Origin of the sequence: Microaerobacter geothermalis, from assembly GCF_021608135.1 — a bacterium.
GTDB lineage: Bacteria > Bacillota > Bacilli > DSM-22679 > DSM-22679 > Microaerobacter > Microaerobacter geothermalis.
The window spans coordinates 1-48,301 of sequence record NZ_JAKIHL010000028.1; the positions used below are offsets into that span (position 1 = coordinate 1).

Below are 48,301 nucleotides of genomic sequence, written 5' to 3' on the forward strand. Positions count from 1 at the left end.
TTAAACGATGATCACTATAAAGAGTTAGGTGAAGACTTTTTACAGAAGCGAAACCAAGAACGAATGGAAAGATATTTTATCGCTAAGGTGCGTCAATTAGGATACGAAGTTCAGAAGAATACTGCATCATAACTACTGGAAACATTTACAACGATTATCCCGGGCATCCCTATACCCATTTTTATCTGGAAATTGATACCAAGCACTTGACATTTTTAGATCAGTATGACCCGGGAGGGAATTATTTTCATATCAAAGATTTACACGTCTACTTGTCGAATTCGGCCCCAGATGTGATTAATGTCCGCTCCGAGACTAAAGAACGGAGCCCTCAAAAACATCCGGGTATTTCGATGATGGAGTCAGTTTGAGGGCTAATTCCCGTTCTCTAGCCCCGTAGCTTCGCACGAACTCGAAGGCCGTCCTTAGTAAAATTCTTTGATATGAAAATACCTTTTCATATCAATTTGTGACCATGCGGGTCATGTATGTTTAGTTCCATCCATATAGGAATAAATTTTATAAATGAGACGCTTTATCCTTTCTGATCTGAGCGATTTTGAATTCCTTCACAGTGAAGACTTTCTGGTGAGGATAACGCGGAGGGCAGTCCCACTACATTGAGTTACCCAGATGTTCCCGACGCACCGAGCCAGAAAGTCTGAACGGAAATGAACTGCTTCTTTGCGGAATTCAAGTGGAGCAAAGATTAGAAAGGATAAAGGGTTGCGCCACTTTATAATGTTCAGGTTATTAAAGTGGAATGTTTCCATGTTTCTTGGGTGGTCTGGTTTCCCTTTTGTTGCGAAGCATATCCAGGGCATCCTTTAATTTTTTTCTCGTTTCCCTTGGATCGATTACGTCATCCACCATTCCGTGGGAAGCGGCCACGTAAGGATTTGCAAATCTTTCCCGGTACTCTGCAATTTTTTCAGCTCGAGTTTGGGCAGGATTTTCACTCTCATTGATCTCTTTTGCAAATATGATATTGGCTGCCCCTTCCGGTCCCATTACGGCAATTTCGGCATTGGGCCAGGCATAAACCACGTCAGCCCCAATTGCTTTGCTGTTGAGGGCAACGTAAGCACCGCCATACGCCTTTCTTAAGATAACCGTGATCTTGGGAACCGTCGCTTCAGAATAGGCATAAAGAATCTTTGCCCCATGCCGGATAATTCCGCCATGTTCCTGCTTGATTCCCGGAAAGAACCCAGTAACATCCTCAAATGTAATGAGAGGGATATTAAAGGAATCACAAAACCTTATAAATCGGGCTAATTTGTCTGACGAATCAATATCCAAACCGCCGCACATCACCTTGGGTTGGTTGGCAATGATTCCAACCGGATAGCCATCGATTCGCCCGAAGCCTACCACGATATTCTTGGCGAACTGGGCATGGACTTCCATAAAGTCGCCATGGTCCAGAATCAGATGAATCACCTTTCTGACGTCATATACCTTCGTTCCTTCAACAGGAACGACATCAATCAGATCATCGATCCAATCTTCCCCTTTAGTTTTCTGGTAATATAATTTAGGGGGATTCTCCATATTGTTTGCCGGCAAAAAACTTAAAAGACGGCGCACCTGTTCCAGCGCTTCCTGTTCGGTAGGGGCAGAAAAATGGGCATTGCCGCTAATGGTGGAATGAACCCTTGCCCCCCCCAGGTCTTCAGAAGAGATTTTTTCTCCCGTAACCGTTTCGATAACCTTTGGACCTGTAATAAACATTTGGCTGGTCTTCTCCACCATGAATACAAAATCAGTGATGGCCGGGGAGTAAACAGCTCCGCCGGCACAAGGTCCCATAATCACAGACAACTGCGGGACCACGCCGGAATAGATGGAATTTCGGTAAAAGATATGGCCGTAACCATCTAGAGAAACAACTCCCTCCTGAATTCTCGCCCCACCAGAATCATTTAACCCGATGATCGGCGCGCCATTTTGGGCAGCCAAATCCATGATCTTGGCTATTTTCTTTGCATGCATTTCGCCCAGCGCACCTCCGAAAACGGTAAAATCCTGGGCGAATACATATACCAGCCTTCCGTCAATACGTCCATATCCGGTGACTACCCCCTCACCAGGGGCTTCCACTTGGTCCATACCAAAATTGGTCTCCCGATGTTCCATGAACGCATTAAATTCCACGAAAGTTCCTTCGTCCAACAAAAGATCTATTCTTTCCCTTGCGGTAAGTTTTCCACGGTTATGTTGGGCGTCTATGCGTTTATCTCCTCCACCCAACTCAATTTTTCGCCGCCTGTCATAAAGTTCATTAATTTTATCGAACATATCCATATCTATTCTTTCCCCTCCCCATGACCTGTTTGACATAATTCTAGTAAAACTCCTCCCGTTGACTTGGGATGGAGAAAGGCGATTTGATTTCCATGGGCACCTTGTTTCGGTTTCTCATGAATGAGTTTTACCCCTTGTTTTTTTAGAAAATCCAACCGTTCCTCAATATCATTTACTTTTAAGGCCAAATGATGAATTCCTTCCCCTTTTTTCTCGATAAACTTAGCGATAGCACTTTCAGAAGACAGGGGTTCCAGCAATTCTATTTTACTTTCGCCCATTTCCAAAAAGGCAACCTTTACCCCTTCACTTTCTACCGTTTCAATCCCCAGAAGTTTAAATCCTAACGTATAACAGTAAACAGAAATAGCTTCATCAAGATTTTTTACAGCAATTCCAACGTGTTCTAGCTTTTCAGGAGGAGCCACATTTATCCCCTTTTTTTTTTGAACTTCAATCCGAATAAAATCTGCCGTCTCCTTTGTCGGTGTTCCCGGTGTAAATATTTTGGCAATTCCCCTTTCCAAAAGAAATGGGATATCATCATCAGGAATGACCCCTCCGCCAATAACCAAAATGTCGCCTGCATCTTTTTCCCTTAGTAGTCGAACCACTTCAGGAAACAATTCATTATGTGCCCCGGAAAGACAAGATAATCCAATGACATCCACATCTTCCTGTATTGCACTATTTACGATTTGTTCAGGAGTTTGCCGAAGACCGGTATATATGACTTCCATTCCTTCATCTCTTAATGCTTGAGCAATCACCAGAGCACCCCGGTCATGCCCATCCAATCCAGGTTTTGCAATTAAAACCCTAATTCTTTTTTCCATTTCCCTCCACCTCCAAGTTACTTCTTTCCATTATTACAATACTCGACGAAATGGCGATACATACTGACTGTGCGCTCACTCGTCATAATCACCAAGGACACTTGATCTTTGACTTCTAAACAACATATCATGTAAATGACATGTTGTTTTTATACCGATTGGTATTCTCCAAATTCTTCACGGAGCACTCCGCAGATTTCACCAATCGTTCCATAAGCCTTAACGCAATCGATTATATAAGGCATAAGGTTAGAAGTTCCCCTGGCGGCTACTCGCAAAGCAGACAAGGTTTCATTTACTTTTGTTTGATCTCTTTCTTGTTTTAACTGATTTAGCTTCTCCTTTTGTTTCTCTCCAAGGGTTGGATCTACCTTTAACAGCTCAGGTTGCTTTTCCCCTTCAATACGGAATTTGTTCACTCCGACAACCACTTCTTCCCCTGACTCGATAGCCTGTTGGGTTTCATAAGCTGCCTTATGAATCTCTCGTTGCATATATCCTTGCTCAACAGCGGAAACTGCACCGCCCATCTCATCTATTTTTTTGATATACTTTAAGGCTTCTTCTTCAATCCGGTTAGTTAATTCCTCTATAAAGTAGGAACCTCCAACCGGATCAACCGTATCCGTTACTCCGCTCTCATAAGCGATAATTTGTTGGGTCCTTAAGGCAATTCTGGCAGAGTCCTCTGTCGGCAATGCAAGGGCTTCGTCTCTGGAGTTGGTGTGCAAGCTTTGTGTGCCTCCAAGAACTGCTGCAAGGGCTTGAATCGTGACCCTGATGATATTGTTGTCAGGCTGCTGAGCCGTTAGGGTTGAGCCTCCGGTCTGAGTATGAAAACGAAGCTGCAGTGATTTGGGGTTTTTGGCATGAAATCGATTTTTCATGATATTGGCCCAAATTCTTCTTGCTGCACGAAATTTGGCAATTTCTTCAAAAAAGTTGTTATGGGCGTTAAAGAAAAAGGCAAGTCGGGGAGCAAACTCATCGATATCCATTCCTGCTTCCAAGGCCGCTTCAACATAAGCAATCCCGTCTGCCAGGGTAAAAGCTACTTCTTGAACGGCAGTAGAACCGGCTTCACGGATATGATAACCGCTGATACTAATCGTGTTCCATTTCGGAACCTCTTTTGCACAATAAGCAAATATGTCTGTAATTAATCTCATCGATGGTTTGGGCGGAAAAATATAGGTGCCTCTGGCTATATATTCTTTCAAGATATCATTTTGAATGGTTCCTGAAATCTCCTTGGAACTTACCCCCTGTTTTTCTGCTACAGCAATATACATGGCTAACAAAACAGAGGCAGGTGCATTGATGGTCATTGAGGTGCTTACTTTTTCAAGGGGAATCCCATCCAACAACTGTTCCATATCTTTTAATGAATCTATCGCTACTCCTACTTTTCCCACTTCACCCCTTGCCAAAGGATGATCAGAATCATATCCAATCTGGGTGGGGAGATCAAAGGCTACGCTTAATCCTGTTTGACCCTGTTCCAGTAAATAACGGAATCTTTTATTGGTTTCTTCTGCCGAACCAAATCCGGCATATTGTCTCATGGTCCAATAACGAGCCCGATACATCGTCGGCTGAATCCCCCGGGTATAAGGGTATTCACCAGGAAATCCTAATTTTTCCATATACTCGTCACTTATCGGATCTTCTAAATAGAGACGATTCACCTTAATCCCTGAAGAGGTTAAAAATTCTTCTTTTCTCTCTGGTATTTTCTTGAGTATTTTTTCAGTTGATTTCAGCCAATCTTGATATTTTTGTCTCTTTTCCTCGGTCATAGTTTCCCTCCTTAATATCTCTCTTCTCCATTACCAAAAAATTTTTTATCACTTTTCTCTATGAAGTAAACCTTACTATTTTATTCTTTCTTTTCTGACAAAATCCTTCTTTTCAAAAAAATATGTGAACCATACAAGGTGCAAGACCTAAAAAAATAAGTTATAATTTAAAAGGTGAGATTTGAACAAGGAAGGTGGAAAAATGGTTCCTCGCAAACTGATTAAAGCAGTGGTTTATCTTGTCGTTGCAACATTAGTGATTTCGACGGTAATCATGGGTATTGGCTTTCTATATTAATCAGCAGTAATAAAAAATATTAAGGCAGGGTTTCCCAGAGAAATCCTGCCTTTTTCTTGACCATCTTGAAACTATTTTAATAGAGCTTGGTATCAGGACCCATTGCCTCCACCTTTTGCTTTACGGACTGGAGAAATTTCCCACAAACCAACCCATCCAGTACTCGATGGTCCAACGAAAGACAAATATTCACCATGTCTCTGACCGCAATCATATCCTGATATACTACCGGTCTTTTTACAATGGCTTCCAAGCTAAGGATGGCAGCTTGGGGAATATTGATGATTGGCGCAGATAATACGGAACCAAATGATCCGGTGTTGTTCACGGTAAAGGTTCCACCTTGGATATCCTCCGTTGTTAATTTCCCTTCCCTTGTTTTTCTTACCAAGTCATCAATGGATTTGGCAAGTCCTAATATGCTTTTTTGATCCGCATGATGAATAACCGGTACGAATAGGGCATCCTCTGTGGCAACAGCAATAGATATATGAATATCCTTTTTAATTAGGATTTGGTCCCCGTTCCAAACGGAATTCAAAATGGGATATTCCTTTAATGCTTCAACTACCGCTTTTATGAAGAAGGGTAAAAAAGTGAGTTTCACGCCTTCCTTCTTCTTAAATTCATCCTTCTTCTGCTCTCGGAATTTAACCAGGTTGGTGACATCAGCTTCTACCATAGTCCATGCGTGTGGTGCTTCATGCTTGCTCTGCACCATTCGGTTGGCAATCACTTTCCGTATGCCTGAAACAGGAATCACTTCTTCCCGTTCCTCCGTTTGTTTATCCATTTTGGGAAACGGCTTTTCTACAGCTTTATCTTCCACAGGGATACCAGTGGCTGAAGGTTCTTCTGTTACCTTCTTCACAGGAACACCTTTTTCAATAGATGCCAGAACATCTTTCCTCGTGATCCTCCCTGCTCTTCCTGTTCCGCTAATTTGGGTAAGGTCCAGGTTATGTTCTTGGGCCAGCTTCAAAACAGCAGGAGAGTAACGAAGCTTTTCTTTCTCCCTTATTTCATTATCCTTCTTGATATTGGTGTTTGATTTTATAGCTGATTGGGTATCAGGTACCGGTTCATATTTCTGTTCACCTTCAGCTTCAATATAGCAAATTATCTCGCCAACAGATACCGTTTCTCCCTCCTGGATTACAATGTCACCAACGGTACCAGATATAGTGGATGGAACCTCGGCATTTACTTTATCGGTCATCACTTCGCAAAGAGGGTCATATTTTTTTACCAGATCCCCTTTTTTAACCAGCCATTTGCTTATTGTTCCTTCTGTTACGCTCTCCCCCAGTTGGGGCATTAAGATTTTATTAGCCATGATTTTACTCCTTTCATGATCCCTTCTTAAAACTCAGCCAGTTCTCTCATGGCGTTTGCCACTTTTTCAGGATTTAACATAAAGAACTTCTCCATTGGCGGACTATAAGGCATGGCTGGTACATCAGGTCCACATAATCTCTTTATTGGAGCATCTAAGTCAAAGAGAGCCTCCTCTGCAATGATCGCAGAAACTTCTGCTCCCACGCCTCCCTCTTTATTATCTTCGTGAATGATTAATACTTTCCCCGTTTTTGCTGCAGCTTCAACAATCGCTGCCTTATCCAGGGGATATAGGGTCCTTAAATCCAATACATGGGCACTGATCCCCTCCTTGGCTAATGTTTCAGCTGCCTGAAGAGCAAAATGAAGGGTTAATCCATAGGAAATAACGGTAATATCGGTTCCTTCACGCTTCACCTCCGCTTTTCCAATGGGAAGCGTATAGTCTTCCTCTGGAACCTCGCCTTTTATTAATCGATAACATCTTTTATGTTCGAAAAATAATACTGGATCTTCGTCTCTTATGGCAGCTTTCAGAAGTCCTTTCACATCATAAGGGGTTGAGGGTGCCACTACCTTAAGGCCCGGAACATTACAAAAGATGGCTTCCACACTTTGGGAGTGATACAGGGCTCCATGGACTCCACCACCATAGGGTGCACGAATAACCATTGGACAATTCCAGTCGTTGTTAGAACGGTACCTCATCTTGGCTGCTTCGCTGATAATTTGGTTGACTGCTGGCATGATAAAATCGGCAAACTGAATTTCAACCACAGGTCTTAATCCATAAGCCGCCGCTCCAATTCCAACTCCCACGATAGCTGATTCTGTTAATGGAGTGTCCAGCACCCGATCCTCACCAAATTCCTCGATTAAACCTGCTGTAGCCCGAAAGACCCCCCCTCGAACACCCACATCCTCTCCTAAGATAAATACCCGATCATCCTTTCTCATTTCTTCCCTTAATGCCAAAGTTACCGAGTCAATATATGAAATAACCGCCATCACGATCTCCTCCTATTTAAGCATATACGTGTTTTAAAGTCTCTTCAGGCCTTGGATAAGGAGCCATTTCTGCATAGTCCGTTGCCTCATCTACTTCACGGTCCACTCTGTCGGAAATTTCTTTTTCTTTATCTTCAGACATGATCCCAGCTTCCATTAAATAGGTTTTAAACTTAAGTATAGGATCATTTTTTCTGGCCTCTTCTACTTCTTCCCTTTCTCGATAAGCCCGGTCATCATCGTCACTTGAATGGGGGGTCAACCGATAGGTAACTGCCTCAATTAAGGAAGGGCCCTGATTATTTTTCCCCCGCTCAGCCGCTTCTTTTACCACACGATATACTTCAAGGGGATCGTTTCCATCAACACTCACTCCAGGCATACCATAGCCTTGTGCCCTGTCGGCTACACTGTCACATGCCAACTGCTTTTTCATGGGTACTGATATGGCGTACTTATTGTTTTCACACATAAAAATAACCGGCAATTTATGAACTCCAGCAAAATTTGCCGCTTCATGAAAATCACCCTGATTGCTAGAGCCTTCGCCAAATGTTGTAAAAGTACAAAAATTTTTTCCCTGCATTTTTCCGGCTAAAGCTACCCCAACGGCATGGGGGACCTGGGTTGTTACAGGACTTGAACCAGTTAATATTCTCAATCTCTTTGACCCGAAATGTCCTGGCATCTGCCGTCCCCCGCTGTTGGGATCCTCTGCTTTGGCAAAAGCGGAAAGCATAAGATCCTTTGCTGTCATCCCGAAAACCAATACAACACCCATATCCCGGTAATAGGGCATAATGTAATCCTTTTCCCGGTCCAAAGCAAAGGCAGCTCCCACTTGTGCAGCTTCTTGACCTTGGCAAGAAATCACAAAAGGAATTTTCCCGGCTCGGTTTAATAACCACATCCGCTCATCGATCTTTCTTGCTAAAAGCATGAAATAATACATATCCACCACATCTTGATCAGATAAACCCAATAATACGTGCTTTTGGTTTGTCACCTGAAAGACCTCCTTTAAAAAATTCCGTTTCCTTTATCTCTCCCAAGGTACTACTGTCTATTCTCTTTCTTTATTTGATTGGAACTAAGATTCACACGTCCTAGCCCGAGTTCGGCAAGTTTTAGCCGTGGATCGCTTTGCCTTCAACTGCAAGTGCTGCTTCACCCACAGCTTCTGACAGGGTAGGATGGGGATGGATGGTATTGGCCACCTCCCAGGGGGTGGCATCCAAAACCCTTGCCAAAGTTCCCTCTGATATCAAATCTGTGACATGGGGTCCTATCATATGAATTCCTAATAAATCATTTGTTTTTGCATCCACAACCATTTTGATAAACCCATCAGGTTGACCAAAGACTAAAGCTTTTCCGTTAGCACGGAAATTAAATTTTCCAGTTTTTACTTGATATCCCTTCTCTTTCGCTTCAGCCTCAGTCAGTCCGACACTGGCCACCTCTGGTCTGCAGTAGGTTGCTTTGGGAACCATGGTATAATTTAGAGGATGGGGGTTTTGTCCAGCCATATGTTCTACGGCGATGATTCCTTCATGTGAAGCAACGTGGGCCAATTGAAGGCCTCCGATCACATCTCCAATCGCATAAATGTGAGATTCCGCCGTTTGATAGTATTCATTCACTTTTATAATCCCTTTTTCAACCACAATTTCTGTACTTTCCAGTCCAATGTTATCAACAACCGCCTCCCGGCCTACAGAAACGAGAATTTTTTCTGCAGTAAATTGGACCCTTTCTCCATTCTTTTCAGCCTCTATCAAAATCCCACCAGTTCCCTTTTTCAAGGTATCGGGAAGAATTCTCGCACTGGTATGAACGGAAATTTTCCGTTTCTTGAAGATCCGAGCAAGTTCTCTACTGATTTCCTCATCTTCAAAAGGGAGGATCCGATCTGCATATTCAACAACAGTTACCTCAACACCAAAATCGTTTAGTAAAGAGGCCCATTCCACACCGATCACACCGCCGCCCACAATTACAATAGATTTCGGCAGTTTTTCAAATTGAAGGGCTTCATCACTTGTTAGCACATACTCACCGTCTATCGTCAATCCAGGCAAGGTTTTTGGACGGGAACCGGTGGCAATGATCACTTGTTTCGGATTCAAGATTTCCTGTTCTCCATCCTTTGTTTCCACCCGTACAGCACCGGCCCTGGGCGAAAAAATAGACGGTCCCATCAATCGGCCAATTCCTTCATACACCTTTATTTTCCCCTGTTTCATCAGGTGTTGGACACCTTTATAGAGTTGGTCTACGATTTTGTTTTTTCTTTGCTGTACTTTTAGAAAGTCATATCCAAGGCCTTGAGTAGTAATTCCATAAGCTTCGCTATCTTTTAATGTATGATAAACTTCTGCACTCCTAAGTAATGCTTTACTAGGGATACAACCCTTATGCAAACATGTTCCTCCCAATTTATCTTTTTCTACCACAGCAACCTGTAATCCAAGCTGTGCAGCCTTTACGGCAGCCACATATCCCCCAGGACCCCCTCCGATAATCACTAAATCCAATTCTTCTACCATCTTTCTGTCTCCCTTCTCTATAAACAATTTCACCAGCTATTATATCGAATAATTTTCCCACCTTGGATAAGATTAAACATAATTACAAACGGTACCTTCAAAAACATCTGGGTATTTCAGTGATGGAGTCAGTTTGAGGGCTAATTCCCTCCTTTTCAAGTTAAATCAAAAGTAAATTGGGTTATAGAGGAAAAGGTCGACACATACTGCCGACCAACCCCATCACATGATTATTTTAGAAGCCTCCTAAACAGCAGGAATATGCTTCGACTGCTCTTTATATAGAAGCATCCCTTTTTCCAGTGCCAATTGATTAACAGAAAGCAGATGGTGGTGCCTTTTGGGAAGAACTTTTTTTAGAGCTTCCATCAACGTCTCGATGGTAAATACTTGCGTCATTTCGATGAAGGCCCCCAATAAAACCATATTGGCAACCCTTCCATTTCCTAACTCATTGGCAATTTCATTGGCATTTATTTCAATAACCTGAATATCTGTCCTGTTAGATTTACGATTAACCAATGAGGTATTTATAATAAGGGTCCCCCCCGGTGTTACTGTGGGTTCAAATTTATCAAAGGATGGATTATTAAGAACAATCGCTGTGGTTGGATTTGTTACTACCGGTGCCCCCACCTGATCATCGGTAATAATCACAGAACAGTTGGCGGTTCCTCCCCTTTGCTCCGGCCCATATGAAGGTAGCCAAGAAACATTGTAACCTTCCATCATCCCCGCATAGGTGACCAGTTGTCCCATGGACATCACCCCTTGGCCTCCAAAACCGGCAAAAATTAATTCATGTAGCACCTATTCCACCCCCTGCATTTGCTTAAAGACTCCCAGAGGGTAAACCGGCACCATATTTTCCTTTACCCACTCTAATGACTCAACAGGATCATACCCCCAGTTTGTGGGACAGGTTGAAAGAACTTCAACCATGGAAAAACCCAATTCCCTCTTCTGGGTTTCAAAGGCCCTTTGAATCGCTTTTTTAGTGGACCGCAAATGTTTAATATCATGGGTGGAAACCCGTTCAATGTAGGCAACACTATCCAAAGTTGCCAGCATTTCTGACATTCGAATGGGTGATCCCTGCTTGTTGGCCATACGCCCGTCAGGGGTGGTTGTTGTTTTTTGGCCAACCAGGGTTGTCGGAGCCATTTGCCCTCCGGTCATACCATAAATCGCATTATTTATAAATATGACTGTAATATTTTCTCCCCTGGCGGCAGCATGGATAATTTCACCCATACCAATGGATGCCAGGTCACCGTCCCCCTGATAGGTAAAAACCATCCGGTCAGGCAGTACTCTTTTTATACCGGTTGCAACGGCAGGAGCCCGTCCATGGGGTGCCTGAGTCATGTCACAGTTAAAATACTCGTAGGAAAGAACTGAGCAACCTACTGAAGCCACTCCTATAGTCTCTTCCAACACGTCCATTTCTTCCAGTACCTCTGCAACCATACGATGGATAATTCCATGGGTACATCCCGGGCAATAGTGAGTGATTTTGTCTGTTAAGCCTTCTGTCTTTTTAAATACCTGCTGCATTTCTAAGCTCATACAAGAACACCTCCCAGGATTTCTTCTATGGTTTTCATGATGGCTTCTTGCGTTGGAACCATTCCACCGGCTCTACCATGAAAATATACCGGTTTTTTTCCGTTAACAGCCAACCGGACATCTTCGACCATTTGACCCGTGCTCATTTCCACGCTAAGATAAGCCTTTGCATGTTGAAGGGTATCTTCAAAGGGTTTAGTCGGAAATGGCCAGAGGCTTATTGGCCGGATAAGACCAATTTTAAGTCCATTGGCCCTTCCTTTATTCACCACATTTCTAACAATTCTTGCCATAGTCCCGTATGCGACACAAATGACTTCTGCATCATCCGTGAGAAAGGTCTCATAACGGACTTCATTTTCAGCAATCTTTTTAAATTTCGCATCCAAACGTTCATTGTGCTTCTCCAGTTCTGCAGGATCCAAAAACAGAGATGTGATGGTTCGAGGTGCTCCATCCCCCCGTGTTCCTGTTGTGGCCCAATCCTTTGGAGGCAAGTCTCTCTTTGGACGATCGATAAATTCAACGGGCTCCATCATTTGACCTAGCATTCCATCTCCCAAAATCATCACAGGGGTGCGATACTGATCGGCAATATCAAATGCTTCTCCCATCAAATTAACCATCTCCTGAAGGGTGGCAGGTGCCAAAACAGGTAGACGATAATCTCCATGCCCCCCACCTTTTACCGCTTGAAAATAGTCTGATTGGGCAGGCTGGATGCTTCCGAGACCCGGGCCTCCGCGAACCATATTGCAAATTACGGCAGGCAATTCAGAACCCGCCATATAGGAAATTCCTTCCTGCATCAAACTGATTCCTGGACTGGAAGATGAAGTCATTACCCTTACTCCTGCACTGGCGGCACCATATACCATATTGATGGCAGCCACTTCACTTTCTGCCTGAACAAAGGCTCCCCCCACTTCCGGCAAACGGCGAGCCATATAAGCGACCAATTCATTTTGCGGAGTGATTGGATATCCAAAAAAATATTTGCAACCGGCATGAATGGCTGCTTCCCCAAGCACTTCATTCCCCTTCATTAACATTTTCCCCATAGTCTCAAACCTCCCCTTATTTGTCCAACCTAAGCTGTCACTCTATTTTTTACCGGACGGAAGACACTAATGACGCTATCAGGGCACACCATGGCACAAAATGTACAGGAAATACATTTTTCTTGTTCTATGACCTGTGCTGGATGGTAACCCTTTCCGTTGATTTGAGCTGACAAAGAAATGATACCCTTTGGACAAACAGAAACACAGAGGCCGCAACCTTTACATAGTTCTTCATTAAATATTACTCTTGGTTCAACCATCATGTTTCACCCCTCCCTTATATTTTGGTTATTCCCAAGGCAGCTTCATATAACGATTCAGTAAAAACCAGACATGATCCGGATACTTCGCCTCAATTTTATCTATAAAATATGAAGTAGCACAATTAAAGCACAAAGGAATCGCAAGCTGTTTAGCTGCTCTTTCAGTAATTTCCAGTCCCTTCTCAATATCCTGAAGAGAGGTTTCCGTTCCCAGATTCGTATTGTTCACAAGGCCAGTAATTTTTAGCCTTAGGTTATTTTCTATTGCGGCAATCGTAAGACCAATCCCTTCCACAGTATTAACATAAGGGCGGGTCGTATTGACGATGAACAATACTTCCGGTTTGCTGGGCTTTAATAGTTGTGCATACTGACCAGCAGCAAGCGCTCCGTCCTTGTCACCACCCACATCAATGATTAATCGGTAGTTTTCGTTAGATATATAATGATAAATTTCACCGGATACGACAGGAAGGTCAGCGGTGGCAATTTCTCCCTTTGGAGCAATAACCTCAATCCCTTCCTGTTGAAATGCCTGATTCACTTCCCGGGAGCGGAAATAAGGATTGATCACATCTAAATCAGCAATAGCCACCTGGCTTCCGCCTTTTTTTTCAGCAAAAGCAAGATTGATGGATAATTCCGTTTTTCCGCTGCCATAGTGACCCGTGATAACAATGATACGAGACTTGAAATCTTCCAACCTATTTATCCTCATGCGGATACTCTTTCTCCTCTTCTTCCCCTCGCAAAACTCTAAGTCCCCCTTCGGCAAGGGCTTGAAGTTCGTTTTCCCCAGGGTAAATTTTGACCGGAGCAATCCAGGTTATACGCTTACTGATCATGTCGGTAAAAAGCTTGCCATAGGCCAAACCTCCGGTTAAGATGATGGCATCAACCTGACCTTCCAAAACTGCCGCATTGGCACCGATCTCTTTTGCCACTTGATAAGCCATGGCATCATAGACTAATTTCGCTTTTTCATTGCCCTGTTCAATCATCTTCTCTACTTCACGTGCATCATTTGTTCCGAGATATCCTACCAGTCCGCCCTTTCCAACCAGCAGTTTCATAATTTCACTGGCAAAATATTTCCCGGAAAAACTTAATTGAACCAGATCCCCAATTGGGATGGTTCCTGCCCTTTCAGGAGAAAAAGGGCCTTCCCCATGCAGGCCGTTATTCACGTCAATAACCCTGCCCTTTCGATGGGCTCCAACCGTAATGCCGCCTCCCAGATGAACCACAATGAAATTTACTTCCTCATAGGTTCTTCCCATGTCATTAGCCGCTCTTCTGGCAACTGCCTTTTGATTTAGGGCATGAAATATACTTTTTCTCTCGATTTCGGGAACTCCTGAGATACGTGCTACTGGATCCATTTCATCGACAACCACAGGATCGACGATATAAGCAGGAATATTTAATTGGGAAGCGATTTCAAAAGCAATGATTCCTCCAAGATTGGAAGCATGTTCACCATATTTTCCAGACCGCAAGTCTTCAAGCATCGGTTGATTGACCCGATAAGTGCCGCCTGGAATCGGTCTTAAAACTCCGCCCCGCCCAACTACGGCAGATAACTTTGTGATGTTCATTTCATTTTTGTTTAACGTTTCCAGTATGGTTTGCTTTCTGAACTGATACTGATCGATTATCCTGGAAAATCGATTGATCTCATCAGTGCTGTGTCTGATGGTCTCCTCAAAAACGGACTTTTCATTATCATAGATGCCTATTTTTGTGGATGTGGATCCGGGATTGATGACCAACAAACGATATTCTTTTTGCACAGGTTACACTCCATTCTATTCATTCCTATCCCTTTATGAGCAAACTCCATAGCTTATTTTACTGAAGAAGGTTCCGTTATCGGCTGAGAATACTCTTTCCATTCGTTAAGAATGTTGAACGATAAGAATTTCGAGCCTTCTCAATTCTTTCTTCAGCCATGCGGTCTGCTGCCTTGTAAGTGGGTATGTGATCCCTCTTACTGATTTCAAAGACCTTCGCCACATTGTCATAAATCGATTCTACTTTTTTCATGGCTCTCTCTCTGTTATATCCTTGCAATTCGTCTGCCACATTGATTACTCCTCCTGCATTAATCACATAATCCGGAGCATAAACAATTCCCATTTCATGCAAGGCATCCCCATGACGCTCTTCTTTTAACTGATTGTTGGCAGCACCAGCGATGACCTTAGCCTTTAATTGAGGAATGGTCTCATCATTGATAACGGCACCCAATGCACAGGGGGAAAAGATATCGCATTCTTGACCATATATTTCGTTAGGAGCAACCGCTTTGGCACCAAATTCTTCAACGGCCCTCTGCACAGCATCTTGGTTAATATCTGTTACAATTAATTTAGCACCTTCTTCATGGAGATGACGGCAAAGGTTATAAGCAACATTCCCAACTCCTTGAATAGCAATGGTTAGTCCTTTCAAATCGTCTGTTCCAAAAGCTTCCTTTGCTGCGGCTTTCATTCCACGATACACTCCATAAGCTGTAACCGGAGAAGGATTGCCTGAACTTCCAAAGGCCGGGGAAATTCCGGTTACATAATCTGTTTCCATATGAATCAGATCCATATCAGCCACCGTTGTTCCCACATCTTCAGCCGTGATATATCTTCCATTTAGACCTTGAATGTATCGGCCAAAGGCCCTAAACATTTCCTCATTTTTGTCCTTTCTTGGATCGCCAATGATAACGGTTTTGCCCCCTCCGAGGTTAAGACCAGCCGCTGCATTTTTGTACGTCATTCCTCTGGCCAAACGTAAAGCGTCAATAATGGCATCTTCCTCTGTATCGTAAGTCCACATTCTGGTTCCTCCCAAAGCCGGACCCAGAGTGGTATCATGAATGGCAATGATCGCTTTTAATCCCGAGGTTTTATCCTGACAAAACACTAGTTGCTCATAATCATATTTTTCCATGTATTCAAAGATTTTCATAGTTTTCCTCCTACATCACTCAAGTTTTTGCTCCAATTTTTTAAGATCCATTATCATTTGAGGACATATATTGCGCCGTTAAAACTGCTAAAGCAATGGAATAAAGCTTGGCTTCATGGCTGTCAGCCCTAGAAGTCAGCACGACAGGTGCTTTTGCCCCAACCACAAGGGCAGCTAATTTTGCTCTGGCAAAATAAACCAGGGATTTGTAAAGAACATTTCCTACTTCAATATTGGGAACCACTAGTATATCGGCTAATCCAGCCACCTGACTTTGAATTCCTTTATGTCTGGCAGCTTCAAGGGATATAGCATTATCAAGTGCCAAAGGACCATCAATTGTCGCTCCCTTAATCTGCCCCCGCTCAGCCATTTTGGAAAGCAGAGCAGCTTCCACCGTTGCAGGCATTTCAGGATTAACAACTTCGACAGCAGCAATGGGAGCAACTTTCGGCTGAGTGATTCCTATGGCATTTGCCACATCAACAGAATTGCGAATAATTTCTGCTTTTGTCTGTAGGTCTGGGGAAATATTCATGGCAGCATCTGTTACAAAGAACAGCCGATTAAAGCCATCCACCTCAAAAACTGCGACATGGCTGAGCACATTACCTGTTCTTAGACCGCCTTCCTTGTTTAAAATTGCCTTTAGTATGGTGGATGTTGGAACCAACCCTTTCATCACCACATCCGCTTCTCCATCCCGGACAGCAGCAACAGCCAATTTGCACGATTCTGCAAGATCTTTCGCATCTTTTATAACGGATTCTTTAAGTTCAAACTGATGGGAACAGACCATATCTTCGATGGCTTTCTTATCACCAAACAGAAGAAAATTGGCAATTCCCATACGCACCGCTTCCTCCACCGCTTTTAACACTTCAACATCCTCAGCAGCAGCTACTGCAATAGTAAGGGATGGTCTATCCCTTGCCGTACCCAATAATTGTGCCAGATTTTTCAAAACCATCACCTTTCTTTATCAGTTTCACTTCGAATTAGTGTTTGCTGAAGTGCTTTCACCTATGTACTTATGCAAGCATCATGCCAAAACGAACAGATTGAAAACGCTTTATTTCATTTGAACTTTCCTATTATAAATATAAGAAGTATGCAAATAATTGCTTTGTCATGCATACTTTTGCATGAAAAAAAATTCATATCGAATAGGTCGAGCTAAAAAATTCACTAAGGACGGCCTTTGAGTTCGTACTCAGCACAAAGACTAAAGAATGGAAATTAGCCTTCTAACTGGTTCATCTTTTAAGTACCCAGATGTTAATGAGTTATTTTTAATTTTTCCAATTTGTAATATAAACTTCGAATCGAAATCCCCAGTATTTTGGCCGCTTTCGTACGATTCCCACCTGTTGCGCTTAAAACCTTTTCAATATAAGCTTTCTCAACATTTTCTAATATTTTATCCAGCGGTTCAGCCAGATCTGTATGAAAATCTTCAGTAATCTGAACAGAGGAAGAAGAACGATGGATAGACTGCCCTTCTATAGGAGGTAAATGAATGGTCTTTATCACCCTTTCATTAAATCTCATATTAATCATTGCCCGTCCAAGTACATTCTCCAATTCTCTTACATTTCCAGGCCAGGGATAATTTTTCATCCTATTTAGAGCATCCTCATCGATACTTTCAACATTTCTACCAAATTCCTGATTAAATTTTCTAATAATGTGATGGGATAATTTTGAAAAATCTTCCTTTCTATATCTTAAGGGAGGAATAATAATCGGCATGACATTTAAGCGGTAATACAGATCCTCTCGAAAAGTTCCCTGCTGTATTGCCTTCTCTAAGTTTACATTGGTAGCAGCGATGACACGGACATTGACTGGAACAGGCTTTGTACCGCCTACCCGAATAATTTCTTTTTCCTGAAGAACCCTTAATAGTTTTGCCTGAATATTTGGCGAAATTTCACCGATTTCATCTAGAAATATTGTACCCCCGCTTGCCTCCTCAAATAATCCCCTCTTTCCTCCTCTCCTTGCTCCAGTAAAGGCCCCTTCCTCATACCCAAAAAGTTCACTTTCTAATAAACTTTCAGAAATTGCCGCACAGTTTACCCGGACAAATTGATTATATTTTCTGTCGCTGGCATTGTGAATGGCATGAGCGAAAAGTTCCTTCCCTGTCCCTGATTCTCCCCGAAGTAAAATGGTAACATGAGTGGAAGCAGCATTTTTGGCCTGTTCAAAGGCATATCTCATCTCTTCACTTTCACCGATAATATCATCAAAGGTATATTTTGCTTCCAAAGTGCGAATAATTTGTTTTGCCTTTTCCAATTCAGCCGTTAATTTCTTGATTTCTGACGTATCATGTATGACCCCGACAGATCCTTTCAATACGCCGTCTACCAAAATGGGCGCAACATTCACCAATACGTCCTTTCTGTTGGGTCCCACCTTTAACGGAACTCCCCGAACAGGCTTCTTTGTCTTCAATACCTGCATATGCATACTAACACCTTCAGAAATATCCACATCTGCCGGTTTCCCAATTACATCTTCTGCGGTTAATCCCGTCAGTCTGGTATACGCCGGATTAATTATTAAGCCTTTTCCTTCAGCATCTACTACTGATATGGCGTCCTCAGAGGATTGGATAATTGCTTCAAGGAGACTTTGAATATCTTTTAAATTGGTCACTTCTGCTGCCAAATCCATTAATTCCGTAATATCACGAAATACAGCTACAGCTCCGACAATATTGCCGTCGTCATCTTTCATGGGAACACGATTCGTGACAATCCTCATTTGATTAGATAAAACCTGTTCCTGATTTAATTCCGGTTTCCCGGTTTCCAGGACCACATGCAAGCGGCTGTTGGGAATGGTTTCAAATGCCAACGTTCCCAATACATCGGAAGAGGAAATCCCCATCAGTTTTTCCGCCGACCGGTTAAATAGCGTAATGCTTCCCTCTTCATTTACGGCAATCATTCCATCGTGAGTAGAGTTTAAGATGGTATCCCTCTCTGTCTTTTGTCTCTCCAACTGTTTGATTAATTGTTCTTTTTCATCAATTAACGCCATTATTATGTTAGCAATGGTTCCCGGAATCAATACGGTCTTGGGGCCTTTTAATCGTTGCAGTTGAATAAAGACCTCCTCCACCCCAGTTGCCTCTAAAATGAAATCGATGTCAGGATGGAGAAAAGACATAAAGTCACTGCCATATGGAACCCCAAGATTCTGGGCTAATAATAATCCCGGAGCCTGCTGATTAATATCGACGATCCCGCGAACCTTTATTTTTTCAAACCGGTGTAAGACTTCCAGCAGAGCCGTCCCCCCACGTCCCGCTCCAACAATCAAGCATTCCTTCATTAGGATTTCATCTCCCCAAAACCACTATCATGATAATTTGCTTGGCAAATCCTAGTTCCGATACTATAAAAGTTCAACTTAATTCATCCATTGAAAAAAATTGCACACTTATATCATACCATAAAATCCATAATCTATATGAACAGATCCCAACCTACATAAACATGGACAAGAACGATCTCTTTATATAATATGAAAGGGAGATATATAATTCGTTCCACATGTATAGTTTACGTTTAAATGTAATAATGAAAGGATTGCAAAAAATGTTTATTCAGCGCATCATTGCCCTCAGCCTCATCGGTTTTTTTATTTTTCTTGGAGGTTGGGGTTGGAAGTTGATGAGAGACACAATATTCCGGTATTTTGACCCAGCCATTCAAACATTTCAATGGGGAACTTTTTTGTTGGGTTTGCTTCTTTTTGTCATTGGGGTAGCCTTTATGGGTGGGTTCATTTTCCATAAAGACAAAAAGCGAAAGTTAGTACAGCCTCGCTTTATGAAACGGAATCATCGTGAAAGCTAGTCCCGTCCCCATTGGTCGAATGCATAAAGCCAGCGATTTCTTTGAATCAATTGGCTGATTGAATGTTTTTCGGCGTACAGATGAACGACAATTAAAAGTAAAAGGAGAATCAGATTCATTATCTCAGGAACCCAAAGTAGGTACCAAAATCCCAACGCCGCACCTAACAGGTTTGATCCCGTATCCCCTAACATAGACTTTCCTTGTATATCCTCAGGATAAAGAAGAATTGTTGCCATCACCGTTGGCCAGATATACACCATATTCTTTACATGCAAAAATGGAAACAGGATGATCACCAACAGCCAAAACATTTTTATTGCTCTCCCCGGCCGCAAATCCAACAGATTAATAAAATTCATCATAAGTGCCATAAACAAAGTTCCTGTGAGAAACCAGATAATAGAAGAATGCATCATAAAGGAAACGAAACTGCTCATTATTAATCCGCCGCTGGCTTTTATAAATCCGGTGGTTATTTTTTTTCTCTTAATAAATGATTGAAAGTGGCCTTTAATTCCCTTTGATCGATGGTTTCCAAACCGATCGTCTATCCAGCCTAATCCTGCAGAGACAAGCATTATGACGAAAGTTAGGATGAGAAGAGTCGGCTCAAGGATTGGCATTTGCAAGAATAAAAAGACAAGAGTAAAAATAAAAATAAATACTCCCGTCCCGACTGGAATAGGAAACCCCAAATAGTTTTCCCGAATCAAGCCATTCCGGATAAGAAATTGATAAAAAGGTTTTAGCATCCATTTAGTCATAGATTCTCTCCATCATTTTCTTTCCGATCGTGTTCGATATCGAAATAAATTGCTTGCCGCGGTGAATAAATCCTGGCAGATCTCTCCCTGTTTCCCTGTGAAGAAATGGCACTTCTATTTCAGATACTCGATATCCTTTTCTCAGTGCATCTATGGTTAAACCCACCTCAATCCCAAATCCTTCAACAAGAGATACCGATTCCATCAGAGTTTTTCTTAAAGCCCGTTGACCGGAAAGGGGAGCCTTTGTTTTATACCCTGTCAACCAATAAATACTTTTTTCCGCCAATCCTTTTACCAATCCAAATCCACCCTTATTCTTGGCTGGAGGTAAAACAGCAATGGTCATGTCTGCTTCATAATCAAAAATAGGAGCTAGTAAACGGGAAGCAAATTGAACAGATTCTCCCAAGTCAGCATCCAAAAACATCAAAATTGATCCGGTCGATGAATCAACACCTGTCATCAACGCTTTTCCCTTCCCTTGATTTTTTTGGTGAACAACGACATGCTCCGTCCATCTCTTAGCCACTTTTGAAGTTCCATCGCTACTTCCGTCATCAACGACAATAATTTCATCAACCCAGGGGGATTTTGATAAGGTTTCTAACGTTTCCCCTATGAATTGAGATTCGTTAAAAGCTGGAATGATTACTGACACCAACTGATTCATGAACGTCCTCCCATATTTTTTTTGATGCATAATTAATCTTTTGCAAAAGCTGCCATTTTTGAAGAGGGGTTTTTGGGGGCTCTGTCATCTGTATCCAATTGATTGAGCGTTGCTGCTTATCTAACCACCTCAGCAATTTCTCTTCCCTTTCAGCAAGGTTATCGACTGAAATGACCAAATCCAAGTCATGATTCCAGTCCTCTAATTCCATCCATCTATCCCAATACATAGTAATCACCTGAATTCCCACTCTTTTTAACGTCTCTTCCGTGAGCAGATTATTCATGTCCTTCGAGGTAAGATATAGCACTTTTAAATTCAGCAAATGCGGAAAGTAGCTCTGGCTGATTAAGCCATCTATATCCTGGTTAGTTTGTTCCAATCGGGTTGTCAATTCCCCTAATCGCTTATGAAGTCCCTGATTAATAGCCACCGATTCCTTATATCTCACTTCCAAACTTTGAAGAAGTTTTTGTTGATTTTTGTCCAGCCATTGTCCACCCATTGTTCCTCCCAATAAAATTCCAATCCCAAGGGCCAAAAATACGGAAATAATGGTTATGATATGAAACCGAAGGGAAACCATGATATCACCTACGTTAATAACATTTTTACCTGAATCCACAAAAGCTGCCAGAGATGCCGCACCACGGGACTTACAACAAACAGGGCAAGAATAGGAACTACTGCCGATAATCCTAATGCAGCTAAAGGCTTCCATCCGATTCGTCCCGGATATAATTTGCTTACTCCTTTGGCGTCAACCAATTTATTGCCAATTTTCATTCGAACCAAAACGGTGCTTCCCATCCCTTTTCTTCCCTTTTCTAAAAAATCAATCATATTGGAGTGGGTTCCAACAGTTACAATTAATTCTGCGCCTTTTTCATAAGCGAGAAGCATCGCAATATCTTCACTGGTCCCGGGAGCCGGAATTGTTATAGCCTTTAATCCAAGCTGATGGATTCTCTTCATTCCGGGAGCATCCCCGTTAGGATAAGCATGAACAACCAAGTCTTTGGCAAACTTTAGAGTTTCATCTTGAACACTATCCATGTCCCCCAGAATTATATCTGGAATAAACCCAAATTCCTTTAAAGCATCTGCTCCCCCGTCAACCCCCAATAAAACGGGCTTATAATCCTTTATATACGAACGAATTGCCAAAAGATCTTCCTTATAGTGGGTTCCTCTAACCACAACCAGAACATGCCTTCCTCTAATGGCAGTTTTCAGTGCCGGAATATACAGTGATTGGAGAAAATAGTCCTTCTCTCTCTGAGCATAAATCAATGTATTATCAATAAATTGCTTAAGGGTATTTGGTAAATTCTTTTTTGCTTCCATAAGCTTTTTTTCGATTTTCTCTTTTGTAACCTTTTGTAAGGGAATTTTATGTTGATCATCAAGGATAAACAGATGATCCAAACCACAGTCAATATTTACTTCCATTCCATCTGAAAAGAGGGAGAAATGCTCTTCCCCCATTTCAAACAAAGGAATACCATGATCCAGCAAGTATGATGCTCCATAGGCAGGATATTTGCCGCTTAACATAGGATTTGCATTTATAATGGCCTTCACTTTTGACTCTAACAATCCTTTAGCAGCCACTTCATCCACATCAGGATGTTTAATGACAGCTATATTTCCCGGTAGAAGCCGTTTCATGAGATTCTTCGTTTTTGAGTCCGCCTTTACAAATCCTTGAATCATCGGTGATTCTTTTTTAGTAACCAATTCTAGCCACCCCTACTTAGTATTAACGAAAAAAAGAGAGGACTATTCATCCTCTCTTCCAGTCAATTCCTAATGATTTCATTCACTTTATTAACTGACCCTTGTTTCCAGTCTCAATTTATCCGCCACCATCGCGATAAACTCGCTGTTGGTCGGCTTGGCTTTATTGTCAGAAATCGTATAGCCAAACATCTTGGTGATGGAATGTATATTCCCCCTGTTCCAGGCTACTTCAATGGCATGACGAATCGCCCTTTCCACACGACTTGGTGTCGTTTCAAATTTCCTGGCGATTTCCGGATACAGAATTTTTGTAATTGATCCCAATATCTCCATGTTGTGATACACCATGATGATGGCTTCCCTTAAATAATGATATCCCTTAATATGGGCAGGAACACCAATTTCATGAATGATTCCAGTTATGCTGGACTCAATATTCTTCTTTTTAGATTGTTGATTAATTGTGGGTACGGACGTTAATATGGGTTTTATAGATTCCTGTTTATTAGGCTTTAACACCATTTGACGGATACGGGTAGTCAATACCTCCATGTCAAATGGCTTCAGTATGTAATAGGAGGCTCCCAACTCCACCGCTCTTTTCGTAATATCTTCCTGTCCAAAAGCAGTAAGCATAATAATCTTTGGCATGGAATCTAATTGCAGTTTTTTGATCTGTTCCAACACTGCCAATCCATCTAAATGAGGCATAATGATGTCTAAAATCAATACATCCGGAATCTGGTGCCCCAAAATATCCAAAACCTCATTTCCGTTGTAAGCAACATTAATGACTTCCATATCTTCCTGTTCATTGATAAATTCTGTAAGTAATTGAGTAAACTCCCTATTATCGTCAGCAATCAATACTTTAATCTTTTGCAATGCCCATACTCCTCTCTATCATATGATTTATTACCGTGCATCATTTCGAGTTATAGTTTCGACATCAGTTAAAATATTCCTGCTTTAATATACAGTTTTTCATTTTTTTCTCAAAATATTTTAAATTCTACAAAACTTGACATTTTCCTTTATTTTTCGATAAAGAAAACTCACCGATTGGCGAGCGTTCATACTTTTCTGATTAGCCAAAAAAACTAAAGACGATTAACTCGCCTTTAGTTTTCTTTCTTGGTTTAATGATATTTCAGCCTCATTTAACATCCACTCAATGAACGTGCCATATCCCGACGTGGGATCATTAACAAAAACATGGGTTACAGCACCGACAATTTTATTGTTTTGGATAATTGGACTTCCGCTCATTCCCTGAACAATCCCACCTGTTTTTTCCAACAGTCTTGGATCTGTAATTTTAATAATCATCCCTTTGGTAGCAGGATATTTTTGTTCAATGACATTTACAATTTCAATGCTGAATCTTTCCACCTTCTGTCCATCAATGACTGTAAATATTTCTGCAGGTCCTTTTTTTACTTCTTCAATTAGTGCAATTGACATTGGCTTGTTTATCAACAATTGATCGGGAGGAGTATTCATTTTTCCAAAAATTCCAAAAGGGGAATTTTTTGTTATGTTTCCTAACACTTCTCCTTCATTAAAGAAAATGGCCCGTTTTGATCCCGGTTCTCCACTTGCTCCTTTTTCAATGGATGTGACATTAGCCCTTACAATTTGTCCATCACCGACAATAATCGGCTTTTGGGTGTCAATATCAGAAATGACGTGCCCCAAAGCCCCATATTTTTTTGATACGGGGTCATAAAAGGTTAATGTTCCTACCCCTGCTGCTGAGTCTCTAATATACAATCCCAACCGATACTCTTTTTCCTTTTTATCAAAAAGCGGTTTTAATTGTACAATTTTTTTCTCTCTTCCGCGGATCAGTTCAATTTCCACCGGCTCATTTTTTCGCCCTGCTCGATTGACGATATCTGCCACCTGATCAATGGTTTTCATTTCTAGACCATTCATTTTAATAATCAAATCTCCAAGGCGAATATCTGATTTTTCACCAGGTGAAATTTTTTCCTGATTCGGCCCATCAAGGAAATGGTGACCTACCACCAATAATCCAGCAGCATGCAGCTTAACGCCTATTGATTGTCCTCCAGGGTACAGTTTAATATCAGGCAGAACCTTCACTCTAACTGTTTTTACAGGCAAACCGCCAAGCTTTAACCGAAGTTCTGTTTCTCCCACCCGATTTGGACTTAAGGTGAAGGGTTGTTTAAGGTTAATTTGAACTTGTTTAGAGCTTTCTCCATTTACTTGAATCACTTCGGGATGAGTAGATGTAACAACTCCGGAAGCAGGAATGCCAAATTTAACTTGGACAGCAACACCGTTTAACAAACGCATTTCATCTGGTAAGGAAATAAAATCTTGAAAAGGGGGGGATATCACGATTACCATGGTTAAGATCACTAAGAATACACCTAATATTGACCTTTTCCTTTGTGACAAATTATCACTCTCCTACCTTCCCACCTATACACCTCCACTTTTGGCTGTATCTATAATTTTGCCGTGCATCAAACCATTTATAACCCCAAAATGATTCCACAAATAAAAAAAGATGTGAATAAATCACATCGCCCTCAGCTTTATTTCATTTCCTCTCTCTAACAATTCCTTGGCATGTTGCCGGGTGACATCAGACACCTCTGCGCCCCCCAACATTCTGGCCAACTCTTCAATTCGCTCATCTTCAGTCAACTGCCGAACAGAAGTGTAAGTATCATCCCGAGTCATTTGCTTTATGATCGTATAATGTACATCGGCAAACGAAGCAACCTGGGGAAGGTGAGTAATACATATCACTTGTCTGTTCTTGGCTACCAGGGCCAATTTTTCAGCGACAGATTGAGCAACCCTACCGCTAATACCTGTATCCACCTCATCAAAAATGATGGTATCCACTTGGTCAGCATCTGCCAATAAACGTTTCAGCGCTAGTACTATTCTGGATAATTCACCGCCAGATGCAATTTTTGCAAGAGGACGAAGAGGCTCTCCAGGGTTGGGTGAAATTAAAAATTCAACTTTATCCCTTCCGTCAGAAGTAAATTCTCCCGGATTTTCTTCACTTATTATGCTTACGGAGAATTTGGTTTTTTCCATATGAAGATCAAATAATTCCTTCAGAACCGCTTTTTCAAGTTGTTGGGCAACTTTCTTTCGAACACCGGTAAGTTCCTTTGCTTTTTGACTGATCCGTTTCTCCAACGTTTCAATTTTCGTTTTTAGTTCCCCTATCCTTAGATCTTTATGCTGAATCATATCCAATTCTTTCTTTATACGATCCGCATATTCTAACACATCATTTACAGTTGACCCATACTTTCTCTTCAGCGTTGAAATAAGATGTACCCTTTCTTCAATTTCCTGCAGCTCATTTGATTCAAAATCCATGGAATCAATATACCTACGAAGTTCACTTGCTACATCTTCCATGATATAGTATGAGGACTGTAAGGATTCGAAAATTTCCCTTAGGGTTTCGTCATAATAAAGAATGGATTCTAAAGAACTTACAGCTTGGCCAATCCATTCTAATCCTTTCTGCTCACCGGATAAATATTGATAAGCTTCATTGACCCCATGGTATATTTTCTCTCGATGTACCAGCTTTTGTTTTTTTTGCATGAGGATTTCATCTTCATTTGGGATTAATCTTGCTTCCTGGATCTCATTTAACTGATACTGAAGTAAATCCAAACGCTGTATTAAAGATTGCTCATTAGCAGTCAGTTCTTTCAACTCCTTGATCAAAGCTTTATATTGGTCAAATAAGTGGCGATATTCTCTTTTTAACTGAAAGAGTGAGAGTCCTGCATAATGATCCAACCAGGCTAGATGCTTGTCTGACTTCAAAAGTTCTTGATGCTCATGCTGTCCATGAATATGTAGCAGTTGCGGACCCACTTCCTTTAACATGGCTAAAGTAACTAGCTGACCGTTAATCCGAATTATACTTTTACCCTGTTTGTTAATTTCGCGTTTAACGATAAGGAGATCATCTTCATCCATTTGAATTCCATATGAGTCCAACAGAGAAAGAAGCGTGTGGCCTTGTCTTAATTCAAACAATCCTTCAATTTCTGCCTTTTCTTCATTATGCTTTACATATTCTTGTGATCCTCTACCACCCAATAAAAGACTCAACGCATCAATAATAATTGACTTTCCTGCACCGGTTTCCCCTGTCATCACATGGAACCCTTCAAAAAAAGAAATGCGAAGTTCCTTAATGATCGCAAAATTTCGAATGGAAAGTTCTATTAACAAAACCACCACCCACTTTACATAAAGAATTAAAGGGTTTATCTTAAAGCATATCAAGGAAACGATCAGTAACAATTTGCGAAGCTTCCTCTGATCGGCAGATGATGAGAATAGTATCATCTCCACCAATGGTTCCCATCACCTCATGCCATTCCAAATGATCAATTAAAGCCCCGATGGCCATGGCATTTCCTGGAAGTGTTTTCATCACAATCAAATTGTTTGCACGGTCAATACTAACAAAGCTATCAAGGAGGAGCCTTTTTAATTTTTGCTGTGGGTTAAATCGTTGATCTGCAGGTAAAGAATATTTGTACTGCCCGTTTGCAGTCGGTACTTTCACCAAATGAAGTTCTTTAATGTCCCTTGAGACAGTTGCTTGTGTAACATTGTAACCCGCTTCCTTTAACCTTTCTACTAGTTCATCCTGCGTTTCGATGTCAAATGTCGATATGATTTCCCTGATTTTTATGTGCCTTTGACCCTTATTCATCTTTTACCTCCAATCCGACTAATTTTCACCCTGTAGTTTTTTCCGAATCACTTCAAAAAAGTTATGTTCTCTCCATTTTATAAGGGACGTTACATATGGAGATTTCTGTATAATAATATCATCCTCAACTTCAAGTTTAAAGCCTAGCTGTCCGTCAACCGTCAGCCCAATATCCTGGTGGGTGGAATCCACCTTGATTCGCAGCTTTTCATCTGCTGATAACACCATTGGTCTTGATGTTAAGGAATGGGGGGCAACAGGAGTAAGCAGAAATAAGTCGATGTAAGGAACAACAATAGGGCCTCCGGCAGACAAGGAATAGGCTGTCGATCCTGTTGGAGTGGATATGATTAAACCATCTCCGGAAAAAGAACCTAAATATCTTTCATTCACATAAACGGTATGTGTAATCATACGACTGAATGATCCGGTAGAGATTCCCACATCATTAAGGGCAATGAAATTTTTTAGCTGCTCCTCTCTACGGATGATAATCGCTTCAAGCATCATTCTTTTTTCTATATAAAAATCATTGCGGATAATTTGCTCAACGGCTCGAGGCAGATCTTCAGGTTCTGCTTCCGACAGAAAACCTAGATTCCCAAGATTTATGCTTAGGATAGGAATATTATATGGTGCAAAATGTCTGGCAAATCCCAATAATGTGCCATCCCCGCCCAGGACAAACACTTTATCAATTTTTTCATGGAAACGTGTTATAGGAAGAGCAAGATCATCTCTTTCAAAATGATGGGCAAGCTCAGGTTCCAAATATACATCGATTCCCCTTTGTTCAATTAAATATACTAATTCTCTAGCCACAATCCAGGCTTTGGGTTTACCCTTGTTTACGGCTAGTCCTATACCTTGCATCATGAACACCCCATTCCAAGGAGTTGAAGATCTTTGAATAGTCTCCAAATCATTTACTTCGTGGTCTTTGATTAATTTCCTCTTTGGATAAATCAAAAAACAGCACAACTCAACTAGCGGACCTGTAAATCTTTAGTTCCACTTAGTTCCACTTCTATAGAATCTTCTTGAAATAGCGAAAAAGCGAGGCAATCCTCGCTGGATAAAATAGATGGGGTCTAGCTATCGGATAAATTGTTATGTGCTGCCTTTACGACATTTTTAATATGATCATCCAGGTAAACTTCTTCAAGATTCCAATTCTCTGGATTGTATCGACCAAAATAAAGGAATTCAATGTTTCCTTCACCACCTTTGATAGGTGAATAATGAAGTCCTTGAAGACGAAAACCTGATTTATCAGCTTGATGAATCACTTTTTTTATTACCTGATAATGGATTTTCGGATCCTTAACCAGTCCATTTTTCCCTACATGCTCTCTCCCTGCTTCAAACTGCGGCTTAATTAACGCGATCATCTCTCCAGGTTTCCGTAAAATCTCCGCAAGAACAGGAAAAATTAAGCTTAATGAAATGAAGGATACATCAATTGTAGCCACATCAGGAGGTTCTCCCGATAGATCCTCCTTTTTCAGGTAACGAAAATTGGTTCTTTCCATCACAATTACCCTTGGATCTTGCCGTAAACTCCATGCCAGCTGTCCGTAACCAACGTCTACCGCATATACTTTTTTGGCACGATATTGCAATGCACAATCCGTGAAACCTCCGGTTGATGCACCAATATCAATGACCACCTTATCCTTGAAATCAATGTGAAATTGCTCGATGGCTTTTTGCAGTTTTAATCCGCCACGGCTAACAAAGGGGTGAAGTGGACTTTTTACCCGGATTTTCACATCTGAGGAAACTTTCATACCTGGTTTATCTGATTTTTCGTTATTAACGAAAACAAGACCTGCCATTATTGCTCTTTTGGCTTGTTCCCGGCTGGAAAAATGTCCTCCTTCCACAAGGAGGACATCTAATCTTTCCTTTTTCTTTGTCATAAGGCTCGCTGCCTCTTTCTCAGGGTAACTGACTTTATCTGCTGGATAATCATTTCTGTTGTCAGTCCGATTTCCTCCCTTAATTGGCTTACACTACCATGTTGAATATATTGGTCGGGAATTCCGATATTTTTTACGATTTGATGATGAAATCCTTGATTGGCATAATACTCTAAAACGGCACTTCCAAATCCTCCTAATAATGAGGCTTCTTCAACGGTAAGAATAGGAATATTTTCCTCTGCCAATTGACAGAGTACCATTTCATCTAAAGGTTTGATAAACCTGCCATTGATTACCCTGACTTCGATACCCTCTCTTAATAATTTTCCATAGGCTTCCATCGCAACTGCCACCATCGGTCCAATCGCAATGATGGCTGCATCAGAACCTGTGGTTAAGATTTCCCATTTTCCAATGGGGATTGGTTTTAGATTTTCCTTTTTTGGAACTTGCGATGCATTCCCCCTTGGAAAACGGAAAGCAATAGGTCCATCATTATAATCAATGGCTGTCTTTACCATTTTGGACAGTTCGTTTTCATCCTTTGGCATCATCAATACCATATTTGGTAAATGACGGAGATACGCAATATCAAAAACTCCCTGATGGGTTTCACCATCTGCCCCAACTAAGCCGGCCCTGTCAATAGCAAATACAACATTTAAGTTCTGCCTGCAGATGTCATGAACCAATTGGTCATATGCCCGCTGCAAAAAAGTAGAATATACAGCAAAAACTGGCTTCATTCCACCAATGGAAAGGCCACCAGCCATGGTTGTGGCATGTTGCTCAGCAATTCCGACATCAATCATTCGTTCCGGGAAACGTTCAGCAAATTTGTTTAACCCTGTGCCATTTGGCATGGCAGCAGTGATTGCAACAATTCGTTTATCCTCTTCAGCCAACTGAATCAGAGTATCTGCAAAAATTGATGAATAGCTAGGAGTTCCTGGTTTCTTTGTCTCTTTTCCCGTCTCAATTTTATACGGGCTAATACCGTGAAATTTATAGGAATCCTCCTCAGCGGGAGCATATCCTTTTCCTTTTTTTGTCACGACGTGAACCAAGACAGGTCCAGCAGTTTTACCAGCTTGAGCAAGGCTTTTCAATAAAACCTGAATGTTATGTCCGTCAATAGGTCCTAGATAGGTAAAGCCTAATTCCTCAAAGAGCACACCGGATACCAACAAATATTTCACGCTGTCTTTTATTCGCTCTGCTGTCTTTGCCAGTTTTCCGCCGATGGCAGGAATTTTTTTTAATAAGTGTTCCAATTCTTCCTTTGCCTTAACATAATGCTGATCAGTGCGCAATTTTCCCAAATAATTATGAAGAGCTCCAACATTAGGGGCAATTGACATTTCGTTATCGTTTAGTACAATGATAATATTTTTCTTTTCATGTCCTATATGATTAAGGGCTTCGAAAGCCATGCCTCCGGTAAGCGCTCCGTCACCAATCACTGCAATAATTTTATGATTTTCACCTTTCAAGTCTCTGGACAGCGCCATACCCATGGCAGCGGATAAGGAAGTGCTGCTGTGTCCGGTTTCCCAGACATCATGCACACTTTCATCCCGTTTCGGAAATCCGGACAATCCCTGATATTGTCGAAGAGTATCAAACAAATCCTTTCTTCCCGTAAGTATTTTATGAACATAGGACTGATGACCAACATCCCATATGAACTTGTCCTTAGGACTATCAAAAAGATAGTGTAGGGCAATGGTCAACTCAACAACTCCCAAATTAGGAGCTAAATGACCACCCGTAACAGATAGTTTTTCAATTAAAAAACGCCTGATCTCAGAAGCTAAGGTTCCCAACTGTTGAATATTCAGTTGTTTTAAGCTCTTGGGGTCTTCAATCTGATTTAGTAGCATCTCTGCCCCCCCGTTTCTTCTTCCTGTTTTTAGAATTCCCATTTATCATATTAACACCAAAAATTTTTTCAATATAAAAAAGGAGTTTTCCAACAACTATAATAATTTCGGTTGAATAATGAATGGCAAAGGTCTTTCCAAGAGCCTTTCCACCAACAGTAAAAGCGGCAACCAGTGCGGTAAAAATCACAGCGATGGTGGTTGCCAAGCTGCTTCTTTCAGGAACTCCAAACGAAAAAATAAGCTGCAGAATCACTGCAGCACTTGCAGTACCACTAACGATACCAGTTATATCACCAATGACATCATTACAAAAACTGGATACACGGTCGGCATGGCGTATAATAAAAATTCCGTGCTTAGCTCCCGGTACTTTTTTGGAAGCCATTGCATGAAAGGGAGCTTCATGCCCAGAGGCCGCAGCTAAACCAATTGCATCAAATATAACCCCGATAATGATCAGTATAAAAACTATGGCCATACCAATCCCCCAAGTCACCTGTTCCAAAAGGGATGAGGATACCACAGTAAAAAGTGCCGCCATAAAGAATGTAGTGACGGCAATGGTTAAACTCCACCGAAGTGATTTGTTAAATAAAGGGTTCATGTAAAAAGAGTCACCTATTCTCGAAATGATTCAAAGATATGTATGAAGAGTGGTCACTTTGTGGGTAAATGTTGCGGCTTAGGTCCAGTAGGTTTTCCCATGAAGTCACCAATACGTTGCCATATTGGCGGTTTCCCATTATGACTTCATTGGCGTGTCACCATTCGCCAGACTGGATTACCACTTAGTCCACACTTTAATCCCCACAAAGCTACACAGAAAGGAACAGTCTAGGAGTTTTCCTCAACAATCTTTAACCATATCCCTAGCCGCTTTTGCAATGATGATTTCATATAGCACCAAACCTTATCTAATGGCCATTAGAACAAGGTTTCGAATCCTATAATCCCGCCATCATCACTCACGGCAGGCTACGCTGTACACAAGCCAATTAGGTATGTAGGCTCGCATACAGGTTCATACCCCAAGCCATAACTCATGCTTACGCACTTGCCACAAACTTGGGCCTCCGCGGAAGGAGGGTCAACGCCCACATGCCATTGTGGATCGCCCTCCTACCTTAACTCCCAGTATCAACCCCCGACTGGGCGTCGAAAGCCAACACCAGGAACTTCATCGATGTGCCCTTTAACGGATTTTTAGCCCCGCCTTCAGGATAGGTAGATTGACTAGAATACTGCACCACTCTTCGTTTGTACTATGTATTATAACATATTTTCATGTTATCTACAAATGAAAAGACTGCCACAAAGTACTATATCGCTAACGTAATTCTGTTAATAAGTCACAATGTAAAAAGTCAAGATTCCCGATGAAGCAAAAAATCAGCCAAGTCGAAAAGTACAGGATGCAAGATTTTCGCCAACTTTAATTGGTCCTTTGCTTCACTCACCAAAAGATTTACTTCTTCCTGGGAGGCTTCTATTCCGATAAGTGATGGATAGGTTAACTTTTGATTGGATCGATCACTTCCAGCAGTTTTTCCCATTCGCTCAGAATTTCCAATTTCATCCAATATATCGTCCTGAATTTGAAACGCTAATCCAAGGGAGGATGCAAAACGGGTTAAATGATATAATTGCTCCGAGGAGGCTCCAGCGAGAATCGCTCCAGATCTGACGGAACAGATGATCATATCCGCAGTTTTGTGTTGATGAATATAGCGGAGGGTTTCCAAATTTCCGGGTTCCCCTTGAGAAATTATGTCAACCACCTGACCTCCAACCATTCCATAAGGACCGGCATATTTAGAAATTTCCTCTATTAATTGAAGAAGTGCTTCCGGACGTACATCGGGATAATGAACCTTTGTTTTCATAATGGTCCCAAAGGCCATGGTTAAAAGAGCATCCCCAGCCAAAATAGCCATCGCTTCACCATAAACCTTATGATTGGTTAACTTTCCTCTACGGTAATCATCATTATCCATAGATGGCAGATCATCATGAATGAGTGAATAGGTATGAATCATTTCAATGGCACTTGCAACCGATAACCCTATTTTGGGATCTTTTCCAAGGGATTCAATGGAAGCAAATACAAGGGCAGGACGAATTCTCTTCCCACCTGCCAGTAAAGAGTATTCCATAGATTCCCTTAATCGTGACGGCATGTCGATCTCTTTCAAATGATAAACCAGGTCATTTTCCACCCAGGAGGTTTTCTCTTGTAAATATGGAATGATATGCTTGTATCTCAATCTTGCTCCTCCTCTAAACGAAAAGGTACCTTTTCCATATCCCCTTCTTTCTCAATAAGCATTTCAATACGCTGTTCAACCGATTCCAATTTTTTTGTACATAATTTTGAAAGCTGCATTCCTTCTTGAAAAAGCTCAATAGCCACTTCTAAAGACACATCCCCATCCTCAAGGGATTCGACTACCTTTTCTAAACGAGATAGAGCTTCCTCAAAGGACATTTCATCCATCTTTGTTTGCTTTTCCATAATTCACCTCTTCCTCAATCCCCCACACTTGACAATCCAGCTGTCCATCAATCATCTTTACCTTTACAATATCTCCCGGAGAAACCTTTTGAACAGATTTTACCAACTCATGATTTTCATTATATACTAGAGAATATCCCCTTTGCATCACTTTTAAAGGACTTAACGCATCCAGTTTGGCCAGAGTGTAATATAATTGTTTCTTCTTATCTTTTAAATCAGCTATGATTGCCTTAGATAATGTTTTCCTTAAATATTCCAGTTGTTTTCTTGTATAACCGACCTTGTAACGGGGATTTTGCTTTCCCAACATAAGATTTAGCTGAACCAATTTCGTTCTCTTTTTTTCCAGATTTCTTTGGAGAGCAGACATCATGCGGCTGTTTAACTGATCCACCCTCTGGGCAGCTTGTTCAACCCGGTCTTTAGGTCTCTTAAACACATATGATTTTTTTAATCCATCCAACTGTTTTCTTTTATCTCCTAAGACATTCAACAGAGTTCTTTGCAGTTGGAGACGATAATGAAGAACTTTATCTTTTAATTCACGGATATGGGGAACAGCAATCTCTGCGGCAGCAGTAGGGGTAGCCGCCCTGATATCAGCCACAAAATCAGCGATGGTTGTATCGGTTTCATGTCCCACTGCAGAAATGACCGGGATACGAGAAAGAAAGATACTTCTTGCCACAATTTCCTCATTAAATGCCCAAAGTTCTTCTATTGAACCCCCTCCCCTACCAACGATCAGGAGATCTACCTCACTTCTTTCATTGCTTAATTGTATGGCACGGGCCACAGACTGAGGAGCTTCGGTTCCTTGCACCAAAACAGGGTAAAGAAGAATATTGGCCAAAGGATAACGCCGCTTAATGGTTGTCACAATATCCCGAATCGCTGCACCTGTCGGAGATGTAATGACACCAATTGTTTTGGGGAACTTTGGTAGTTCTTTTTTATGAACGGGATCAAAAAGTCCTTCGGTTTGCAATTTCTCCTTTAGTTGCTCAAAGGCCAAGTATAAGCTTCCAATACCATCTGCCTGCATTTCTTTGCAGTATAACTGGTATTGCCCATCCCTCTCATAAACAGAAACATTACCGCGAACGATCACCTTTTGCCCTTCCTTGGGCATAAAAAGAAGCTTGCGGTTTGCCCCTGCAAACATAACCGCCTTGATCCGGCTCCCTTCGTCCTTTAGGGAAAAATACATATGACCGCTTCTGTGATGAGTAAAGTTAGAGATTTCTCCCCGTATCCATATATCATTTAATAGCGAATCTGCTTCCAATCGTTCTTTTAAATATCGATTTAAATCAGAAACAGAAAAAATATTTTGATCATCCATCCACGATCCACTCTTTCTTCGGTGGTATATCACCAAACTATTTGCACATTAGACTTGAAACGGACCTGAATCACTTCTAGGTACTGTGGCTAACCGCCACCAATATTGCCCACTATTGATCTATACGAAACCCCCAAAAACACCTGAGAATCTCGATGATGGAGTCAGTTTGAGGACTAATTCAGTCCATACTTATCATTGTCCTGCGCGGCACAACTAAAGTTCATCAGGAGCAAAACTCCCCCTAAATTAAGTTTTCTTTATTTTACTTCACTTAAGCAGGAAACTGCTTAGCCGATTTAATGGTGTTTGACAACAGCATGGTAATGGTCATGGGACCCACCCCACCAGGCACTGGAGTGATGTATGACGCGATTTTCCTTACTTCCTCAAAATCAACATCTCCCACCAAAGTTCCATTCTCGATGCGATTAACCCCTACATCTATCACAATAGCTCCAGGTGATACATATTCCTTGGTAATCATCTTCGGACGTCCAACTGCAGCAATTAAAATATCTGCTCGTCGTGTGATCTCTTTTAAATGATTTGTTCTGGAATGACAAATGGTTACAGTTGCATTTTTTTGCAGTAATAAAAGAGAAACAGGTTTCCCGACAATGTTGCTTCTGCCAATGACCACGGCATGCTTTCCTGAAATCTCTATTCCGGTTTTTTCAATCATTTTAATAATACCATGTGGTGTACAAGGTAAAAAGCAGGAATCACCAATAACCATATTTCCTACATTAATCGGATGAAAACCATCCACATCTTTATAGGGTGAAATGGCGGCAATTACTGCTTTTTCCTCAATGTGTTCAGGCAAAGGAAGTTGGACCAATATTCCATGGATCTTTGGATTTTTATTTAATTCCGATATTTTTCCCAACAGCTCGTCCTGGGTAGTCGATTCAGGAAGATGAATTAATTCGGAATACATACCTACTTCTTGACATGCTTTTCTCTTCGCTTTGACATAAGAAAGAGAGGCCGGATTATTCCCAACTAAAATGACGGTCAAGCCAGGAATAATACCCGCCTTCTTTAGTTCTTCCACTTCCGATTTCATGGTTTCACGCATTTCTTTCGCTAATACTTTTCCACTTATGATCACTCCAGACATCAGAAACTCCCCCTCGTTCTTTTCATCACAAACTTTAGTTTATATCTAACCAACAAAGTTGTAAAGGCGAATACTATTGCAAAGAGAGGTTTTAATGTTCGGATTTTTTGTCCTCCCTGATGGTTTTGCTCATTTCTGCCAACACACCGTTTACATATTTGCTTGATTGCTCAGTACCAAATTTTTTTGCCAATTCAATGGCTTCATCAATGACAACAGCCACAGGGATCTCCTTCTGGAAAAGAAGTTCATAAACAGATAGTCTTAAAATCGCTCGATCTACTCTTGCCAAACGATGAATCGCCCATCCTTTTAAAAAAGGGGTCAGGGTATCGTTAATTTTTTTCAAATTATGCGTGGTACCTTCCACTAATTGAAACAAATAGGAATCCTTTTCTCCACCTTGGGCTTCAATAACGGAGGCAATCGCTTCCTCAGCGGAATTTTTCGTCATTTCCATTTGATATAAGGCTTGTATCGCTTTCTCTCTAGCTTCTCTTCTTTTCACACTAAATTCTCCCTCGTTAGGTTTTGCTTACCCTATCGTAATTATTATTTACTTTTTGGCTCTATTATATTGTTCCGGCCACTGGATTTCGTGATTTAACATGCGGGCCGCTTCTAATGGCCAATAAGGGTTGCGCAACAGTTCTCTCCCTAAGGCAATCAGATCAGCTCTACCATTGAACAAAATCTCCTCAGCAAGCTCCGGGGTAGTAATAAGGCCAACCGTTGCCGTCGGTTGATTTAGCTTCTTTTTTATCGCCTCGGAAAATCCCACTTGATATCCAGGATAGACAGGGACTGTTATCGGAAGAAGTCCACCGGAACTCACATCAATGAGATCCACCCCTTCCTCATAGGCTGCTTCGGCAATGGAAATCGTATCCTCTATAGTAATTCCGCCTTTAGCATAGTCACTGGCTGATAGCCTTAAGAACAGAGGTCTTTCTTCTCCCCATTCCCGCTTAACAGATCTGATTACTTTCCTTAAGAATAGCATCCTGTTCTCCAATGGACCTCCATATTGATCCGAACGACTATTGGTTAATGGGGATAAAAATTCATGGATAAGATACCCGTGAGCACCATGAATTTCAACAACATCCAGACCAATCTCCTTAGCTCTTCTTGCTCCATCCGCAAAGGCTTTAATGATCTTCTCAATCTCTTCTTCCGTTAGCTCCTCAGGAGTTGGGGAATCAGAATTAAACGGAATCGAACTGGGGGCTACAATTTTTTCACCGGGAACAACGCATTTCCGCCCAGCATGCGCCAATTGAATGCCTACTTTGCTTCCATTTTCATGACAAAGATCTACGATCCGTCTTAATCCATCAATATGTTTGTCATCCCAGATTCCCAAATCTCTATTGCTGATTCTACCCCTGGGTTCAACAGCAGTCGCTTCCAACATGATCAAACCAACGCCACCAATGGCCCTTGTGGGATAATGTATGAAATGCCAATTCGTTGGTTTTCCATCTAAAGTTGCTGAATACATACACATTGGAGACATCATGATTCGGTTTTTTATGGTCATATTTTTAATCATCAACGGTTGAAACAAGAGAGCCACAATTCATTCCTCCTATTTGAAAAAAATTTCATACTTACAATACCATTTATTGCTGCAAGGATACAAGTTAGATATCGTCGTCAAAACACTGGATATTTCAAAAAAACAAGAAAAAAGTGTATCCTTAGGATCCACTTTTTTCTGAATCAAATCTATTTAAACTTTTCCGGCAATATTTTCTGTAAAACCTCTTTTAAATCTTCCTTGTTATCCAATTTTCTCCCAACCATATAACCTAAAGAGAGGATAAGGAAGACCACGATCATGTCCAGAAGTCCAAAGAAAAGATACACGATGCTAAAAAAAAGACCAAATAAAATCCCTAAAACTTTCCCTTTATGTAACCAAACCCAATCCCACACAAGAAACTCTCCTTACTCCACTCGGCGAACTTTTTGTTCAGCGGCGTTATTGACAATATCAGCAACCAAGACGGTTACTTGATGGATGGGAATAGCTGAGATCTCTTCCACATGTGATTTCACTCTACGTTGCAGCTGCTCCGACATCTCTTGTATGGATGAATGGCCATCAGCAATAACTCTTAAAACGATCACATTTCCCTTCTCAGAGGTTCTGATCTTTACTTTCACTTCTCTTACACCGGGAACACTTGATGCTTCTTTGATGGCCAAATGCTGTAAGGTAGCTATGGAAATCCGTATGTCTCCAAGATCATTCCTCTGATTAATCGTATCTACTCCGCGTTTTCTTTTAAGCAATACCGCCATCAATCGAAAACTTGCAGCCAAAAGAATGAACGACATAATGAGAATCAGAAGACTTCCATTTCTGGATTGATATACCAAACCTAACCCATCTGTCAGTATGTAACGAGGAATAAGCCTAAGTCCCATAAACATCATGATGATGGAAAGAAGGGCAACAAATAATGAAAAAACAAAGAATATAAAGCGATCGAAAAAGTTCATCCATTTCCCTCCTACCCTCTTTTAATAATACCCCCCAATCATGATTGGGGGGATGATGGCTAACGAACCCTTTGAATTTGTTCTTCCAATTGATTTTTATCTTTTTTCTCTTCAGTGGGCATAAATACACCCACCACATGGATATTTACTTCTGACACATGCAAACCTGTCATGTTTTCAATAGCCTGCTTGACGTTATCCTGAATTTGTTGGGCAATTTCAGGAATTCGATAGCCAAACTCAATAACCACCGAAACGTTGATTGATGCCTCTTTTTGCCCAACATTTACCTTCACACCTTTTGCCAAGTTCTTTTTTCCAAACCGCTCGGCAATATCACCCACGAAGCTGCTCCCGCTCATCGAAGCAACCCCTTTTATTTCTGACGTCGCCAAAAAAGCAATGACCTCAATCACTTCAGGTGCAATTTGGATCTTACCAAGATCTGTATGTTCATATTCTGGAATATAGGCTTCCATTTCCACCATAAACACCTCCTTGTCTTATACTATCAAAAAAAGAGAAGAAAATTCCACTTTAATCCAAGTTAATTTTGTAAGTTTCGAGGAACTTTGTATTAAAGTCCCCGCTAACAAATGCTTGATGATCAAGCACACTTAGATGAAAAGGAATGGTGGTATCAATACCTTCAATGACAAATTCTACAAGGGCCCTCTTCATTCTGGAGATGGCATCTTCCCTGGTTTTTCCCCAAACAATTACTTTAGCAATCATGGAGTCATAAAATGGGGAGATGACATAACCTGGGTATGCAGCACTATCTACCCGTGTGCCCGGTCCTCCTGGCGGAAGATACATTTGTATTTTACCAGGTGAAGGCATAAAGTTTTTGCTTGGATTTTCCGCATTAATTCTGCACTCAATGGCCCAACCGTTAAAGGCAATATCTTCTTGTCTAAGAGAAAGGGGATTGCCTGCAGCAACAGAAATCTGTTCCTTAATTAAATCTACCCCAGTAATCAGCTCTGTAACAGGATGTTCTACCTGAATCCGTGTATTCATTTCCATAAAATAAAAGTTACCATGCTTGTCTAGTAAAAATTCAACCGTTCCCGCCCCAGAATAATTTACTGCTTTAGCGGCAGCAACAGCAGCTGCTCCCATCTGTTCTCTTAATTCAGGATTTAACGCAGGAGAAGGAGCTTCTTCGATCAATTTTTGATGCCTGCGCTGAATGGAACAGTCCCTCTCTCCCAGATGAACGACATTACCCTGTTTATCAGCGATAATCTGTATTTCCACATGACGCGGTTCTTCCAAATATTTTTCCAGATACACACCGGGATTGCCAAAGGCGGTTTCAGCTTCCTTCTGAGCCATGTTGATTGCTTTTTTGAGTTCGTCTTCAGAATAAGCCACCCTCATCCCTTTTCCGCCACCCCCTGCCGTTGCTTTCACGATAACCGGGTAGCCAATCTCTTTTGCCGTTTTAATGGCTTCATCAATCTCTTTGATTATACCGTCTGTTCCAGGTACAACAGGAACTCCTGCCTCCTTCATCGTCTCCCGGGCTACAGCCTTTGCCCCCATTTTTGTGATGGCCTCAGCAGACGGTCCAATAAAAGTGATGTTGCAAGCTTCACAGATCTCGGCAAAATCGGCATTCTCCGCTAAAAAGCCATAGCCTGGATGAATGGCATTGGATTCAGTTAAAGTTGCAACACTCATAATATTGGTTAAGTTCAGATAACTCTCTTTAGACGGTGTAGGTCCTATACAGTATGCTTCATCAGCCAAACGAACATGAAGGGCTTCTCTGTCCGCTTCGGAAAATACGGCAACTGTATAAATGCCCATTTCCCGACAGGCCCTAATAATTCGTACTGCAATTTCTCCGCGATTTGCAATGAGCACTTTATTAAACATTGTCGTCCTCCTTTATTCCGGTTTAACCAGAAACAAAGGTTGTCCATATTCAACTAATTGCCCGTTTTCCACAAGAACTTTTACGATTTCACCACGAACCTCGGCCTCAATTTCGTTCATTAGTTTCATTGCTTCTACGATACATACCACAGTATTTTCCTTTACTTTATCTCCAACGTTTACGTAAGGCTCAGCATCAGGGGCAGGAGCTTTATAAAAAGTACCTACCATTGGAGATACAATTTTATGATAATTTACATCATCTTCAACAACAGTCAATGCTTCAGGTTTCTTCTCTTCCACTTTAGGTGCAGGTACAACCGGAGCAGACTCCGTCTTTACTTCAACAACCGGTGCAGGAGCAGCATGCTGGACAGATTCAGGTTGTTCAAATCCATTTGTCTTTAAGGTCCCCTTTTTCATTGAAATTTTGGCTCCATCACCCTCAAACTCGAATTCTGAGATGCTGGATTGATCCACTAATTTGATCAATTCCCTGATTTCCTGAATTTTTAACATCTCTTTTCCACTCCTTTTTTATCTAAATCAAATTCCTAACCTATATCATACGTTATTCTCACCAACTTGCCAACTCTGAGATTCATTTCCACAAAAAAATCCCTGCATTAGGGATTTTTTATATAGAAGGAATTAAAGAATTCATACAGACAGCCTTCGAGTTCGTACTAAGCGTAGAAGCTAAAGGACGGGAATTAGCCGTCAAAATGACTCCATCTTCGAAATACCCAGATGTTTTGATGGCTCTGTTCTTTGGCCTAGATGCGGACATGAATCAATTCCAGACGAACTCGACTAGCGGACGAGTGAATCTTTAATTCCAGATCTATAAATAGGGAATAATCATACATTATGGTTTGAAACTTACAGTCACATTGCTGCCCGAAACTTTTAGCTGGTCGCTAACCAATTTAATAATTTTTACGATCTGAGTTCTTTCGGGTTCATCACTTTGGATAATGACCGTTACCCGATCATCCTTGGAGATGACCACTGCATCGTTATACCCTTCAGCTTTAATCAATTCTTCCAACTGAAGTTCCACATCTTCTAGAGCTTGAATTTTATCAATACTGGCCTTTGCTTGGGCAATTGCTTCAGCTGAAGCATCAGAAGTTAGTACTTCCTTCAACTGCTCGATTTGCTGAGACCTAAGAATTTCTCTTTGCAGCTTATAACTGACAAAATAATCGTTGCTGTTTTTTAAGACGGATGATTGTGGCTGATTCCCTTCAGGTATTGGGATATTTTCGGTAATCGTAACCATTTCCTCTGAATTTTGCTCCTGGTTGTTATCCACTATCTGAATCCTATTGACAGGGGTTGAAAACAACAGATATGCAGCTAACACAATCATTAGAGTAAGCATGGATAGCAACCATATCGTTTGCTTTTTTAACGTCATCTTTTTCCCTCCTATTTTTTCTTTGGCAAAATTGAAATATTGTGAACGGGAACATCAAGCACCCGCTGCACTGCCTCTGTAATCCACACTCTGACCTGGGCATTTTCTACTCCATTCGCTACGATGAGAACCCCCCTTACCCTTGGTTTTAATGTTTTCAGCACGATGGGCTCTTCTCCGTTATCTGTTCTCTTTAAAACAACTTGGACATCCTGTGAACGGTCTTCAATATCTCTGGACGAACCCTTCGTATCCCTCTCCTTGGTTAACTGCTGATTGGTATTTCTGTTTTTCTCGATCACCCTTTCCTCTGTGGAGTCTAAATTTACCATTACCGATATGCTGTCTACCCCAACCATTTGCTCCAATATTTCTTTAAGTTCAGACTCATACATCTCTTCGTAGTCTTTCATCGTTAAATTCTTTGCCGCTCCTGTACCAAAGGCTGCCTTATCCAAAATCTCTTGTGGATTATTGGGCGGCAAATCTTCTTTAACAGTGATAAAATCGGTGATGATCATGATTCCAACCCCAATAGCTGCCAAAAGAATAAGCCACTGTATTGGAGTTGTTTTTTTATTTCTTTTTTCTAAATTCTTATGGTCTATCCACTTTGACAGCCATCCCTTCTCTCCCATAATTACTCACCCCTTCTTACAAATTGAATTCGAATCTGTTCCGGTGGTATATCCCAAGAAATGGATAATCTTTTTCTTAATTGCTTGCTAACGGCAGTGGTTTCTGATATATCCTTCCTCATTTCTTCACTCACAGGTACTGATTCTCTTTTTTCTTCAATATGAACATCGATGGGCTTTATTTCTACAGGCTGGATTGAGAGGGTATCAGATTCTTTCGTTGAGTTGGTTTTCTGATTCAGTTGAGTGATAAGGAGAGACACTGCTGCCAGCTGCCGCTGTCCATTTTTTTGTTCCATACTTACATCCACCTGATTGACTTGAACAGGAAAGGAATTCTCCACTTCTTCTGTTATTAACTGTTCGATTTTCCCTTCTACTTGATTCATAATCAGAACGTCCAAATTCTCCTTCAATTTCTCTCCCTGCTCCTTGATGGATGAAACGTCCGGCTGATTGGCGGTGACTTCTTCACTTGCCAACCATTTATCGATGGAAAGGTTTTGAGGGGTTATTTCTTTCTTTAGAAGGAAGAATATCGGCTGTAAAATGGTGACAATAATAATTAAACCAACCACAAACTTTATATACCTTTGATATGATGAGGAAGGAATAAGCAAATCAACAAAGGTAGCTAGTAAGATCAAAATGATAATTTTTTTAAACCATAGGCTCAAGAGAGCAATCATATCCTCTCACCTCTAGCGAATCATCACTGATATATTTCCCGCCGTAATCATGATGGTTATTGCAAGAAAAAACATAAGTCCTACAGTTGCCAAGGCGGCAAAAACATAGATGAGATTTTTGCCGATGGTTTCTAGGCATTCTATAATGGGACTATTGCCTAATGGCTGCATCACAGCTGCGGAAAAATTATAAATAAGGGCTAAGGACAAAATTTTTATCGCTGGAAATGCTGCAAGAAAAAGAAGTATCACAACGCCTGAGATCCCTACAGCATTTTTAATTAATAATGATGCTCCCACAACGGTATCCGTCGCATCAGAAAACATTCTCCCTACAACTGGAACAAAATTGCCGGTGATAAACTTTGCCGCTCGAATTGTAATTCCATCGGTTGCTGCGGCGCTTGCCCCTTGAACTGAAACGATTGTCAGAAATACAGTAAGAAAAATTCCCAGTATTCCAATCCCAATATTCCTTGTGAGCTTGGCCAGTTGTGAAACTTGATATTTTTCGGAAAAGGTGCTGACGATACTGATCACCGCCGAGAAAAACAACAGAGGAAATACGATATTTACGATTAAAGTTCCACTGATATTAACCATCAAAATAATCAACGGATGGAACAAGGAAACGGAAACGAAATTGCCCATAGAGGCCAACAGGGCTAATACCAGGGGAATAATCGCCAACATAAAATCATTCATTCCTTGTATGGCATCCCTTGCATAGTTAACAGCTAAATAAAAACTGTTAATCGCGATGATGATTAGAACCATATAGGAAATGGCATAGGCCACCTTGCTTACAGTATTTTTCTCAAATGCGGTTTGTATGGTCTCTAGAATCATGCTAAATACGGTTAATACCACAATGGCACCCAGTAATTTTAGGTTGATGATTAACTCATAAAACATAAATTTTAAAAAGCCTTTTAAAAAATAGGAAATTGAGAACTCATTATTCGAAAGGACCAATTGAAGAATATTTGGCACTGTCATCTCCGGAAAAAAACCACCATACTCATCCATTAATTCTTGCCAATATTTTTCGATTTTTTGAGTATCCAATTGTTCCCTTTGTTTCTCGACAAGGCCATTTACCGACCAGGTTTCCGCAAAACCTATAGGAGCAAGAAGAAAGAATAGGGTAGAAAATAGTACGATTCCTCGATACATAACACACATCCTTTACGAGGGAAGTAAATTTAAAACGGTTTCTATAATGATAGTAATGATGGGAATCGCCAAAACCATAATTAAAATTTTTCCCGCTAATTCAATCTTTGAGGCAATTGCGCCCTGACCTGCATCTTTGGTTATTTGCGCTCCGAACTCTGCAATATAGGCAATTCCAATAATTTTTAAGATCGTTTCCAAAAAAACCATATTGACATTTGCCTGAACTGCCACTTTTTCTAAAATCTGGATGACCTCAGAGATTTTCCCAACGAGATAGAAAAAAATAATCACACCTATAAAAATCGTAAGCAAAAAGGCAAATAACGGCTTATGTTCTTTTAAAATAAGGATCAGTATGGTAGAAACTAAACCTAGCCCAACAATCTGAATAATTTCCATGAATCTATCTCCTTAACGAAACAGAAATACACGTTTTATCTCCTGAAATAGATCACTTAGGTAATTAATCACCAAAAAAAGTATGATGACAAAACCGATTAACGTGACCCAATTGGAAATTTCTTCTCTCCCCATTTGTTTTAATACGGTATGAATAATGGCAAGGACAATCCCGATACCTGCGATTTGAAAAATGGCATTTACGTCATAACTCATTTTATCCCACCCCTACAGCATCAAAATTACAATTAAGATACCAGATAAAACTCCCAGGCTTTTACTTACCTTTGCATATTTTTCATGATCTTCCTTGGCTTGCAACTCTTCTACCTCCAGATTGGCTAAGGCGAGATGAATATGTTTTACCTGGTCTGCTTTTCCTGACAAACCGATCACATGTCCCAATTGTAGAAGAATCTCATACTCAGATTTTTTTAGAAAGGTGTTTCTCCATTCTTCATTTAGCGAGTATTTCCAGCACTCGATAAAAGATAGTCCATCCCCATTTTCTAAACGCTTGGCGGTCTGGATAAATAATGAACTTACCGGTTCCTTTATTCTTTTTCCAATATGGCGAAATGCTTCATTGATCGGCGTTGCGCCATACACCACTTCTGTCTCCAGCATCTTCAAAGCACTCCGCAAATTTCTGATCTGGTTTGGCCTTTCAGCATAGGTTTTTGCCAAATAGAAACCGAAATAGGTGGTGGCAAATACAACAATGGAGGCACCCAATATCTTCATCATTGCACTATCTCCTTTAAAAGGGAGCGAAACTGATCGTCATACACAGCATGAATCGTCCCTGGACCTTTTTTCCGGGATAAAATCACATATCTCTCAAAAAATCGCTGCTGTATCATCTGTGACAGGGTTGGTCTTCTGGCCACTTCATCAATATCAGTTCCGTGGGCGGTTGTCAGGATTTTAACCCCGGCATGGAGAGCCTCCTGGAGGGCATAAACGTCCTCTTTCCGGCCAATTTCATCAGCGACCAAGATATCAGGGGACATGGAACGGATCATCATCATCATCCCTTCAGCCTTCGGGCATCCATCCAACACGTCAGTCCTTGGACCCACGTCCTTCTGAGGAATTCCCATTACGCATCCGGCAATTTCTGATCTTTCGTCCACTAAGCCGATTTTGTAGCTGGAAATATGTCTCTCAATGCTCCCGTAACTTAATTGACGAACTAAATCCCGAAGGAGAGTAGTTTTGCCACACTGGGGTGGCGAGATAATCAAGGTACTCCTTAGTGATCGGTTCTCAAAAAGATATGGCAATAACTTAGAAGCAGCTCCTACCTTTTCCCTAGCAAATCGTATGTTAAAGCTGGTTATTTCTTTTATATGGTGAATCCCCCCACCTTGAAGGATTACTTTTCCGGATATACCAATCCGATGCCCCCCCGGAATGGTGATATAACCTCTCTTTAACTCTTCTTCAAGGGTATATAAGGAATGATTGCTGATCAGATTCATCAGTTTTATGCAATCTTCAGGATTTACTTTAAACCCCTCTTCAGAATGGGATGTCAGCTTGCCAGATGGGGTAATAAATTCAGATCTCCCGTTCCAAATTACTTCAAGCGGTTTCTGAACCCGAATCCTTATCTCTTCCAATTCCACTAATACTTCGGTCGGAAGGGTTTGAATTAATTGCCTGACAGAAGCAGGAAGAATTCTCAATATATCTTTTACCATGTAAGAGCACTCCCCATTTAACTTTGTCCACTCGATTTACCTAATTCATATGCGCGCTTGGACAATTTATGCCATTAAGAACAAAATCTCATTAGCAGTTTCTCCACATAAAAAAGCGGTTTTTAGCGATAAAGCTAAAAACCGCTTTTTTTGTTGATAAATCCACATACCTATTGCCTTATTTCATCATCCACGTTTTCATGAAGGAGATCATCATTTAGGATAATCAATTCATCGCATTCCGGGCATCGTATCTCGACCACGTCATCGTCTTCAAAAACATCTGAATCAACGCGGATAAATTCCGTACATTTTGGACATTTCAGTTCAAAATATCTGAGATCGTCATCATCATGTAAATCATCGTCTAAATCATCATCATCTTCTTCAAAGAGAAAATCCTCCACATCACTTAAATCTTCGTCAATTGCCTCCACATATTCATCCTGTTCTTTCATTCTTTGATTTAATTTTCTTATCTCTCTACCCATTTCTTCCATCAAATAAATTAATTCATTAATAATTCGTCCTTCTTTCTTGTTTTCTGTAATATCTAATCCTTCTGCTAATCCACGTAAATACGCCAGTTGGCTTTCCATTTGTTCCATGCAACTTCCTCCCTTTTAAATCTATCCTCCATAGTATAACTATATGAGGATACTTTTACACCATAAAGGGGAAGCTATTTTTTGACTCCAATAAGGATGAGAGAAACACCAAGGACAATCCATAAAAGTTTGGAATATGACAATTTATCCGATAATCCCAAAACCCCTATCGTTGTCGTTGTGATGAGAATAACCGGTCCAACTAGTGCTAATGCAGAATTTATCATAAGCGCCTTTTCAACCTGATTAGACTTTAAAATAAGCAGAGCGGCAAAAATCTCTATACTCCCGGATAATATCCTAAGACTTGCCATGCCTAGGACAGCTTTTTCAAATAGGTCAAACATATCCATCACTCCCAATGACGAAATAAAACTAGGTTTCTCAGATTTTTTAAAGACGTGTAAATCTTTGATATGAAAATAATTCCCTCCCGGGTCATACTGATCTAAAAATGTCAAGTGCTTGGTATCAATTTCCAGATAAAAATGGGTATAGGGATGCCCGGGATAATCGTTGTAAATGTTTCCAGTAGTTATGATGCAGTATTCTTCTGAACTTCGTATCCTAATTGACGCACCTTAGCGATAAAATATCTTTCCATTCGTTCTTGGTTTCGCTTCTGTAAAAAGTCTTCACCTAACTCTTTATAGTGATCATCGTTTAA

General features: G+C 41.0%; 51 protein-coding genes. 2 read left to right on the forward strand and 49 right to left on the reverse strand.

From position 1 onward, the window contains the following. Positions 1 to 753: 753 nt before the first annotated feature. The 3 genes from L1765_RS10610 to L1765_RS10620 all read right to left on the reverse strand — a co-directional run bounded on the left by L1765_RS10610 (position 754) and on the right by L1765_RS10620 (position 4,942). Positions 754 to 2,301 (reverse strand): acyl-CoA carboxylase subunit beta, encoded by a 1,548-nt coding sequence (locus L1765_RS10610; protein ID WP_236407196.1) that lies wholly within the window; start codon positions 2,299 to 2,301, stop codon positions 754 to 756. An 8-nt stretch (positions 2,302 to 2,309) separates the two neighbouring features. After that, on the reverse strand, positions 2,310 to 3,143 hold the full coding sequence (gene mce / locus L1765_RS10615; RefSeq protein WP_236407101.1) for a methylmalonyl-CoA epimerase: 834 nt from the start codon (positions 3,141 to 3,143) through the stop codon (positions 2,310 to 2,312). Positions 3,144 to 3,292: 149 nt separating this feature from the next. Further along, positions 3,293 to 4,942 (reverse strand): acyl-CoA mutase large subunit family protein, encoded by a 1,650-nt coding sequence (locus L1765_RS10620; RefSeq protein ID WP_236407103.1) that lies wholly within the window; start codon positions 4,940 to 4,942, stop codon positions 3,293 to 3,295. 202 nt (positions 4,943 to 5,144) lie between these two features. Here L1765_RS10620 and L1765_RS16265 point away from each other — a divergent pair, with 202 nt between their 5' ends. Further along, complete coding sequence (locus L1765_RS16265; RefSeq protein ID WP_456238230.1) at positions 5,145 to 5,240, forward strand: stressosome-associated protein Prli42; 96 nt, start codon at positions 5,145 to 5,147, stop codon at positions 5,238 to 5,240. A 76-nt stretch (positions 5,241 to 5,316) separates the two neighbouring features. On the opposite strand, the gene L1765_RS10625 is transcribed toward L1765_RS16265, so the two are convergent. The 13 genes from L1765_RS10625 to L1765_RS10685 all read right to left on the reverse strand — a co-directional run bounded on the left by L1765_RS10625 (position 5,317) and on the right by L1765_RS10685 (position 19,343). Then, positions 5,317 to 6,576, reverse strand: coding sequence for a dihydrolipoamide acetyltransferase family protein (locus L1765_RS10625; protein ID WP_268928855.1), 1,260 nt, complete (start codon positions 6,574 to 6,576; stop codon positions 5,317 to 5,319). A gap of 26 nt (positions 6,577 to 6,602) precedes the next feature. Further along, entirely contained in the window at positions 6,603 to 7,586 is a 984-nt protein-coding gene (locus tag L1765_RS10630) for an alpha-ketoacid dehydrogenase subunit beta (RefSeq protein ID WP_236407105.1), read from the reverse strand. Positions 7,587 to 7,602: 16 nt separating this feature from the next. Then, complete coding sequence (locus L1765_RS10635) at positions 7,603 to 8,538, reverse strand: thiamine pyrophosphate-dependent dehydrogenase E1 component subunit alpha (protein WP_268928857.1); 936 nt, start codon at positions 8,536 to 8,538, stop codon at positions 7,603 to 7,605. Positions 8,539 to 8,713: 175 nt separating this feature from the next. Beyond that, entirely contained in the window at positions 8,714 to 10,135 is a 1,422-nt protein-coding gene (gene lpdA / locus L1765_RS10640) for a dihydrolipoyl dehydrogenase (protein ID WP_236407109.1), read from the reverse strand. A gap of 246 nt (positions 10,136 to 10,381) precedes the next feature. Beyond that, entirely contained in the window at positions 10,382 to 10,945 is a 564-nt protein-coding gene (locus tag L1765_RS10645; RefSeq protein ID WP_236407111.1) for a 2-oxoacid:acceptor oxidoreductase family protein, read from the reverse strand. Beyond that, positions 10,946 to 11,704, reverse strand: a complete 759-nt coding sequence (locus tag L1765_RS10650; RefSeq protein ID WP_236407113.1) for a thiamine pyrophosphate-dependent enzyme — start codon at positions 11,702 to 11,704, stop codon at positions 10,946 to 10,948. Continuing rightward, on the reverse strand, positions 11,701 to 12,765 hold the full coding sequence (locus tag L1765_RS10655; RefSeq protein ID WP_236407115.1) for a 3-methyl-2-oxobutanoate dehydrogenase subunit VorB: 1,065 nt from the start codon (positions 12,763 to 12,765) through the stop codon (positions 11,701 to 11,703). Before L1765_RS10655 ends, L1765_RS10650 begins: the two co-directional genes overlap by 4 nt. Positions 12,766 to 12,794: 29 nt before the next feature. Then, the gene (locus L1765_RS10660; RefSeq protein WP_236407116.1) at positions 12,795 to 13,031 is read right to left on the reverse strand and encodes a 4Fe-4S dicluster domain-containing protein; all 237 of its coding nucleotides are present in this window, start codon (positions 13,029 to 13,031) and stop codon (positions 12,795 to 12,797) included. Between the two features lie 25 nt (positions 13,032 to 13,056). Further along, entirely contained in the window at positions 13,057 to 13,734 is a 678-nt protein-coding gene (locus L1765_RS10665) for a ParA family protein (RefSeq protein ID WP_236407118.1), read from the reverse strand. A 1-nt stretch (position 13,735) separates the two neighbouring features. Continuing rightward, a complete protein-coding gene (buk, locus tag L1765_RS10670; protein WP_236407120.1) occupies positions 13,736 to 14,824 on the reverse strand; it encodes a butyrate kinase in 1,089 nt (362 codons plus the stop codon). 76 nt (positions 14,825 to 14,900) lie between these two features. After that, positions 14,901 to 15,995, reverse strand: a complete 1,095-nt coding sequence (bcd, locus tag L1765_RS10675) for a Leu/Phe/Val dehydrogenase (protein WP_236407122.1) — start codon at positions 15,993 to 15,995, stop codon at positions 14,901 to 14,903. Between the two features lie 40 nt (positions 15,996 to 16,035). Then, on the reverse strand, positions 16,036 to 16,965 hold the full coding sequence (gene yqiS, locus L1765_RS10680; protein WP_236407125.1) for a phosphate butyryltransferase: 930 nt from the start codon (positions 16,963 to 16,965) through the stop codon (positions 16,036 to 16,038). Positions 16,966 to 17,273: 308 nt separating this feature from the next. Then, positions 17,274 to 19,343, reverse strand: a complete 2,070-nt coding sequence (locus L1765_RS10685) for a sigma-54 interaction domain-containing protein (protein ID WP_236407127.1) — start codon at positions 19,341 to 19,343, stop codon at positions 17,274 to 17,276. Between the two features lie 221 nt (positions 19,344 to 19,564). On the opposite strand from L1765_RS10685, the gene L1765_RS10690 reads away from it, so the two are divergent. After that, entirely contained in the window at positions 19,565 to 19,870 is a 306-nt protein-coding gene (locus L1765_RS10690; protein WP_236407130.1) for a DUF2627 family protein, read from the forward strand. Here the strand turns inward: L1765_RS10690 and L1765_RS10695 are convergent. The 33 genes from L1765_RS10695 to L1765_RS10855 all read right to left on the reverse strand — a co-directional run bounded on the left by L1765_RS10695 (position 19,867) and on the right by L1765_RS10855 (position 47,981). Next, positions 19,867 to 20,637, reverse strand: a complete 771-nt coding sequence (locus tag L1765_RS10695) for a hypothetical protein (RefSeq protein ID WP_236407133.1) — start codon at positions 20,635 to 20,637, stop codon at positions 19,867 to 19,869. The genes L1765_RS10690 and L1765_RS10695 overlap by 4 nt on opposite strands. Continuing rightward, complete coding sequence (locus tag L1765_RS10700) at positions 20,630 to 21,310, reverse strand: glycosyltransferase family 2 protein (protein ID WP_236407136.1); 681 nt, start codon at positions 21,308 to 21,310, stop codon at positions 20,630 to 20,632. Before L1765_RS10700 ends, L1765_RS10695 begins: the two co-directional genes overlap by 8 nt. Then, on the reverse strand, positions 21,273 to 21,896 hold the full coding sequence (locus L1765_RS10705; protein ID WP_236407138.1) for a copper transporter: 624 nt from the start codon (positions 21,894 to 21,896) through the stop codon (positions 21,273 to 21,275). The genes L1765_RS10700 and L1765_RS10705 overlap by 38 nt, the downstream gene beginning before the upstream one ends. An 8-nt stretch (positions 21,897 to 21,904) precedes the next feature. Beyond that, positions 21,905 to 23,050, reverse strand: a complete 1,146-nt coding sequence (gene steA, locus L1765_RS10710; RefSeq protein ID WP_236407141.1) for a putative cytokinetic ring protein SteA — start codon at positions 23,048 to 23,050, stop codon at positions 21,905 to 21,907. A gap of 90 nt (positions 23,051 to 23,140) precedes the next feature. Continuing rightward, the gene (gene spo0A / locus L1765_RS10715; protein WP_236407143.1) at positions 23,141 to 23,938 is read right to left on the reverse strand and encodes a sporulation transcription factor Spo0A; all 798 of its coding nucleotides are present in this window, start codon (positions 23,936 to 23,938) and stop codon (positions 23,141 to 23,143) included. A 225-nt stretch (positions 23,939 to 24,163) separates the two neighbouring features. Continuing rightward, positions 24,164 to 25,483, reverse strand: coding sequence for a SpoIVB peptidase (gene spoIVB / locus L1765_RS10720; protein ID WP_268928856.1), 1,320 nt, complete (start codon positions 25,481 to 25,483; stop codon positions 24,164 to 24,166). Between the two features lie 123 nt (positions 25,484 to 25,606). Beyond that, a complete protein-coding gene (recN, locus tag L1765_RS10725) occupies positions 25,607 to 27,379 on the reverse strand; it encodes a DNA repair protein RecN (protein ID WP_236407145.1) in 1,773 nt (590 codons plus the stop codon). After that, entirely contained in the window at positions 27,348 to 27,797 is a 450-nt protein-coding gene (gene ahrC / locus L1765_RS10730; RefSeq protein WP_236407146.1) for a transcriptional regulator AhrC/ArgR, read from the reverse strand. Before ahrC ends, recN begins: the two co-directional genes overlap by 32 nt. Before the next feature lie 18 nt (positions 27,798 to 27,815). Then, positions 27,816 to 28,670, reverse strand: a complete 855-nt coding sequence (locus L1765_RS10735; RefSeq protein ID WP_236407203.1) for an NAD(+)/NADH kinase — start codon at positions 28,668 to 28,670, stop codon at positions 27,816 to 27,818. Positions 28,671 to 28,888: 218 nt separating this feature from the next. Further along, positions 28,889 to 29,719, reverse strand: coding sequence for a TlyA family RNA methyltransferase (locus L1765_RS10740; RefSeq protein ID WP_236407148.1), 831 nt, complete (start codon positions 29,717 to 29,719; stop codon positions 28,889 to 28,891). Next, complete coding sequence (dxs, locus tag L1765_RS10745) at positions 29,716 to 31,605, reverse strand: 1-deoxy-D-xylulose-5-phosphate synthase (protein WP_236407150.1); 1,890 nt, start codon at positions 31,603 to 31,605, stop codon at positions 29,716 to 29,718. Before dxs ends, L1765_RS10740 begins: the two co-directional genes overlap by 4 nt. Then, entirely contained in the window at positions 31,586 to 32,212 is a 627-nt protein-coding gene (locus L1765_RS10750; RefSeq protein ID WP_236407152.1) for a hypothetical protein, read from the reverse strand. The genes dxs and L1765_RS10750 overlap by 20 nt, the downstream gene beginning before the upstream one ends. A 760-nt stretch (positions 32,213 to 32,972) precedes the next feature. Beyond that, the gene (locus tag L1765_RS10755; RefSeq protein WP_236407154.1) at positions 32,973 to 33,872 is read right to left on the reverse strand and encodes a polyprenyl synthetase family protein; all 900 of its coding nucleotides are present in this window, start codon (positions 33,870 to 33,872) and stop codon (positions 32,973 to 32,975) included. Beyond that, positions 33,869 to 34,120 carry an exodeoxyribonuclease VII small subunit gene (xseB, locus tag L1765_RS10760; RefSeq protein ID WP_236407157.1) on the reverse strand — a complete coding sequence of 84 codons (252 nt, stop codon included), beginning with the start codon at positions 34,118 to 34,120 and terminating at the stop codon, positions 33,869 to 33,871. The genes L1765_RS10755 and xseB overlap by 4 nt, the downstream gene beginning before the upstream one ends. After that, positions 34,095 to 35,468, reverse strand: a complete 1,374-nt coding sequence (gene xseA, locus L1765_RS10765) for an exodeoxyribonuclease VII large subunit (protein ID WP_236407159.1) — start codon at positions 35,466 to 35,468, stop codon at positions 34,095 to 34,097. Before xseA ends, xseB begins: the two co-directional genes overlap by 26 nt. 274 nt (positions 35,469 to 35,742) lie before the next feature. Next, entirely contained in the window at positions 35,743 to 36,594 is an 852-nt protein-coding gene (gene folD / locus L1765_RS10770) for a bifunctional methylenetetrahydrofolate dehydrogenase/methenyltetrahydrofolate cyclohydrolase FolD (protein ID WP_236407162.1), read from the reverse strand. A 91-nt stretch (positions 36,595 to 36,685) separates the two neighbouring features. Next, positions 36,686 to 37,102, reverse strand: coding sequence for a transcription antitermination factor NusB (nusB, locus tag L1765_RS10775; protein ID WP_236407164.1), 417 nt, complete (start codon positions 37,100 to 37,102; stop codon positions 36,686 to 36,688). A 48-nt stretch (positions 37,103 to 37,150) separates the two neighbouring features. Then, complete coding sequence (namA, locus tag L1765_RS10780) at positions 37,151 to 38,176, reverse strand: NADPH dehydrogenase NamA (protein ID WP_236407206.1); 1,026 nt, start codon at positions 38,174 to 38,176, stop codon at positions 37,151 to 37,153. A 149-nt stretch (positions 38,177 to 38,325) separates the two neighbouring features. Further along, complete coding sequence (locus L1765_RS10785) at positions 38,326 to 38,535, reverse strand: DUF2273 domain-containing protein (RefSeq protein WP_236407166.1); 210 nt, start codon at positions 38,533 to 38,535, stop codon at positions 38,326 to 38,328. 12 nt (positions 38,536 to 38,547) lie between these two features. Next, a complete protein-coding gene (gene amaP / locus L1765_RS10790) occupies positions 38,548 to 39,105 on the reverse strand; it encodes an alkaline shock response membrane anchor protein AmaP (protein ID WP_236407169.1) in 558 nt (185 codons plus the stop codon). Between the two features lie 59 nt (positions 39,106 to 39,164). Beyond that, positions 39,165 to 39,584, reverse strand: coding sequence for an Asp23/Gls24 family envelope stress response protein (locus L1765_RS10795; protein WP_236407208.1), 420 nt, complete (start codon positions 39,582 to 39,584; stop codon positions 39,165 to 39,167). Between the two features lie 58 nt (positions 39,585 to 39,642). Continuing rightward, on the reverse strand, positions 39,643 to 40,992 hold the full coding sequence (gene accC, locus L1765_RS10800; protein ID WP_236407171.1) for an acetyl-CoA carboxylase biotin carboxylase subunit: 1,350 nt from the start codon (positions 40,990 to 40,992) through the stop codon (positions 39,643 to 39,645). Between the two features lie 12 nt (positions 40,993 to 41,004). Next, entirely contained in the window at positions 41,005 to 41,511 is a 507-nt protein-coding gene (gene accB, locus L1765_RS10805) for an acetyl-CoA carboxylase biotin carboxyl carrier protein (protein WP_236407174.1), read from the reverse strand. Positions 41,512 to 41,860: 349 nt separating this feature from the next. Beyond that, positions 41,861 to 42,415 (reverse strand): SpoIIIAH-like family protein, encoded by a 555-nt coding sequence (locus L1765_RS10810; protein WP_236407176.1) that lies wholly within the window; start codon positions 42,413 to 42,415, stop codon positions 41,861 to 41,863. An 11-nt stretch (positions 42,416 to 42,426) separates the two neighbouring features. Continuing rightward, on the reverse strand, positions 42,427 to 43,053 hold the full coding sequence (gene spoIIIAG, locus L1765_RS10815; protein ID WP_236407178.1) for a stage III sporulation protein AG: 627 nt from the start codon (positions 43,051 to 43,053) through the stop codon (positions 42,427 to 42,429). A gap of 2 nt (positions 43,054 to 43,055) precedes the next feature. Further along, entirely contained in the window at positions 43,056 to 43,742 is a 687-nt protein-coding gene (spoIIIAF, locus tag L1765_RS10820) for a stage III sporulation protein AF (protein ID WP_236407180.1), read from the reverse strand. A 12-nt stretch (positions 43,743 to 43,754) separates the two neighbouring features. Next, a complete protein-coding gene (gene spoIIIAE, locus L1765_RS10825) occupies positions 43,755 to 44,918 on the reverse strand; it encodes a stage III sporulation protein AE (RefSeq protein WP_236407182.1) in 1,164 nt (387 codons plus the stop codon). Between the two features lie 12 nt (positions 44,919 to 44,930). Further along, positions 44,931 to 45,320 carry a stage III sporulation protein AD gene (gene spoIIIAD, locus L1765_RS10830; RefSeq protein ID WP_236407184.1) on the reverse strand — a complete coding sequence of 130 codons (390 nt, stop codon included), beginning with the start codon at positions 45,318 to 45,320 and terminating at the stop codon, positions 44,931 to 44,933. A gap of 12 nt (positions 45,321 to 45,332) precedes the next feature. Beyond that, on the reverse strand, positions 45,333 to 45,536 hold the full coding sequence (gene spoIIIAC / locus L1765_RS10835; protein ID WP_236407186.1) for a stage III sporulation protein AC: 204 nt from the start codon (positions 45,534 to 45,536) through the stop codon (positions 45,333 to 45,335). A 12-nt stretch (positions 45,537 to 45,548) separates the two neighbouring features. Further along, a complete protein-coding gene (spoIIIAB, locus tag L1765_RS10840; protein WP_236407188.1) occupies positions 45,549 to 46,067 on the reverse strand; it encodes a stage III sporulation protein SpoIIIAB in 519 nt (172 codons plus the stop codon). After that, complete coding sequence (gene spoIIIAA / locus L1765_RS10845) at positions 46,064 to 47,026, reverse strand: stage III sporulation protein AA (RefSeq protein WP_236407190.1); 963 nt, start codon at positions 47,024 to 47,026, stop codon at positions 46,064 to 46,066. Before spoIIIAA ends, spoIIIAB begins: the two co-directional genes overlap by 4 nt. Positions 47,027 to 47,196: 170 nt before the next feature. Next, positions 47,197 to 47,634 (reverse strand): CD1247 N-terminal domain-containing protein, encoded by a 438-nt coding sequence (locus tag L1765_RS10850; RefSeq protein ID WP_236407192.1) that lies wholly within the window; start codon positions 47,632 to 47,634, stop codon positions 47,197 to 47,199. A 74-nt stretch (positions 47,635 to 47,708) separates the two neighbouring features. Continuing rightward, positions 47,709 to 47,981: a YqhV family protein gene (locus L1765_RS10855; RefSeq protein WP_236407194.1), complete on the reverse strand. Its 273-nt coding sequence runs from the start codon at positions 47,979 to 47,981 to the stop codon at positions 47,709 to 47,711. Positions 47,982 to 48,301: the final 320 nt, after the last annotated feature.

What these genes read in the sequence shown, in the direction of transcription:
- L1765_RS10610 (WP_236407196.1), bottom strand. Translation starts at nt 2,301, where the DNA reads ATGTTCGATAAAATTAATGAACTTTATGACAGGCGGCGAAAAATTGAG.
- mce (WP_236407101.1), bottom strand. Translation starts at nt 3,143, where the DNA reads ATGGAAAAAAGAATTAGGGTTTTAATTGCAAAACCTGGATTGGATGGG.
- L1765_RS10620 (WP_236407103.1), bottom strand. Translation starts at nt 4,942, where the DNA reads ATGACCGAGGAAAAGAGACAAAAATATCAAGATTGGCTGAAATCAACT.
- L1765_RS16265 (WP_456238230.1), top strand. Translation starts at nt 5,145, where the DNA reads ATGGTTCCTCGCAAACTGATTAAAGCAGTGGTTTATCTTGTCGTTGCA.
- L1765_RS10625 (WP_268928855.1), bottom strand. Translation starts at nt 6,576, where the DNA reads ATGGCTAATAAAATCTTAATGCCCCAACTGGGGGAGAGCGTAACAGAA.
- L1765_RS10630 (WP_236407105.1), bottom strand. Translation starts at nt 7,586, where the DNA reads ATGGCGGTTATTTCATATATTGACTCGGTAACTTTGGCATTAAGGGAA.
- L1765_RS10635 (WP_268928857.1), bottom strand. Translation starts at nt 8,538, where the DNA reads ATGTATTATTTCATGCTTTTAGCAAGAAAGATCGATGAGCGGATGTGG.
- lpdA (WP_236407109.1), bottom strand. Translation starts at nt 10,135, where the DNA reads ATGGTAGAAGAATTGGATTTAGTGATTATCGGAGGGGGTCCTGGGGGA.
- L1765_RS10650 (WP_236407113.1), bottom strand. Translation starts at nt 11,704, where the DNA reads ATGAGCTTAGAAATGCAGCAGGTATTTAAAAAGACAGAAGGCTTAACA.
- L1765_RS10655 (WP_236407115.1), bottom strand. Translation starts at nt 12,765, where the DNA reads ATGGGGAAAATGTTAATGAAGGGGAATGAAGTGCTTGGGGAAGCAGCC.
- L1765_RS10660 (WP_236407116.1), bottom strand. Translation starts at nt 13,031, where the DNA reads ATGATGGTTGAACCAAGAGTAATATTTAATGAAGAACTATGTAAAGGT.
- bcd (WP_236407122.1), bottom strand. Translation starts at nt 15,995, where the DNA reads ATGAAAATCTTTGAATACATGGAAAAATATGATTATGAGCAACTAGTG.
- yqiS (WP_236407125.1), bottom strand. Translation starts at nt 16,965, where the DNA reads ATGGTTTTGAAAAATCTGGCACAATTATTGGGTACGGCAAGGGATAGA.
- L1765_RS10685 (WP_236407127.1), bottom strand. Translation starts at nt 19,343, where the DNA reads ATGAAGGAATGCTTGATTGTTGGAGCGGGACGTGGGGGGACGGCTCTG.
- L1765_RS10690 (WP_236407130.1), top strand. Translation starts at nt 19,565, where the DNA reads ATGTATAGTTTACGTTTAAATGTAATAATGAAAGGATTGCAAAAAATG.
- L1765_RS10695 (WP_236407133.1), bottom strand. Translation starts at nt 20,637, where the DNA reads ATGACTAAATGGATGCTAAAACCTTTTTATCAATTTCTTATCCGGAAT.
- L1765_RS10700 (WP_236407136.1), bottom strand. Translation starts at nt 21,310, where the DNA reads ATGAATCAGTTGGTGTCAGTAATCATTCCAGCTTTTAACGAATCTCAA.
- L1765_RS10705 (WP_236407138.1), bottom strand. Translation starts at nt 21,896, where the DNA reads ATGGTTTCCCTTCGGTTTCATATCATAACCATTATTTCCGTATTTTTG.
- ahrC (WP_236407146.1), bottom strand. Translation starts at nt 27,797, where the DNA reads ATGAATAAGGGTCAAAGGCACATAAAAATCAGGGAAATCATATCGACA.
- L1765_RS10735 (WP_236407203.1), bottom strand. Translation starts at nt 28,670, where the DNA reads ATGCAAGGTATAGGACTAGCCGTAAACAAGGGTAAACCCAAAGCCTGG.
- L1765_RS10740 (WP_236407148.1), bottom strand. Translation starts at nt 29,719, where the DNA reads ATGACAAAGAAAAAGGAAAGATTAGATGTCCTCCTTGTGGAAGGAGGA.
- dxs (WP_236407150.1), bottom strand. Translation starts at nt 31,605, where the DNA reads ATGCTACTAAATCAGATTGAAGACCCCAAGAGCTTAAAACAACTGAAT.
- L1765_RS10750 (WP_236407152.1), bottom strand. Translation starts at nt 32,212, where the DNA reads ATGAACCCTTTATTTAACAAATCACTTCGGTGGAGTTTAACCATTGCC.
- xseB (WP_236407157.1), bottom strand. Translation starts at nt 34,120, where the DNA reads ATGGAAAAGCAAACAAAGATGGATGAAATGTCCTTTGAGGAAGCTCTA.
- xseA (WP_236407159.1), bottom strand. Translation starts at nt 35,468, where the DNA reads ATGGATGATCAAAATATTTTTTCTGTTTCTGATTTAAATCGATATTTA.
- folD (WP_236407162.1), bottom strand. Translation starts at nt 36,594, where the DNA reads ATGTCTGGAGTGATCATAAGTGGAAAAGTATTAGCGAAAGAAATGCGT.
- amaP (WP_236407169.1), bottom strand. Translation starts at nt 39,105, where the DNA reads ATGAACTTTTTCGATCGCTTTATATTCTTTGTTTTTTCATTATTTGTT.
- L1765_RS10795 (WP_236407208.1), bottom strand. Translation starts at nt 39,584, where the DNA reads ATGGAAGCCTATATTCCAGAATATGAACATACAGATCTTGGTAAGATC.
- accC (WP_236407171.1), bottom strand. Translation starts at nt 40,992, where the DNA reads ATGTTTAATAAAGTGCTCATTGCAAATCGCGGAGAAATTGCAGTACGA.
- accB (WP_236407174.1), bottom strand. Translation starts at nt 41,511, where the DNA reads ATGTTAAAAATTCAGGAAATCAGGGAATTGATCAAATTAGTGGATCAA.
- L1765_RS10810 (WP_236407176.1), bottom strand. Translation starts at nt 42,415, where the DNA reads ATGACGTTAAAAAAGCAAACGATATGGTTGCTATCCATGCTTACTCTA.
- spoIIIAG (WP_236407178.1), bottom strand. Translation starts at nt 43,053, where the DNA reads ATGGGAGAGAAGGGATGGCTGTCAAAGTGGATAGACCATAAGAATTTA.
- spoIIIAF (WP_236407180.1), bottom strand. Translation starts at nt 43,742, where the DNA reads ATGATTGCTCTCTTGAGCCTATGGTTTAAAAAAATTATCATTTTGATC.
- spoIIIAE (WP_236407182.1), bottom strand. Translation starts at nt 44,918, where the DNA reads ATGTATCGAGGAATCGTACTATTTTCTACCCTATTCTTTCTTCTTGCT.
- spoIIIAD (WP_236407184.1), bottom strand. Translation starts at nt 45,320, where the DNA reads ATGGAAATTATTCAGATTGTTGGGCTAGGTTTAGTTTCTACCATACTG.
- spoIIIAC (WP_236407186.1), bottom strand. Translation starts at nt 45,536, where the DNA reads ATGAGTTATGACGTAAATGCCATTTTTCAAATCGCAGGTATCGGGATT.
- spoIIIAB (WP_236407188.1), bottom strand. Translation starts at nt 46,067, where the DNA reads ATGATGAAGATATTGGGTGCCTCCATTGTTGTATTTGCCACCACCTAT.
- spoIIIAA (WP_236407190.1), bottom strand. Translation starts at nt 47,026, where the DNA reads ATGGTAAAAGATATATTGAGAATTCTTCCTGCTTCTGTCAGGCAATTA.
- L1765_RS10850 (WP_236407192.1), bottom strand. Translation starts at nt 47,634, where the DNA reads ATGGAACAAATGGAAAGCCAACTGGCGTATTTACGTGGATTAGCAGAA.
- L1765_RS10855 (WP_236407194.1), bottom strand. Translation starts at nt 47,981, where the DNA reads ATGTTTGACCTATTTGAAAAAGCTGTCCTAGGCATGGCAAGTCTTAGG.